The following is a 55,136-nucleotide window of genomic DNA, read 5'->3' on the forward strand; positions in this document are numbered from 1 at the left end:
CGCCGGTGAGGCCCGCGACGGGGAACGGATCTTCGTCGGTACCGCGCGGCTTCTCGGCGATCAGCATCGAGAGGCCCTTGTAGCCGGGCTCCGACGGATCGGTGCGGACGAGCAGCGTCATGATGTCGGCGCGGACGGGATGGGTGATCCAGGTCTTGTTTCCGTAGACTTTCCAGACGGCGTCGTTCCCCTCGCCTTCCTGCACCGCCTTGGTGCGCAGCGAAGCGAGATCGGAGCCGGTATTCGGCTCGGTGAAGACCGCAGTGGGAAGAACCTCGCCGGAAGCGATCTTCGGCAGCCACTTCTCCTTTTGCTCCGATGTGCCACCGCAGAGGATGAGTTCGGCCGCGATCTCCGAGCGAGTGCCGAGCGAGCCGACGCCGATATAGCCGCGCGACAATTCTTCCGAGACGACGCACATCGAGACCTTCGACAGCCCCATGCCGCCGAACTCCTCGGGGATGGTCAGACCGAACACGCCGAGCTCGGCCATCTGCTCGACGACCGGCAGTGGGATGTACGCGTTGGCGAGATGCCATTCATGGGCATGGGGCGTGACCTCCGCGGCGCAGAAGCGGCGCATCTCGGAGCGGATCGCCTCCAGCGTCTCGTCGAGCCCGGGATCGCCGACGCTGGCGGAACCGTCGCTTTGGCTGAACAGGGCAACGAAACGGGCGCGGTTCTCCGGCGTATTGCCCTCAGCGATCAGCGCCTCGGCCGCATCCGAGCGGGCGGCCGAAACAACCTTCGGCGAGAGGCCGAGCGCCGGCAGACGGACGATCTCGCCCTGGCTCATCGGGATGCCACCGAAGATCTGGGCGGCGTATTCGCCGGCACCGATCCGCAGCGCATAATCCTCGACCGCGCCGTAGCGCCCCTCCGCCTGCAGGCGCTCGCCATAGGCCTTGAGTTCGCGCAGCGCCGTGACGTAGGTCGCGAGCCAGGACAGGCCATGGGCAGCGTGCTGCTCCGCTTCGAGCCGCGCCGACGAAATCCGGCCGTCGACGAGCACCTTCTGCCGCACTGCGGCGACCGCATCCTCGAACAGCGCCTCGAAGCCTGGCAGCGCAGCGGCGATCAGCTCGACCGCATTGGCCCGATTCTCTGGCTTGGCGGCGGTATTGGCGCTCATGGTTTCAGCCTCCCTTTGTTGCGACGCAGCATAAGAGGAGTTTCGCCGAAACCGAAATCCTCCTTTTTGCGGAGGAGCCGGGATTGGGCGCGGGCCTATTTCCGGCTGGCGAGCGCCACCCCGAGGACCGTGACCGCCATGCCGCCGATCTGCAGCGGCGTCAGCGTCTCGCCGAAGAGCATCCAGGCCTCGACCGCGACCAGCGCCGGCACGAGATAGAGGAATGTCGCGATGCGCGAGACCTCGCCGCGGCGGATCATGAACAGATAGAGCCAGATGCTGCCGATCGAGAGCACGATCACCGACCAAGAGAGAACCAGCACCATTGTGAGGTTCCATTCGATCCGCATCGGCTCGAACGCGAAGGCGAAGGGCAGCACGAACAGCGCCGCCGCGATGTACTGGATCGCGGTCATCGTGCGCAGATCGCCGGAGACGATCCGCGCCTTCTGATAGAAGGAGCCGAAGGTCACCGCGAACATGCCGCCGATATTGATCAGCATCGGCGCGAGCACGCCCCAGAGAGCGGCCGGCTCGACTCCGGCGAGCTGCGGCTGCAGCACCAGCGCGATGCCAAGGAAACCGCAGGCGATGCCGAGCCAGCGGATGCCGGAAATCCGCTCTCCGACCAGGACCGGCGCAAACAGCGCCGTCAGGATCGGCTGCAATCCCGCGATCAGCCCGGAAATGGCGGCCGGCAGGCCGTGGCGCACCGCCCACCAGACGCCGGCGAGATAGACGCCGTGCAGCAGGATGCCGGTGATGGCTATGTCCAGCACGGCGCGGCGCCCGCGCGGCCAGGGCGCGCTCGTCACGAGCGCGATCGCCGTCAGGACGGCCGCGGCGCTGGCGAAGCGGACGACGAGAAAGGTCAGGGCGTCGGCGTAACGCGCCGAGTAGCCGGCGACCACCCAGCCCGTGGACCACAGGAAGGTGAAGACCAGCGGCATAGCGCGTAGAAGCAGGGGCGGCATGGGGACCCGCAAGGCACTCGGAAACGGCCGTCTCTAGCCCGGTTTCACCGCCTGCGACAGGCCGTCAACGCGGCCATGGCATGCCCGAACCGCCTGTCAGTCGCGATCGGGAGCCCCCGGTGGGAAGAGCTTGCGGTAGGGCCGCGCTTCATCGACCGCGCGTGCGAAAGCGGGCCGGGCCAGGAGCCGCGCGCGATAGGCGCGGACATGGCCGAAAGCTGCGTCGATCCCATGGACCCAGTCGGCATAGAACAGTGACGGTGCCGCCGCGCAATCGGCCAGGGTGAAAGCCTCGCCACAAGCCCATTCGCGCTCCGCCATCGTCCGGTCGAGCAAGCGATAGGCGTTGTCGAGCTGTTCGCGCGCCTGCGCCACACCATAAGGATCGCGCTCGCCGGCCGGCCGCAGATGATCGAGCACGATCTTCTGCATCGGCGTCATGACGTAATTGTCGAAGAAGCGATCCATGGTGCGGGTTTCGAGCGCCGCCTTCGGGTCGGCCGGCAGCAGCCGCACCGGCCCAGGATGGAACAGCCCGAGATACTCGATGATGACGCTCGACTCAAAGACCGGCCGCCCGTCATCGACCAGAACCGGCATCCGCTTCATCGGCCATAGCGCGGCCCATTCGGCCCCGGCCTCGGGATCCTCCGGGCCGAGCATGCGATAGGTGAAGGGCGTGGCGTTCTCGTAGAGCGCCGTCAGCACCTTCTGGCAGTAGGACGAGAACGGGTGGGCAAAGAGCGTCAGCGACATGGCTTCCTCCTGACTGATCTTGATTTGCAATCAGTCCCTAGGGAAACTGCCCTCGTTTTGCAACCGGATTCTGCCGGCTACCCGCCCAGCGCCTCGGCGACATCCTCATAGGTGCGCAAGCCCGTGCGCGGAGCGTAGACCAGCACTGACATGTTGCCCGGCGCGTGCTCGTTCTTCCACATCTTGTGGTGGGCGAGCGGGATCTTGTCCCAGGGGAAGACCTCGGACATGCAGGGGTCGATGCGCCGGTCGAGCACGAACTGATTGGCGGCGCTGGCCTGTTTGAGATGAGCGAAATGCGAGCCCTGGACACGCTTCTGCCGCATCCAGACATAGCGGGCATCGAAGGTGATGTTGAAGCCGGAGGTGCCGGCGCAGAACACCACCATGCCGCCGCGCTTGGCGACCAGGCAGGAGACCGGGAAGGTCGCCTCGCCCGGATGCTCGAAGACGATGTCGACATCCTTCTTGCCGGTGATGTCCCAGATCGCCTTGCCGAACTTGCGCGCCTCCTTGGTCCATTCGGCATATTCGGGCGAGTTGACCTTGGGCATCTGGCCCCAGCAGTTGAATTCCTTGCGGTTGATGACGCCCTTGGCGCCCAGCCCCAGCACATAGTCGCGCTTGGTCTCATCGGAGATCACGCCGATCGCGTTGGCGCCCGAGGCCGCGCAGAGCTGCACGCCGAAGACGCCGAGGCCGCCCGAGGCGCCCCAGACGAGGACGTTGTCGCCGGGCTTGATGGTGTGCGGAGCATGGCCGAACAGCATGCGATAGGCCGTCGCCAGCGTCAGCGTGTAACAGGCGGCCTCCTCCCAGGCGAGGTGCCGCGGCTTCTGCATGAGCTGGCGCGACTGCACCCGGCAGAACTGGGCGAAGGAGCCGTCCGGCGTCTCGTAGCCCCAGATACGCTGGCTGGGCGAGAACATCGGGTCGCCGCCATTGCACTCCTCGTCGTCACCGTCGTCCTGGTTGCAGTGGACGATGACCTCGTCGCCGACCTTCCAGCGCTTCACCTTGGCGCCGACGGCCCAGACGATGCCGGCGCAATCGGAGCCGGCGACGTGGAAGGGCGCCTTATGGACGTCGAAAGGCGAGATCGGCTGGCCGAGGCCGGCCCAGATGCCGTTGTAGTTGACGCCGCCCGCCATCACGAGGAGGAGCACCTCCTCTTCGCCGATCGTCCAGGTCGGCACGACCTCGACCTGGAAGCTGTCCTGCGGCGGCCCGTGGCGTTCGCGCCGAATGGCCCAGGCGTACATCCTCTCCGGGACATGGCCGAGCGGCGGCAATTCGTCGAGCTCGTAGAGATCCTTGAGCGGCTTCACGGCGGCCTGCGATTGCGACATGGTCGTCCTCCCTGCTCTCATCCGTCCGTAACCGAGCCTAGGCGGGTCCAGCGGATGTGGATGCCGATCATGCACCATATGCTGCGCTGCGCCATTAATCTAAGGAATCACGCCGCGGCGCAAAATTTTCTCCCGACGCCGGTCTGTCGGGGCGCTTGCGCTTTCTTCACCCTTCCAGGCGATCTTCGATTTCGGCGCGGCCAGGAGAGGAATCCATGCGCAGTCTGCTGATGATGGTCGGCCTGCCTGATCTGCCGCTGCTGTCCATCATCCTCATCGTGATGATGATCGTTCTCACCGCGCTGCTGTTCGGCTGGATTTCCGACTTGCTGCTCGGAAATGGCGGCTTCGGCACCCTGCTCAACGCCGGGCTGATCCTTGTCGGCGGCTTTGCCGGCGCCTGGCTGTGGCATCGCTTCGGGGTCCCGACGCGCATCGATCCCAATGCTCTGCGGGCAGCCATCGCGCTCGCGTCGGGCCTATTCCTGCTTGTCGTCGCTGCGGTGTTCAGGCCGTAGGCTCAATCCGGCAGCGCCGAAGCGAAGCTGTTCAAGTACTTCATGCCGGTGTCGCACATGACGGAGACGATCGTCGCGCCCGGCCCGAGCCGCTCGGCCAGGCGCAGCGCCGCGACGATGTTGCCGCCGGTTGAGGTTCCCGCAAACAGCCCCTCCTCCCGCGCCAGCCGCAAGGCCATTGCCCTCGCCTCGTCTGTAGAGACCGCCTCGATCGCATCGACGAGATCGGCCCGCCAGAGCGGCACGACATAGCCCGCCCCGACGCCGTCGATCTTGTGGGCGCCGGTCGGCCCACCCGAAAGCACCGCCGATTCCGCCGGTTCGACCGCGACAAGCGCGATGGACGGCGCGAGGCGACGCAGAGCCTCCCCGGTCCCGCGCAGCGAGGCGGCCGTGCCGACGCTCTGGACGAAGCCGTCGATCCGACCGCCGGTCTGCTCCCAGATTTCGCCGGCGAACCTGTCATAGGCGGCGAGTTGGTCGGTGTTGCGCATCTGGTCGGTCCAGAAGGCTCCGGTCTCGGCCGCGATGACCCGCGCCGCCTCGATCATGTCCCGCGTCAGCTTCTCGGTCATACGACCCGACTCACTCGAAATGATCGTCAATTCGGCGCCGAGCAGGCGCATATGGGTGAGCTTTTCGCGGGCGAAGGCATCCGAGGTCACGATCTGCAGCCGATAACCCTTCACCGCGCACACCTGGGCGAGCGAAACGCCCGTGCTCCCGCCGGTATATTCGACGACGCTGCCGCCCGGTCGAAGCCGCCCGTCAGCTTCAGCCGCCTCGATCATAGCGAGTGCCATACGGTCCTTCATGGAGCCGGTCGGGTTCTCGCTTTCGAGCTTCAGAAGGATGCGGGCCCCATTTTCGGGAGTGATCCAGCGCAACGGCAGCAAGGTGGTGCCACCGATACGGCTCAGAATGTCGGCAGGCATCGCAAGCCCTCGCAGCGAATTACATGTATATGCAATTATTGTATCTGCATGTAATTTGCGAGTCACCATGCGACGACGTGACGATTTCCGGGAAGAGGTTCGCAGGCTCGCTGCGAGCTGTGCCGGGCTGACCATGCGGCAGGCCGCCAGGCAGCTCACGCAACTCTTTGACGATGCGCTGAAGGGGAGCGGACTCAGCCTCGCCCAGATCGGGCTGATGGCTCTGATCGCGACGAGCGAGGACGACCGCATGGCGGCGCTCGCCGCGCGGGCAGGGCTCGATCCCTCGACGCTCTCGCGGAATCTGCGGGCGTTGGAACGCGACGGGCTGATCGAGATCGCGACGGTCGAGAAGGATTTGCGTCGCCGCGCCGTCTGGCTGACGGAGGAAGGCAGCCGGCGCCTTCAGGCTGCGCTGCCGGCCTGGCAGGCGGCGCAGGCGCGCGTCGCAGCGATCCTTCCGGCCGATCTCCTGCACCGGATCGCGGCGGCAAGCGCAGCGCTGGCCGAGCCGGAAGGCTGAACGTCAGGCTTGGCCGTTCCGGCTGGCGGCGAGCATGTAGTTCACGTCCATGTCGCGGGAGGCGCTCCAGCGGCCGGTCAGCGGATTGAAGACCACGCCAGTCTGCGTCCCGATCGCGAAGCCGTTGCCTTCGATGGCGCCGCCGAGTTCGGCCGGCGTCACGAACTTCTCCCAGTCATGCGTGCCCTTCGGCAGCCAGCGCAGCACATATTCGGCACCGACGATGGCGAGCGCATAGGATTTCAGCGTGCGATTGATCGTCGCCATGACAAGCAGGCCATCGGGCTTCACCGCCGCGCAGCAGGCCGCGACGAAGGCCTCGACATCGGCGACGTGCTCAACGACCTCCATCGCCAGCACCATGTCGAAGCGCTGGCCGGAGGCGACGACCGCCTCGATCGTCTCCTCGCGATAGTCGATGGCCAGGCCGCCCTTCTCGGCATGGGCGCGCGCGACGGCGATGTTGGTCGGCGCCGGGTCGAGCCCGGTGACGTCGGCGCCGAGCCGAGCCAGCGGCTCCGACAGCACGCCGCCGCCGCAGCCGATATCGACGAGGCTCAGGCCGGCAAGCGCCCGCATCTGCCTGGGATCGCGCCCGAAATGCGCGCAGGCTTCGTCGCGGATATAGGCGAGGCGCACCGGATTGAACTTGTGCAGGACGGCCATGGGTCCCTTCGGATCCCACCAGTCGCGCGCAATCGCATCGAAGCGTGCGACCTCGGCCGGATCGATCGTCGAGCCTGTCCGCTCAGCCGCTGCCGCCATGAACCCGTCCTTCGTTTATGCGATGCCGCATTGACACCGCGCCTGCTGCCCGTCATCTACACCCGCCCCGCGCCCGGCGCGAGGGCGACGTTTCGACCCGGCCTCTTCGGCCGGGGACAGCTATCGAGAGCCCGAACACCGTCATGGCCCGTCTGGTGATGAAATTCGGCGGCACCTCTGTCGCCACTGTCGAGCGCATCAAGAACGCGGCCCGTCACGTCAAACGCGAGTTCGAGGCGGGCAACGAGGTCGCGGTCGTCGTCTCGGCGATGTCGGGCAAGACCAACGAGCTCGTCGCCTGGTGCAAGGAAGCCGCGCCGTTCCACGACCATGCCGAGTACGACACCGTCGTGGCCTCGGGCGAGCAAGTGACCTCCGGCCTGATGGCGATCGTGCTGCAGGAGATGGGAATGCCGGCCCGCTCCTGGCAGGGCTGGCAGATCCCGCTCTACGGCTCGGACGCGCATGCTTCGGCCCGGATCGAAGGTGTCGACGGCGCCGGCATCCTCGCCGGCTTCGACCGCAATCGCGAGATCGCCGTCTGCTCCGGCTTCCAGGGCGTCAACCCGCGCACGCACCGCATCGTCACGCTCGGCCGCGGCGGCTCGGACACCAGTGCGGTGGCGCTTGCCGCCGGCCTCAAGGCCGATCGCTGCGACATCTACACCGACGTCGACGGCGTCTACACCACCGACCCGCGCATCGTCCCGAAGGCGAAGCGCATGGACAAGGTCTCCTTCGAGGAAATGCTCGAGATGGCCTCGCTCGGCTCGAAGGTGCTGCAGGTGCGCTCGGTCGAGATCGCGATGGTGCATCGCGTGCCGACCTATGTGCGTTCCTCCTTCGACGACCCCGAAAATCCCAACCCTGGCACCCTCATCTGCGACGAGGAAGACATCGTGGAACAGCAGATCGTCACCGGCATCGCCTTCTCCCGGGACGAAGCCCAGATCACGCTCCGGCGCGTGGCCGACAAGCCCGGCGTCGCCGCGGCGATCTTCGGCCCGCTCGCCGATGCCAACATCAATGTCGACATGATCATCCAGGTCGTCTCGGACGACCAGGCGACGACCGACATCACCTTCACCGTGCCGACGGCCGATTATGAGCGCGCCAAGACGCTGCTCGAGAGCAAGCACGACGTGATCGCCTATCAGGAAATCCAGGGCGCCACCGACGTCGTGAAGATCTCGGCGATCGGCGTCGGCATGCGCTCCCACGCCGGCGTCGCCGCCCGCGCCTTCCGGGCGCTCGCCGAGAAGGGTATCAACATCCGCGCCATCACCACCTCCGAGATCAAGTTCTCGGTGCTAATTGACGCCGTCTATACCGAGCTCGCGGTCCGCACGCTGCACTCGCTTTACGGCCTCGACGCGGCCTGAGCGCGCAGCGAAACACGCCGTCATTCCGGGGCGACCCGCAGGGTCGAGCCCGGAACCCAGAACCGATACCGCTCTTGGGAAAGGCTCCGACGTCGCAGCGCGCCCTTCCAGTTAAGGCATCGGTTCTGGGTTCCGGGCTCATTGCTACGCAATGCCCCGGAATGACGGCGCGGTCCGCTTGAAAACTCACTCCGCCGGATGCGTGGCGTGTTCCGGCTCCTGCTTGCCGAAGACCAGCCGGGTCAGCCCTTCCGAGAGCCTGTCCATGTAGAGGAACAGGACAGGCGTGATGAACAGCGTCAGCACCTGCGAGATCATCAGGCCGCCGACCACCGCGATGCCGAGCGGCTGGCGGAGTTCCGCGCTCGCGCCGGCGCCCAATGCGATCGGCAGCGTGCCCATCAACGCGGCCAGCGTCGTCATCAGGATCGGCCGGAAACGCATGAGGCAAGCCCGGTGGATCGCTTCCTGCGCCGAGGCCCCTTCGCGCCGCAGCACGAGGGCGACGTCGATCATCATGATCGCGTTCTTCTTGACGATGCCGATCAGCATCAGCAGGCCAATGATCGCGATGACCGAGAGGTCCATGTCGAAGAGCCTGAGCGCCCCGAGCGCGCCGACCGCGGCCGAAGGCAGGCCGGTGAGGATCGTCAGCGGATGGATGAAGCTCTCGTAGAGGATGCCAAGCACGATGTAGATCGTCAGGATGGCGCCTGCGATCAGCAACCCCTGGTTCGCCAGTGAATCCTGGAAGGTCTTGGCGGTGCCGGCGAGCGTGGTCGAGAGCGACTTCGGCAAGCCGATCTGCTCCTTGAGCGTGTTGATGCGATTGACGCTGTCGCCAAGCGCCACGCCGGCCGGCAGATTGTAGGAGATCGTCACCGCCGGGAGCTGGCCGAGCTGGTTGACCGTGAGCGGGCCCGCCGTGCGCTCGACCCGAGCGATGGCGCCAAGCGGGACAAGCGTGCCGTTCTTGGCGCGCACCCGTATGGCGTTCAAGTGCTCGGGCGTCCAGTGCTCGTTGGGATTGAATTCGACAACGACATTGTAGTTGTCGCCGGTGGTGTAGATCGTCGAGACCTGCCGGACGCCGAAGCCGGAATAGAGGGTTGACCGCAGGATATCGGCACCGATGCCCAGCGCATTGGCCTTGTCGCGGTCAATCGTGAGCGTCGCCTGCAGAGCGTTGTTCTGGAGATCGGTGGTGACGTCGGCGAAGGTCCCACGATCGCGGCTCATCGCATCGGCGAGACGCAGAGCCCAGTCATTCATCAGCGCCTGGTCGAGCCCCTGAACGACGAGCTGGTACTGGCTCTTCGAGGAGCGCGCGCCAATGTTCAGGTTCTGGACCGGGATCATGTAGGTGTTGATGCCCGCCACCTGGGCAAGGTCGCGCCGCAGCGAGGCGAGCACCTCTTGCAGCTTCGGGCGCTCGTCCAGCGGCTTCAGCTCGACGAAGAGACGCCCGGAGTTCAGCGCACTGCCACCACCGCCATTGCCGCCGACCGACGAGGCGACATGCGCGACATAGGGCGACTTGCGGAAGATGTCGGCAACCGTGGACTGCAGCTTCAGCATCGCATCGAAGGAGATGTCCTGCCGGGCTTCGGTCGAGACCTGGAGCTGGCCGATATCCTCCTGCGGGAAGAAGCCTTTCGGCGTCGTCTGCAGCAGCCAGACTGTGCCGGCCATGGTCAGGAAGAAGGCGAGCAGCATCAGCGGCTGGAAGCGCAGGCAGAATTTCAGCCCACGATCATAACCGGCCAGCACCGCATCGAAGCCCTTTTCCAGCCAGCGGCCGAGCGCGTTCTCCTGATGGTGCTCTGAGTAGCCCGAAAGCAGGCGCGAGCACAGCATCGGGGTCAGTGTCAGCGAGACGAAGGCGGAGGCGAGGATCGAGACCGTCACCACCACGGCGAACTCGTTGAAGATGCGGCCGATGACGCCACCCATGAGCAGCACCGGAATGAAGACCGCGACCAGCGAGAGTGAGATCGAGACGATGGTGAAGCCGATCTCGCCGGCACCCTTCAGCGAGGCCTCATAGGCTGAGAGCCCGTCCTCCTCCATGTGCCGGACGATGTTCTCCAGCATGACGATGGCGTCGTCGACCACCAGGCCGACGGAGAGCGTCAGGCCCAGCAGCGAGATGTTGTCGATCGAGAAGTTGAGCAGATACATCGCCGCCAGCGTCGCGATGATCGAGATCGGCACTGCGACCGCCGGGATGAAGGTCGCGGCGATCCGGCGCAGGAAGACGAAGATCACCATGACCACCAGGGCGATGGTGAGCAGCAGCGTGAGCTGCACATCCTCCACCGCCTGGCGGATCGAGGTCGAGCGGTCATTGAGCAGGGAGAGCGCGGCGGCGGCCGGCAGCTGCTCCTGGAAGGTCGGGATCATCGCCTTGACGCGATCGACGACTTCGACGGTGTTGGCGTCGGGCTGGCGCTGTACCGCCAGCACGATTGCGGGCGTGCCATCATAGGTGCTGCGGGTCTGGGTGTTTTCGACCGAATCGATCACCTTGGCGACGTCACCAAGTCTGACCGGCTTGCCGGAGCGCGTCGCGATGATGACGTTGGAGAACTGGGCCGCGTTGGCGAGCTGGGTCTGCGCCTGGATGGTGAGTTGCTGCGCCGTGTTCTGGATAGTGCCGACCGGTGTGTTGGCATTGGTGGCCGTGATTGCGAGTTGCAGCTCGTCGAGGCCGATGCCGCGCGCGGCCAGAGCGGTCGGGTCGATCTGGATGCGCACCGCGTATTTCTGGCTGCCCCAGATCAGCACCTGGGCAACGCCCTCGACGGTGGACAACGCCGGCGAGATGACCTGTTGCGCGAAGGCGTCGAGCTGCGAGAGCGGCACGACATCGCTCTTCAGCGCCATCAGGATGATCGGCGCGTCGGCCGGATTCACCTTGCGATAGCTCGGCGGCGTCGTCATCTCGATCGGCAATTGCCTGAGGGTGCGGGTGATTGCTGCCTGCACATCGGCGGCGGCAGCGTCGATGTTGCGGTTCAGCACGAACTGGATGGCGATCGAGGTCGAGCCCTGCGAGTTCGTCGTCGAAATCGTGTCGATGCCGGCGATGGTGCCGAACTGCTTGACCAGCGGCGTAGCAATCGAAGTCGCCATGGTGTCCGGCGAGGCACCGGGCAGCTGCGCCGAGACGTTGATGACCGGAAACTCGGCCCGCGGCAGCGCCGCGACCGGCAGGAAGCGCCAGGCGAACAGCCCCGCCAGCACCAGCGAGACCGACATCAGGATGGTGGCAACGGGGTGTTTGATGCAGAAGGAGGACATGTTCATGAGCGCGCGCCCTCGGCCACCGGCGTACTCGCTGGCGGCTTCTCGCTGGTCGCGGCGCGCTCGCGCACCCGCGTGCCCTGATTCAGCCGCATCTGGCCATCAATGACGACCCGCTCGCCCGGGGCGATCCCCTCGGTCACCGCTGTCTTGTCGCCGTCGCTCAGCGCGATCTTGATCTGCCGCAGATCGACCGTCGAATCCGGCTTCATGACGAAGGCGTAGGGGCCCTTCTGCCCGGTCTGGACCGCGACCGTCGGGATCACCGTGACACCCATCAGCGTCTCGGGGATGATCTCGACATCGACATATTGGCCGGGCCAGAGGCTGAGGTCGTCATTCGCGAAGGCTGCCTTGGCCGTGATCGTCCCCGATGTCATGTCGACGGTCGAATCGACGAAGTTGAGCTTGCCTTGCGCGGGGGGACGGCCGGTATTGGGCACGCGGGCCGTCACCGCTATGGGTTTGGCGGCCGCAAGCGCAGCCTGCAGCGTCGGCAGCTCATGCTCCGGCATGGCGAAGGACACGCGCAGCGGCCTCATCTGGGTGATGGTCAACAGGCCCGTGCCGGCGTTGTTGCTGCCGGCGTTGACGAGATTGCCCGGCGTGACCTGGACGGCGCCGATGCGGCCGTCGATGGGCGCCGTGATCCGCGTGTAGCTCAGCTTCAGCCGGTCCGCGTCAAGGGTGGCGTGATCACCCTGGATGTTGGCGGCCGAGCTGCGCTCGTCAGCGGTTGCCTGGTCGACCTGCGCCTGCGTGCCGGCGTTGCGGGAGAAGAGCTGCTTGTAGCGATCGAGATCGGCGAGGTTGCGCGTATGGGTCGCCTCGTCGCGCGCCAGCATCGCCTCATCCTTGGCGATCTGAGCCTTGATGTCGCGATCGTCGAGGGTGAAGAGCAGATCGCCGGTCTTGACGAACTGTCCGTCGGTGACGTGCTGCTGCATGATCTGGCTGTCGATGCGCGAGCGGATGAGGACGCTCGCCGGGGTCTCGACGAAGCCGATGGCGCGCTTGCGCACCGGGAAATCGGCCTGGACCGCAGCGGCGGAGATGATCGCGACCGGCGCGTCGCCCCCTCGCCCGCGCGCCGCCTGCACGTCTTGAGAGCCATGCGAGCGCCAATACCAGACGCCCGCGCCCGCAAGCGCGACGAGCATCAGCCCTGTGACAAAACCTGAACGCTTCATGTTCTCTCCACTCGTTCAGGCGGTCTGGCCGGCGGAAGCCGACATCCGCATCATGTCCTCGCGCTGGGCGCGGGTCTGCTCGCGGATCGTGGCCAGCGTCTCCAGTGCGGAAAGGATCGACCCCTCATCGACGCCGCCGAGCACCTCCTGAGCGATCGCGGTGCGCACCTCGTCGAGGTCGTCGACCAGCGCCCGGCCTTCCCGGGTCAGATAGAGCCGATAGGCGCGCCGGTCGGCCGGATCCTCGCGACGCTCGATCAGGTTCTGCCCCTGCAGCCGGTCAAGCAGCCTTGCGAGCGAAATCGGCTGCAGATCCATCTGCTCGGCCAGCGCCGCCTGGTTCAGCCCCTCCTGCCGCCGCAAACGGGACATCACGCCCCATTGCGCGCGCGTCGTCCCGTGCTGGCGGGCTCGCTGGTCAACATAAGTCCGCAGCAGCCGAGAAGTTTCAACGAGCTGGAACATGAATTCCCGCCGCAAGGGTCGCTTCATACAGAATCTCCAAAACGTAAGCCTGCTTATAGTATGCCAGATTACGGCGATTTCGCGGTTGCACAATGCCAAGCGCGGAATCGTGAGCAAGGCCGCAGCGGAGCGCGCATCTGATTTGCACACCCCGCTCTGGCCTCACGGGGGAAAGCGCTTCTAGACTGCCGTCCGAACCTTCCCTCATTGAGAAGCCTTCCCAACATGAGCCAGCTCTTCAGTCCCTACCAGCTCGGCGGCCTCACGCTCGCCAACCGCATCGTCATCGCGCCGATGTGCCAGTATTCAGCCAAGGACGGCTGCGCGACGGACTGGCACACCATCCATCTCGGCCATCTCGCACTTTCCGGCGCGGGCCTGCTGGTCATCGAAGCGACCGCCGTCGAGCCCGACGGGCGGATCAGCCCCTTCGATGTCGGCTTGTGGTCGGACGAGACCGAAGCCGCCCTGGGCAAGGCGCTCGAAACGGCCCGCTCCTGGTCGGACATGCCGATCGCGATCCAGCTTGCCCATGCCGGCCGCAAGGCCTCGGTCGCGCAGCCCTGGAAGGGTGGTGCTCAGCTCGGCCTCGACGAGGGCGGCTGGAATGTGCATGCGCCATCGGCGGTCGGCTTCGAGAGCTATCCGCGCCCGCCGCGCGCCCTCACCCGCGATGACATCGCCCGCCTCGTCGAGGCCTTCGCGGATTCGGCGCGACGGAGCGTCCGGCTCGGGCTGGCGGCGATCGAGCTGCACGGCGCCCATGGCTATCTGATGCATCAGTTCCTCTCGCCGCTCTCGAACAAGCGCGACGACGAGTATGGCGGCTCGCTCGAGAACCGCATGCGCTTCCCCCTTGAAGTCTACGAAGCCGTGCGCGCGGTGGTGCCGGCGGGCTTTCCGGTCGGCTTCCGCATTTCCGGCACCGACTGGGTCGAAGGCGGCTGGGATATCGAGCAGAGCATCGCCTTCTCCAAGGCGGCCAAGGCCCGCGGCATCGATTTCGTCCACGTCTCGAGCGGCGGCCTGTCCACGGCCCAAAAGATCCCGCTCGGTCCGAGCTATCAGGTCCCGCTGGCGCGGGCCGTGAAGCAGGCGACGGGAATCCCCACGATCGCTGTCGGCCTGATCACGGAACCGGAGCAGGCCGAGGCGATCATCGGCACCGGCGAGGCCGATCTCGTCGGGTTGGCGCGCGGCATCCTCTACAATCCGCGCTGGCCCTGGCACGCAGCCGCCGAACTGGGCGCCAGCGTCAAGGCGCCGGACCAGTATCTGCGCTCGCAGCCTCGGCAGTATTCCAAGCTGTTCGCCTGAGTTCGTCGTGCTGCTCCCGGTCATCCCGGACGAAGCGAAGCGAAGATCCGGGATCCATGCCTGAACCTTCTTCGGAAGCGCTCCGGTATGGATCCCGGGTCTCCCTCCGGTCGCCCGGGATGACCGCGTGCGATATCAAGCTAAGTAGAATCGCGAGGAACGCCGAGACATGACCGCCTATTCCGACCTCACCGCCCATTTCGGCCGCATCGCCGCGCTTTCGAACGCCATCGGCATCCTGCAATGGGACAACGACACCATGATGCCGAAGGGCGCCGCCGAGACGCGGGCCGAAAGCATGGCGCTGCTGCATGTCATGCGCCATGGCCTGGCAACCGACGCACGCATTGGTGATTGGCTCGCGAATGCCGAGAGCGACGGCGGTCTCGGAGCCTGGGAGAAGGCCAATCTGCGCGAGATCCGGCGCGTCTGGACAGTCGACACCGCGCTCCCCGCCGACCTCGTCGAAGCGTCGAGCAAGGCGGTCTCGGCCTGCGAGATGCGCTGGCGCCAGGCGCGGGCGGATTCCGATTTCGCCGGGCTCCTGCCCTATCTCGCCGAGGTGCTGAACCTGCAGCGCCAGATCGGCAAGGCCAAGGGCGAGAAGCTCGAGCTTTCAGCCTATGACGCCCTGCTCAACGACTATGAGCCTGGCGGCCACTCGGCCAAGATCGACGCGCTGTTCGACGATCTCGCCGCCTTCCTGCCCGGCTTCACCCAGGAGGTGATGGCGTCGCAGGCGCGCCGGCCGGCGCTGCCAGCGCTCGAAGGCCCCTTCCCGACTGAAACGCAGCGCGCTCTCGGCCTGAGGCTGATGGCGGCGCTGGGCTACGACTTCGAGCGCGGCCGGCTCGACATCTCGACCCATCCCTTCTGCGGCGGCGCCGACAACGACGTCCGCATCACCACGCGCTATGACGAGGCCGACTTCACCAAGGCGCTGATGGGCGTCCTGCACGAAACCGGCCATGCCCTCTACGAGCAGAGCCGGCCACAAGGCTTCATGAACCAGCCGGTCGGTGCTGCACGCGGCATGAGTGTCCATGAGAGCCAATCGCTGCTGATGGAGATGCAGGCCTGCCGCTCGCGCCAGTTCCTCGCCTTCGCCGCACCGCTGATGCGGGAGAGCTTCGGTGGTACCGGGCCGGCCTGGGAAAGCGAGGCGATGTGGCGCCGCTACACCCGCGTCGAGCCGGGCTTCATCCGCGTCGATGCCGACGAGGTGACGTATCCGGCCCATGTCATCCTGCGCTACCGGCTGGAAAAGGCGCTGATCGCCGACGAGATGCCGCTGGCCGAATTGCCAGCCGCCTGGAACGCCGGAATGAAAGCCCTGCTCGGCATCACGGTCCCGGACGACCGCGTCGGCTGCCTGCAGGATATCCACTGGCCGTCGGGCGGCTGGGGCTATTTCCCGACCTACACGCTCGGCGCCATGACCGCCGCCCAGATCTTCGACGCCGCCTGCCGGGCCGAGCCCGCCATCCTGCCCGGCATCGCCAAGGGCGATTTCAGCCCGTTGGTCGGCTGGCTGCGCGCCAACATCCACGGCAAGGGCTCGCTGCTCTCGACCGACGACCTGCTCACCGAGGCGACCGGCCGGCCGCTCGACGCCTCCGTCTTCAAGGCGCATCTGCGCCGCCGCTATGTAGAGGAGATCTGAATCGTGCTCGATGGCATCAACCTACCCGTCATCCTCGGCGCGGCCTTCGTCGCCAGCGCGAGCCCGGGCCCGGCGACGCTGGCGATCGCCGGCACCTCGATGCAGCAGGGACGGCGCTACGGGCTGGCGCTGGCGGCGGGCGTGATGACCGGCTCATTGATCTGGTCGATCGCCGCCTCGCTCGGCCTCGGCGCAATCATGCTCGCCAATGTCTGGGCCTTCGAGCTGCTGCGCTATCTCGGCGCCGGCTATCTGCTGTTCCTGGCGTTCAAATCGGCTCGCTCGGCGCTGAAACCGGCAGGGGCGCCCGCAAACATCGCGCTCTCATCCTCGCTCCGTCGCGCCTATTCGAAGGGGCTCGCCCTGCATCTGACCAACCCGAAGGCGATCCTGTTCTTCGGCTCGCTCTATGCCATCGCGATCCCTGCCGGCAGCTCGTTGGTTTCGCTGGCGACGGTCATCGCAGCGGTCGGCCTGCAGAGCGCCATCATCTTCAACGGCTACGCGCTGCTGTTCTCGCATGCGGGCGTCACGCGCGGCTATGTGCGCCTCAAGCGCTGGTTCGAGGGCGCCTTCGCGCTGGCCTTCGGCGCGGCCGGCATCAAGGTCCTGCTGGCCGGATCGGCGAGCCGATGAACGATTGACGCGGAAAGCAAAAGGCCGCCCTTCCGGGTGGCCTTTCGCTCCGTTGAAACAAGCCTTACCGCTCGATCATCTTGTTCCAGCGGCTGTTCCATTCCGGGCGCTTGGCGTTGATCGCGTCCCAGTCAAGCACCACCGCCGTCTTCATGTTGGCGTGGAAGGCCTCGAGCTTCTTCTCGGCTTCGCCCGTCTCGGCCTTGGCCTTGGGGTTCGAGGGCACGACGTTGCCGGCGGCCAGCGCCTTCGACTGCGCCTCGGGCGAGAGCAGATAGGTGGCGAGCTTCTGCGCCAGCTCCTGCTCCGAGTTGTTGGCGATGACGCATTGCGCGACCATCAGCACCACCGAGCCTTCCTTCGGCTGGGCGTATTCGACCGGGATGCCCTTCTCCTTGAGCGTCGCGACGGCGGTCGGCGTCAGCGGGAAGATCGCGGCCTCGCCCGTCTGGACCATCTCGGAGATCTTGGCCGAGTTCGGGATGAACTCGAGCACGTTCTTGCCGATGGTATCGCGGAACTTGCCGAAGCCCGGCTCGACATTGGCCTCGGTGCCGCCCTGGATGCGGTTGAACATCAGGAAGGCATGCAGGCCGAAGGAGGAGGCCGAGGCCGACTGGAAGACGACCTTGTCCTTGAACTTGGGATCGGCGAGATCCATCCAGGAGGTCGGCGCCGCCCAGCCCTTCTCGTCGAACATCTTCTTGTTATAGGCGAGGCCGGTCATGCCCATGTCGATGCCGACGGCCATGTCGTCCTTCATGCGGGCGCCCTTGTCGACCTGGCCGAGCTCGGGGCTTTCCTTCAGCTTCTCGCAGAGGCCGGCGCCGATGGCACGGACCATCACACCGTCATCGAGGAACATGATGTGCATCTGCGGCTTGTCCTTGGCCGCGGTCGCCTTGGCGAGGATGTCCGAGGAGGTGCCGGGCACCACCACGATCTTGACGTTGTTGGCCTTCTCGAACTCCGGGAAGACCGCCTGGGTGAAGGTGCGCTCGAAATTGCCGCCGTTCATGCCGACATAGAGCGTCTTGGTCTGGGCGAAGGCGCTGCCGGCAGCGGTCAGCGCAAGCGCGGCGACGGTGCCGGCCAAGGCGGTGCGACGAGTGATCATGAGTGGGCTCCCCTGCTTTGCGGCTCTGACTGCGAACGCGCATCCGAGCCGTGGCTGATGCGGTCCTGACCCGCCGGCCCGGAAGGCTGGCTGAAACGGGCGATGGAAAAGGCTTCGATCGGCGTAGAGGTGCGGCCGTCGCGGGCGAGCTCGGCCAGCACCTCGCCAACGCCGGGCGCGATCTGGAAGCCGGCACCGGTGAAGCCGAAGGCGTGGATCAGGCCGGGCGTGGTGCCGCTGAAGCCAATCACCGGGTTCCTGTCCGGCATCGACGCCTCGGTGCCCGACCAGAAGCGGATCGCCTGGGCATGGCGCAGCGCCGGAAAGACCTCGGCCGTGCGGTTCATGATCGCGAGCGCGCCCTCGCCGCGCGGACGTGAGAAATCAGGATCTTCCAGCGGCAGGCCACGCTCGCCGCCGACGACGCAATTGCCGCGCTCAACCTGGCGGGCATAGATGCCGCCGCCCTCCATGCCGATATTGACGGTCATCACCGACGGCAGCGGCTCGGTGACGATCATCGAGGGGTAGATGCGCGAGAGCGGCACCGGTTCGCCGAAATCCGCAGCGAAGCGGTCTGCCCAAGCGCCGGCGCTGTTGATGACGATGCGGGCCTTCAGGCTGACGCCCTCTCCAGCCTCAAGCGCGAAGCCCTCGCCGTTGCGCGCGATGCCGGTGACCGGCGTGTTCTCCAGCACATGCACGCCGGCGCGCCGGGCGGCGCTGGCGAAGCCGGCCGAGACGAGACGCGGATTGGCATGGCCGTCTCCGGCACAGAGGGAGGCGCCGAGGATGCTGCCGTCGATCCAGGGAAAGCGCTCGCGCAGGCCGTTATGGCCGATGAGTTCGAGGCCGAGCCCCTGATCGGCGACCTCGGCGGCGTATGCTTCAAGCACCGCCATGTCGTCCTCGCTGCGGGCGAGCTTGAGATGGCCGGAGCGCAGGAACTCACCGTCGATGCCGATCAGTTCCTTGAGACGCGGCCAGACGGCGTGAGCACGTTGCGACAGCGGCAGCTGCTCGCGCGGGCGACCCTGCCGGCGCACGCCGCCATAGTTCACGCCGCTCGCCTGGGCGCCGCAGAAGCCCTTGTCGAGCAGCGCGACGCTGAAGCCCATGTTGCGCAGGGCCAGCGCTGCCGAGGAGCCGACCAGCCCCCCGCCGACAATGGCGACATCGATGTCGAGATGCCGGCTCATTCTGCCACCTCCGGCAGATCCGCCGCCAGTTGCAGGGCCAGAGGGATCGGCTTCACCGGCGCCTGCGCCCTCAGCCGGCCGACGGCATCGATCGGCTTGCCCGTCGCGGCGGCAAGCACCTCGGCTGAGGCGGCAGCGCACATCCGCCCCTGGCAGCGCCCCATCCCGACACGGCTCACAGCCTTCAGCCGGTTGATCTCGCCGATATCGAAACGGTTCGCGGCTTCGCGCACGGCACCGGCCGTGATCTCCTCGCAGCGACAGAGCGTCGTGGCGTCGTCGATCGCCGCCGCCCAATGGGCTGGGAACGGAAAGGCGGCTTCGAGCACGTCGCGCAGCCGGCCGATGCGGGCAAGTTCAGCCTCGAGCGCCATAGCGCGCTCCTTGTCAAAAGCCACACCGCGATCCTCCAGAAGCGCCAGTGCGGCCCGCTCACCTGCACGCTCGGCAGCGTCCGCTCCGGCAATGCCGGCGCCGTCACCGGCAAGGTAGACGCCCGGAACCGAGGCCCGACCGGCAGCATCGCGTATCGGCAGCCAGGCGCGGTCGCGCTCGTTGAAGCGGAAAGCGCAGCCAGCGAGATCGGCAAGCTGCGTCTCGGAGCGCAGAGCGAGGCCGTAGCCGACGCCGTCACAGGCAAGGCGCCGCTTGCGGCCGCCCTCGCGCCACGCGATGCCGGAGACCCTGCCCTCGCCTTCGATGCGCAAGCCCTCGATGCCCGTGCGGATGGCGACGCCGCGCAGGCGAAGTTCGGCGGCGAAACGCATCCCGCGCAGGACGATGCCGGCGTCGAGCGGCAGGGCCTTGAACAGGTTGAGCTTGACCGACGCGGGGGCGGTGTCGAGCACCGCCGCGACCTCCACCCCCGCCTTCATGTATTGCCAGGCGACGAGGTAGAGCAGCGGGCCGGAGCCGGCGAAGACGACACGGCTACCAATCGCGCAGCCCTGGGCCTTGAGCGCGATCTGAGAACCGCCGAGCGTGAAGACGCCGGGCAACGTCCAGCCGAGGATCGGGAGGACACGGTCGGTCGCACCGGTGGCAAGGACAAGCCCGTCATAAGCGACCCGGCGTGTCGTCCCGGTGACCGCAACGTCGGCCATGCCGTCGCGCAGGTTCCAGAGCAGCGCCTGCGGCCAGTAGTCGACGCGGCCGTCGAGCGCGGCGAAGGCGGCGTGGAGCCGCTCGGCCTTGCCCGCTTCGGAGCCGTAGAGGTCCTTGGTCGAGCGGCCATCCTGCACAAGACGCTGGCGGTAGATCTGACCGCCGCAGGCCGGCGCCTCGTCCACCACCAGCGGCCGCAGCCCGGCGGCGACGAACGCTTCGGCGGCGCGGATGCCGGCTGGCCCGGCGCCGACGATCAACGGTTGCGGACGCGCGCTCATGCCGTCCTCCCGACGCCGGTTACGATCCGCATGCCGGGCTGCAACGGCGTCGTGCAGGCGCGCAGGCGCTCGCCCGTCTCGGTCGCGACCCAGCAATCCTGGCAAGCTCCCATCTGGCAGAAGCCCGCGCGCGGCTCACCGGTGAATTCGGTGCGCCGCAGGCTGTCGGCGCGATTCAGGATCGCGCTCAGCAGGGTGTCGCCGGCCCGGCCCTCGCAGGGCTCGCCATCAAGGGTGAAGGCGATGGCGGCGTGGTCCTTGCGGGCGATGCGATGGAGCAGCGGCTTCTGGTTCGACGACATGGCGATCACTTCTGGCCGACGAGGATCTTGTCGAGGCCGAAGGCGCGGTCGAGCACCAGCATGGCGCCGGCCGTCAGCGCGATCATCAGGGCCGAGACCGCCGCCATCATCGGGTCGATCGACTCGGTCGCATACATGTACATGCGCACCGGCAGCGTGACCGTCTGCGGCGAGGTGACGAAGATCGACATGGTCAGCTCGTCAAAGCTGTTGATGAAGGCGAGCAGCCAGCCGCCGGTGATGCCGGGCAGGATCATCGGCGCGGTAATGCGGCGGAACACCGTCCAGTGCGAGGCGCCGAGCGTCATCGCGGCCTGCTCGGCGCTGCGGTCCATGCCCGAAAGCGCCGCCATGACGAGGCGCATCACATAGGGCGTGACCACGATGACATGGGTAACAACCAGCCAGGCGAAAGAGCCGGTCGCGCCGATCAGGGCGAAGAGGCGCAGGAAGGCGACGCCCAGCACCAGATGCGGGATGATCAGCGGCGAAAGGAAAAGCCCGTTCAGCGCATCGCGGCCGGGGAAATCGTGGCGGTCGATGGCGAGCGCCGCCGGCACGGCCAGCACCACGGAGAGCGTCGCAGCCAGCGTCGCCAGCCACAGGCTGTTGTGGAAGGACGGCACGAAATCAGGATGGGCGAAGATCGCCTGGAACCAGCGCAGCGAGAAGCTGGTCGTCGGGATGGAGAGCGTGTTCTCCGGCGTGAAGGCGACGAGGCAGACTACGACCAGCGGCGCCAGCACGAAGGCGACGACGAGGCCGTGGAAGAAGAGCGCGACAGGTCCGTTGCGATGCATGGCGCGCGCCTTCAGCCCAGAGCCCGGCGGGCGCGCGTCTCGACGAGACGGTTGTAGCCCAGCATGATGATGAGGTTGGCGACGAGGACGATGATCGCGATCGTGGCGCCGAGCGGCCAGTTCAGCTCGGCCATGTACTCGTCATAGACGAGCGTCGCCGCCATCTTGAGGCGTCGGCCGCCGAGCAGGCCAGGAATGGCGAAGGCGCTGGCCGAAAGGCCGAAGACGATCAGGCTGCCGGAGAGCATGCCGAGCGAGACCTGCGGCAGCACGATCCGGCGCAGTGCCGTGAAGCGCGAGGCGCCGAGGCTCCAGGCCGCGGCCTCGACCATCGGGTCGAGCTTCTGCAGGGCCGTCCAGACCGGGATGACCATGAAAGGCAGCATGACGTGGACGAGCGCGATCACGATCGCGGTCTCGGTGTAGAGCAGCCGGACCGGGCTCAGGCCCAGAGCCTGCAGCGCCTGGTTGAGCAGGCCGGCGGAGCCGAGCAGCATGCTCCAGCCGAAGGCGCGCACCACCACCGAGACGAGCAGCGGGCCGATGATGACGAGCAGGAAGATCGAGCGCCAGGGATCGCCCATGCGCGCCAGAACATAGGCTTCGGGCGCACCGATCAGGGCGCAGATCAGCGTGGTCAGCGCGGCGAGCCGCAGCGTGCGCCAGAAGATGGTGAGATAGTAGTCGTCCGAGACGACCGTCAGATAATGCTTGAGGGTGAAGCTGTTCTGGATGCCCGAATTGTGGTCGTAAGCATGGAAGGACAGGATCACCGTCAGGATGAGCGGCAGGACCACGAGACCGAGAAAAAGCAGCGTCGCTGGCGAGACCAGCAGCCAGGGCGTCAGCGTGCGCTGCCCGCTCATGCCGCCGCTCCCGCAGTCGCGACGACAGCGCTGTCCGCCTGCCAGTCGAGGGCGACGCTCTCGCCCTCCCCGGCCGGTTCGCCGCCCTGGTTCGGCGCCGAGACCAGGATCGCCCCGACCGGCGTCTCGACGTTGAAGAGCCAGTAGCTGCCGAGGAAGAAGCGGCTGGCGACGCGTCCGTCGAGCAATCCCTGGCCAGCCGGCTTGAGCAGGATCTTCTCGGGCCGCAGCGTCAGGATGGCCGCCGAACCATCCGGCAGGCTTGCCGCCTCGCTCGGCAGCGCGACGCCGCCGGCTTCGGCCCGGCCGCCGCGCCAGACGGCCTCAATGCGGTTCATCTTGCCGACGAAGGAGGAGATGAAGGCCGTCGCCGGGCGCTCATAGAGCCGATAGGGCGCGTCGATCTGCGTCATGCGCCCCTGTTCCATCACCACGACGCGGTCGCTGATCGAGAGCGCCTCGGCCTGATCATGCGTCACCATGATCGTGGTGGTGCCGACGCTGCGCTGGATGCGGCGCAATTCGAACTGCATCTCCTCGCGCAGCTTGGCGTCGAGATTCGACAGCGGCTCGTCGAGCAGCAGCACCGGCGGCTCGATGACGAGTGCACGGGCGATGGCGACGCGTTGGCGCTGGCCGCCGGAGAGCTGGCGCGGATAGCGCTCGGCCATCGGCGCGAGATGGACGAGGCCGAGGATCTCCTTCACGCGCCGGTCGCGCTCGGCCTTGGCGACCTTGCGCATCTCGAGGCCGAAGGCGACGTTCTCGGCCACCGTCATATGCGGAAAGAGCGCATAGCTCTGGAAGACGATGCCGAGGCCGCGGCGGCTCGGCTTCTCGCGGGTGATGTCACGCCCGTCGAGGGTGATCGTGCCCTTGGTCGGCTCGACCAGCCCTGCGATCATCTGGAGCGTGGTCGTCTTGCCGCAGCCGGAGGGGCCGAGCAGCGAGACGAACTCGCCCTTGGCGACGCTGAGATCGACATCCCTGACGGCGGTGAAGTCGCCGAAGATCTTGCTCAGCGATTGCAGCGTCAGGAAGCCCATGCACACCTCGATCGGCAGGCTTTCCGGTCGCCGGAAAAGCCGGACTGCGATGGCGCAAGCAAAGGGAGACGACACAAATTCGTCAATCTTCAATTCCGTATTAGAGAATTTTTGTTGACATAATTTCTCTATACGGAATTTTAATCGCTATCTGACGTTTGATTTTCTCGCATGCAAGCTATCGACGAACCTGTCTCCTCGCTCCGCCGTGCGCTGGGGCTGCTGCGTATCCTCTCGGAGGGCGATGGTGGTGGCATGCGGCTGAAGGACATCGCCGAGGCTGCCGGCTGCGGCCAGCCGACTGCGCATCGCGCGCTGCGTGACCTGATGGCGGAGGGCTTCGTCGAACAGGCGGCCGGCGGCAAGCGCTACCGGCTCGCGCTCGACTTCTTCGTCATCGCCGCCCGCGCCGGACAGGCCGGCGGACTGCGCGAGCTTGCCCGGCCCGCCCTGCTGCGACTCTCGGCGACTCTGAGCGACACGATCTTCCTGCTCGTCCGCAACGGCTATGACGCCGTCTGCCTCGACAGGATCGAGGGCCCCTTCCCGATCCGCTCCTTCACCGGCGACATCGGCGGCAAAGTGCCGCTCGGCATCGGCCAGGGCAGCCTCGCCATGCTGGCACATCTGCCGGAGGACGAACGCGAGGCGGTGATCCGCTTCAACATGCCCCGCCTGCTCGACCGCGGCTTCCTAGACGAGGCGGCACTGCGCAGCGCGATGGCGACGGCGCGTGAGCAGGGCTGGGTAAACCTCAATACCGGCCTCATCGCAGGGATGGCCGGCGTCGCCGTGCCGGTCTTCGATGCGCGGGGGCGTGTCGTCGCGGCGCTCAGCGTCGGCACGCTGGCCGAGCGGCTGCGCGAGGACCGGCTGCCCAACGTCATCGCCATGCTGCGCAGCGAGGCAGAGGCTCTCGGCGCGAAGCTCAACCCCTTCGACGTCGCTCTGCGCTATCCCTCGCGCAGTCTGAGCACGGTGGCCGGCTGACGAAGCGCAGCCGCCATGCCGCTTTCAGGCTTGCATCGCGGCGATGGAAGCGGGATGCCGGGGTGAACTCCTCTGCCACGGTGGCCTGTCATGACCGCAACCAAACCCGCCCCCCGCATCGCCATCACCTATTGCTCGATGTGCAACTGGATGCTGCGCTCGGCCTGGCTCGGCCAGGAGCTGCTCTCGACCTTCGGGCAGGACCTCGGCGAGGTCGCATTGATCCCACGGACCGGCGGCATCTTCCAGATCACCTATGACGGCGAGCTGATCTGGGACCGCAAGACCGATGGCGGCTTCCCGGATTCCAAGGTGCTGAAGCAGCGCGTGCGCGACCGGCTCGACCCCGAACGCAGCCTCGGCCATGTCGACGGGCATACGATGCCGACGGAAGCCGAGAGCTGAGGCGCTCTTGCCGTCATGGTCGGGCTTGACCCGACCATCTCGGAAACCAGCTTTCGCGATTCAAGGTTCTCAGGTTAGCGCCAACACCTTCTGATCTTGCACGGAACCACTCCGTCATCCCGGCCGCAGCGAAGCGGAGCGCCGGGATCCATCATAGGGCTCCACGCTCTACGATGGATCCCGGATCTGCGCGGCTTCGCCGCTTGTCCGGGATGACGGAGTGGTTCCGTGCAAGATCAGCAGGCGTTACGCGGCGCCTGAGAACAAGCCTGTCAGGCCGCGTATTTGCGCGTCGCCGCTACCCAGGCCTTCAGCCTCCCCTCGGGATCGGCGTTCAAGGTAATGTCGGTCACCGCCGCGACGATGTCGGCGCCGGCCTCGAAGACGCCCGACGCCCGCTCCAGCGAGATACCGCCGATGCCGACCAGCGGCAGGTTACCGATGCGGCGCTTCCATTCGCCCAGCCGCTCCAGCCCCTGCGGGCCGAAGCGCATCTGCTTCAGGATCGTCGGATAGACCGGGCCGAGCGCGACGTAATCCGGCTCTGTCGCCAGCGCCCGCTCCAGTTCGGCCTCGTCATGGCTGCTGACGCCGAGCTTCAAGCCCGCCTTGCGGATTGCGCCGAGATCGGCGTCGTCGAGATCCTCCTGGCCGAGATGGATGAAGTCGCAGCCCTCAGCGATCGCGAGCTTCCAGTAATCGTTGACGACAAGCACGCAGCCGGCCGCGGCACAAAGCGTCTTCGCCCGCGCGATCTCGCGCGCGACCTCGATCTCGGAGCGATCCTTGACGCGCAATTGCACCAGTTTGACGCCGAGCGGCAGCACCCGCTTCAGCCAGTCGGCGCTGTCGAAGATGGGGTAGAACGGATCGAGCTTCATGCGGGACGAGTCTTTCAGGCCAGGAAGGCTTTGCCCATGACGGGGGTGGAAGGAGCCGCCATGTCGCGCGCCTCGATCGGCTGCGCGGCGAAGGCCTGGCGGCCGGCGCGGATGGCGAGCGCGAAGGCTTCCGCCATCGCCGCCGGATCACCCGCCTTCGCGACGGCGGTGTTGAGCAGGATGCCGTCATAGCCCATCTCCATCGCCTGCACGGCGTGGGAGGGCAGGCCGATGCCGGCATCGACGACGAGCGGGATCTCCGGGAAATGCTGGCGCATGCTGCGCAGGCCATAGGGGTTGTTGAGCCCCCTGCCCGAGCCGATCGGCGCGCCCCACGGCATCAGCACCTCGCAGCCGGCATCGAGCAGCCGGCCACCGATTACGAGGTCCTCGGTCGTGTACGGAAAGACCTTGAAGCCGTCATCGCTGAGAATGCGGGCTGCCTCGACCAGCCCGATCACGTCCGGCTGCAACGTGTCATCCTCGCCGATCACCTCGAGCTTGATCCAGTCGGTGCCGAAGACCTCGCGGGCCATCTCGGCGGTGGTGACGGCTTCTTTGACGGTATGGCAGCCGGCCGTGTTCGGCAGCACCTTGACGCCAAGCTCGCGGATCAGCGCCCAGAAGGCCTGGCCGGCCCCGCCCGCCGATTCCCGGCGCAGCGAGACGGTGACGACCTCGGCGCCAGAGCGCTTCACCGCCTCGGCCAGGATGGCGGGCGACGGGTATTGCGCCGTGCCCAGGAAGAGTGGGTTCTGCGGCTCGAAACCATAGAAGGATGCCATCTCAGCCTCCCTGCATCGGTGCGACGACCTCGATGCGGTCGCCCTCGCTCAAGTTCACTTCGGCGCGCTTTCGCGCCGGCACGAATTCCCCGTTCACCGCCGTCGCGACGATGCGCCCGCCATAGCCGAGCTCGGCCAGCGCCTCGGCCAGCGTCTTCGCGGCGATCTCCTGCGGCGCGCCGTTAAGCAGCAAGGTCATGCAGCATCTCCGGGTTGGATTCCGGGTTCAGAACGGCATCCGCCGCCATTCCCGCCATGGCGGGGCTGAGCAGGAAACCGTGGCGATAGAGCCCGTTGACGTGGATCACCCGCCCGCGGCGCGTCAGCCGCGGCAGGTTGTCGGGAAAGGCCGGACGGGCATCGGTGCCGATCTCGACCACCTCCGCCTCGGCGAAGGCCGGATGCAGCGCATAGGCCGCGCCGAGCAGTTCCAGCATGGCGCGGGCCGAGATGCGACCGCGTTCGCTGTTCTCGATCATGGTCGCGCCAACCATGAAGAGCCCATCGGCGCGCGGCACGATGTAAAGCGGGATACGTGGATGCAGCAGCCGCACCGGCCGCGACAGGCGGATCTCATCGCTGCGGAGCAGCAGCATCTCACCCTTCACGCCGCGCAGTTCCGGCAGGACATCGCACGCCGACAGCCCCCGGCAATCGAGGACGATGTCTGCATCGAGGTCGGCAGGTTCGACCGCGCTGCCGAAATGAATGGCCGCTCCCTTCGCTGCGAGCCGCTCGGCCAACGTGGCAATCGCCTCGCGCGGATCGAGATGCGCCTCGCTGGCGAAGAACAGCCCGCGCGAGAAACGCCCGGCGAGATGGGGTTCCAGCCCGGCAATGGCCTCGCCGTCGATCTCCTCGAAATGGCTGGTACGCTGGCCGAAACGGCGCAGTTCCGAGCGATCCCTGCTGGGCGCGACGACCAGCGTGCCGTTGCGGGCGACGCCGCCAGCATGATGATCCCACCAGTCGGCCGCCTGCTGCCCGAGCCGGATCACCGGCTCCTCGGCGCTCTCGCCCTCGCACCAGGGCGCGAGCATGCCGCCGGCATACCAGGAACAGGCTTCGGCCCCGATCCGCGGGCCGCGTTCATGCACGGTGACCCGCGCCCCACGCGCCAGCAGTTCGGTGGCGCAGGCGAGGCCGACGACGCCGGCGCCGACCACCGCGACGTTCAGGTCTGAGCGAGGGCGAGATGCCGTCATGCTATTCCCTGCTCCCGGGAAGGCAGCGGCCGGTGGCGCGAACAAGGTGTCTGCGAGCCGAGGACCGTTCCCTTCGCCGGCATTACCCGGATCAGGTGCGATGGGTTGGCGCGAACCACGCCTCTCAGCCTTTCGGCACCCCAACGGACAAGCGCAATCTAATGGCCACACTACCGGGGAGCAAGTCGAGCCGGCGCAAGGCTCCTTTGCGGCCGCCTCCTGCCCTCTCGACCACTCCCTTACCAAGGGAGTGCGCCTTGGTCTGTCCAACGCGGATGCACAGGCTGCGCGAAGGAAGTTGTCGGCGAGGCTTGTCAAAGGGCTCTGCAATCGGGCATAGAGCCTCTCGCCGGAGACGTGGCCGAGAGGCTGAAGGCACTCGTTTGCTAAATGAGCATACCCCACAAGGGTATCGAGGGTTCGAATCCCTCCGTCTCCGCCACTCCTAAGCCCTTGAATTTAAAGGGTTTTTCTGTTTTGCGTTCCACGAACTGACACAGCAGCCTGACACATTCGGGACCTCAGAATCCCGACTGGTTCGGGAGCGTTTATGTACCTGCATCGGCGTGGGGCGCATTGGTGGATTCGTAAAGCAGTCCCTGTAGACCTCGTGGAGATCCTTGGTATCGCGGTAGTCCGCCGTCTCTGCGCACCAAGGACTCGGCCTTGATGCCAAGACCACATGAGGCGCTACAGCGGACCACGACCACACTGGCAGCGAGGCGTCTTCAAGCTCAGATCGCAGAGGTTCGAGCTGAGGGCGATCGACGATTGCCACGTATGCGGTCCGGGCGAACTCAGCCTTCCCAGTAGGGCGGACTGCCAAAGGCCTGGCGGAGGCAATCAGCGAAGGCGCGCAGGTTGGCCGAAGGGCGGCGGCCTTCGGGATGCGCCAGATAGATGAATTCGGGCTCCGGCTGGACGCCGATATCGACGACGCGAAGGCGCCCGCTGCGGATCTCGGCGCCGGCGATGAACAGCGGCAGCAGGGCGATGCCGAGACCGGCCAGCGCCGCATCCCGCATCATGTCGCCATTGTTGACGCGCAACGCCGGCCGCCCGCGCACGCTGACGATGCCTTGCGGGCCGCGGAAGCTCCAGTCGCCGACGCCCCGATTGGTGTAGAAGATGCCGCCATGGCCTTCGAGCTCGGCCAGCGAAGCCGGGGTGCCGCTCTGTACCAGGTAATCCGAAGCGACGAGAACCCTGCGGCTTGGCGCGAGCGTCCAGGCGACGAGCCGCGAATCCACGATCGGCCCATGCGGAGAACGGCGTCGTAGCTGTCCGAGGCGGCATCGACGCGGCGGTCGTCGAGGTCGAGCGTCAGCTCGATCTCGGGGTGGCGGGCGAGGAACGGGTAGATCGCGGGGCCGAGATGCATGCGGCCGAAGGTGACGGGCGCCGAAATCCGCAACGAGCCGACGAGGGCGCCGCGTCGGCCGCGGCCTCCTCGACCTCGCCGGTGATGCGCGTGGCGCGTTCGAGAAAGGCGGTGCCGTCCTCGGTGAGCGTCAGCCGGCGGGCGCTGCGATGCAGGAGCGTGGCGCCGAGGCTGTGCTCCAGCTCGGCCAGGCGGTCGCTGACCACCGATTTCGACAGGCGCAGCCGGCGGGCAGCCTCGCTCAGCGAGCCGGCTTCCGCGATGGCGACGAAGGTCGCGATGCCGTCGAGCTTCAACATCGTTCGGCTATTCCGGACCTGAATTTCGCTGATGCGATGCTCATCCGAACGAGAGGTGAATGCTACGTTGCGTCATGCCAACGGGCTGACAGCGACGGTCATCGGCGACCGCCCTCCCGGCAGGCGGGAGATGTACCATGTTGAAAATCGCTTTGGCGCTTGGCGCCCTCGCCTTCGCGGCTCCGGCGGCCGCACAGGTCCCTGACTTCCCGGCCTCCTTCAGGACGCAGGAGATCACGACCAACGGCACGACTATCCATGTCCGGGTCGGCGGCCAGGGGCCGGCGATGGTGCTGCTGCACGGCTATGGCGAAACCGGCGACATGTGGGCGCCGCTGGCGGCGGATCTGGCGCGCGACTACACGGTGATCGTGCCCGATCTGCGCGGGCTCGGCCTGTCGTCCAAGCCCGCCTCCGGCTTCGACAAGAAGACGCAGGCCGGCGACGTCGCCGGCGTGCTCGACGCGCTCAAGATCGAGCGGGCGGATCTGGTGACGCACGACATCGGCAACATGGTCGGCTTCGCCTTCGCCGCGCAGCACCCGCAGCGCGTCCGCCGCTTCGCCCTGATCGACGCGCCGGTGCCCGGCGTCGGTCCCTGGGAGGAGATCCTGAAGAATCCGCTGCTCTGGCATTTCCGCATCGGCGGGCCGGACATGGAGCGGCTGGTCGCCGGGCGGGAGCGCATCTATCTCGACCGCTTCTGGAACGAGTTCTCGGCGACGCCCGCCCGCTTCAGTGAAGCCTCGCGCGAGCACTACGCCAAGCTCTATGCACTACCCGGCGCGATGCATTCGGGCTTCGCCCAGTTCGCCGCCTTCGATCAGGACGCGATCGACAACCGCACCTATCTGGCAGCCGGCGGCAAGCTCACCATGCCGGTGCTGGCAGTCGGCGGCGAGAAGTCGTTCGGTACCGCGATGGCAGCGGTGATGAGGGCCGCGGCGGCCGATGTCACTGAGGGCGTCATTCCCGATTCCGGCCACTGGATCATGGAAGAGAATCCCACCGCCACCACCGCCTTGGTCCGCGCCTTCCTCGACAAGGGGCGCTGATCGATCCCGGCGTTTTCGACGTTCGTCCTGCAGCTTTCACGGGGGCGTTTTCGGAGGTCGGCCAGAGTGATCCACCCCGTTGAATTGGTCCACCCTGAAGTATGTGTTTTGGCAGACAGGAGGACCGAGATGCCGAAGAATGTGAATCAGCACCGAAGCAGGACCCAGGGCAATATGCGTGCCATCTTACTGATTTAATACGTCAACTTGGAAGATAGCTGAGGTCCCGATCGGCGCCGATTCGTACCCCAGAAAGAGCAGAAGCCGCGTGTCAAATCAAAGCATTGCGGTGATCTGAGGTAGGGTCCTGCTTCGGTGCTGTTTCACAGCCTTGCCCGGAATCGGACATTTACATGCTGGGGAACGGGCCCGTTGGCTCCCCTCGCCGCCGCTTGTTCCGACGATATCCTCCCCGTCGTCCCTCCCTCACGGTTGGGCTGTTTCATCGAGATCATTGAGCATCAGCGATCGCCGCCAACGCCCTAGGAGAAAACGATGTCGTCGGTCGAAAGATCGGAGAGCGAAACCCCTTCGATGAGGATGCCGTAGTCGTCGCGGCCGGCGATGGCGAAGTAGACGCCGTCCGGCGTGCCCCGCGAGGCTGCGAGGAAATCGTCGTAATCGTAGACGAAGCCTGCCTGTTCGAACCGGATCACGTCGTCGCTCTCGGTATCAAAATCGGTGATGCGATCGATGCCGGAATGACCGATGTAGAAATCATTCCAGACAAACGCATCGGCACCGGCGCCACCGGTCAAGAGATCGGATCCGTAGAAGTCACCGCCCTCGAGGCGATCGTCTCCGGCGCCGCCGTCCACCCGATCGGATCCGGCGCCGCCGCGCAGCGTGTCGTTGCCGCTCCGTCCCGCGAGCACATCGTCGCCAGCATCGGCGACCAGGGTGTCTTCGCCGTCGCTGCCGCGCAGCGTGTGGTCGAGGCCGGAGCTGTCCCGGACCTCAACCTCGAAGTCCTCGACATTGACGAAGCTCAGCCCCCCGAAAGATCCGGTCGCCGCATCGAACTCGACCGGGCCGGTAGCGCCATAGGTCGTCAACCGCAGCCAGTCGCGTCCTTCGCCGCCGTCGATCTCTCCTTCCAGCGCATGCCCATCGGTGTTGCCAATACCGAAGCCGTCATTGCCTGCACCGCCGTCCAGCCGGTCATAGCCGGCGTACACATGGGACAGCCAGTCGTCTCCGGCGTTGCCGAAAAGTGTGTCGTCGCCCCGGCCACCATGTAGCTGGTCGTTGTCATTGCCGCCGCTCAGACGATCCGAGCCGGAGCCGCCATTCAGCGCATCGTCGCCCGCGCCGCCGAACAGGCTGTCGTCGCCCTGAGAGGAGTAGTCCGCGCTATCGCCCCAGAGCTCGTCGTTGCCGAGGCCACCTTCGATATGATCGTTGCCGTTGTTTCCCTGGATCAGATCCGCCCCCGCGCCGCCGTGAACCAGATCGCTGCCATCGTCGGCCGATATTGTGTCGTCGCCGGGGGAGCCTTCGAGCTGGTCGTCGCCGGCGCCGCTCGCGATCTCGACCGAGCTCAGCCCGGCGGCATTCAGCCTGTCGTCGCCACTGCCGGTCTCGAGGACGGCATGCTCGAAGTTGCGAATGATCGTGCTGCTCGAAGCGGTGCCGCTGGCGAAGTCGAGCGCGAGATCGTCGCCGCTTTCGGCCTCCTCGAGCCGCAGCGTGTCGCTGCCCTCGCCGCCATCGAGCTCAGCCGAAGACAGGGTTGCTGCAATGCTGTCATCGCCGGTGCCGCCGAAGAGCCGGTTGGCGCCGATCCGATCGATAATCGTGTCGGCACCCGCTCCGGCATCGACGACGTCGGCGCCGAGAGCGCTGGCCGTGTCATCCAAGGCGGGCCAGGGCTGCCCGATCAGATCATTGCCCACTCCCGTCGAGATCACGTCGTCGAAGCTGCCACCATTGACCCAGTCGTCGCCGTTTCCGGTCGTCAGCTCGAAGCGTTCGATCTCCCGGAAGAAGGTGTGCTCCTCGGTATTGGTCTGGTAGCCGACGGTGCCATGGCCGTTGGTTCCATTGAGGAAGACGGTGCGGCCCTCGTCTGACAGATCGACGACCAGCGTGTCCAGGCCCGCGCCCCCAGTCAACGCGCCGCTTGTTCCAATAAGCACCAGCCGGTCATCGCCCGCACCGCCCTCCAGCCGGTCATGGCCGCTCGCGCTGGTCAGCACGTCGTCGCCCGCACCGCCGTAGAGAAAATCATTGCCTTCTCGGCCGTCGAGATTGTCATGGCCAGCGAGCCCCCAGATCCGGTCCTCCTCCAGCGTGCCAGGTAGAGTATCGTCACTGTTCGTTCCAAAGGTCGTCGCCATGCGCCGCCTTCCTCCGCCGACGTCTCGTTAGGAGGACTATAATGGCGGCGAGATCAAAATGTAATAACTCTCTACCGATTTTAACTTATGACAACCGTAACAAAATTCAGAATTATATGAATTTACCTCGAATTTATGCTCATTATCCAAATAATGTACTTCATTTAACAGATTAGATAACCTGACTCATCCAAGAGAAGTGGTCCTCTTTAAATACGGCTTTGAATTGAATGGAAAACGAGAGAAGGCGCGAGGGCGGAGCACAAGCGTTGAAGTGTGAGATCGCCTGCGTTACCGGCGATAGGCCTTTCATTTGTCTCGTCGCTCTCATGGATAATCAGGCCTCTAAACCTGCAAATCAGGCTCCCGCGATTTTAGGGCGGCTCGTGCGGCAGCAAGGCCGGTCTGAAAGGCACCATGCGCGGTCGAGAAGTCATGCGTCGAGCAGGCCTCGCCGGCAAAGAAGAGTCTGCCATCGACATCCCCGGCGAGGATCGCCCGCGCCTTGGCATGGCCGGGCAGTGCGTGGCTGTAGGAGCCCAGTGAGAAGGGCTGGCGCCCCCAGCGCGATTGCGCGATCGGCTTCAGCCGGCTCCTGATCCTGGAGCCGAAAAGCCCGGCCAATTCATCGAGTGCGAAAGCGGCAAAAGCGCCGCCGTCGGCTTCGAATTCGCGGGCGGCCTCGCCGCCTACGAAGCCCTCGATCAGCGGCCGACCGAACGGCCGAAGATGGTAACTCGCCGTTCGTTTCACAGACGGATTACCCAGGACCTGCGTGTCCGGTTCGAAGCCGTCGCAATCGGACAATTTGAAGATGATCTTGTCAGCCAGGCCGAGGGGGAGCGCGCCGGCGGCATCGATGTGATCCGAAGCCTGAGGCGGCAGACGTATCGCACCGGAGGCAAGTACGTCGGTCGGGACCGTGACGATGACGCGCGCCGCCTCGATCTCGCCTCTAGCGCTGGTCAACCGCAATGCGTGTCCCGATGCGTCGATGCGGGAGACCGGGGTATTCACGGCGACCGGCACGTCCTTCGCCGCGGCAGCGACGAGGCTGCCATAGCCCTCGGTAACGCGCCAGTTCACGCCGGTCTCATTGTCGGCATAAGCGAGATAGTCGCGGATCGAAAGCTGCTCCAGCTCCGTGCCATTGATGTAGGTGCTGAGCGCCTCGAGATAGGGCGTCCAGCGGTCGCGGGCGTCCAGAAGGTCCGAGGCGCGATCGCTGTCGGGCGGCGCCTCACGCAGGCGCTGCTCGAAACGGGCGAAGGCCGCGCGTGCGGCGCGCTGGTCGGCTGCGGGAAAGCCGAGATCGCGAAACTGGACGCCCCATGGCGGCGTGGTTCGGTCGAGGTGAAAGCCGAGCTCCGGTGCCAGCGCGGCCCAGGCGTTTCGATCCGCCGAATGGAGCCAGCCACAGCCGAGATCGAAGTGCAGGCCGTCGCTGAAGACGGTGTGCGCCCGCCCGCCGATCCTGTCCGTCGCCTCGATCAGAAGCACGTCGAGCCCGGACGCGGCGAGATGCCGGCCCGCTGCGATGCCGGCCGCGCCGGCCCCGACGATCGCGACATCGAGCGGCTTCATGTGGAGCCCTCCCGCGGCGCGGCACCGAGCTCCAGCCAGTCGAGCTCCTCCTCGAGCCGGTGGAAGGCGTCGTCGCCGATATTGCCGTGCTGCCGCAGATCGAATGCGGTTTTGCGCGCAGCCGCGAGCGCCGTCCGCCGTAGGGCATTATGGTCGGTATCGAGCCGCGCGGCTCGCCCGGTCTGCTCCAGCATGTCGCGATACTCCTGCCGGATCGCCGCCGCAGCCGCCGGAAGCGCGCCTTCGAGCGATCCGATAGCGGCCTCCAGCGCGGCCTTCCGCGCGAGGGCGAACTCGCGGTCGACGGGGTGATCGTCACTGATGGCGAGATAGCGCAGCAGCGGCGCCAGTGTCAGCCCCTGGATCAACAGCGTGCCGACCACGACGGTGAAGGCACAGAGCAGGATCATGTCGCGATGAGGGAAGTTCGCGGGAAGGGCGTAGGCGGCGGCGAGCGTGACGATGCCGCGCATGCCGCACCAGGCGACGACGATGCTGCCCTTGATGTTCTGGAGAGAGGCCGCCTTATCGCTCACGCCAGAAGCTCGGCCCGAGATCAGGAGGGCGAGCGCCCTGTAGGTCGCTACCCATGTCAGCCGCACCACAATGACGGTTGCGAGGACCGCAACCGCGATCCAGGCATATTCGACGCGCTGTGCGGCATCGAACCCCTCAAGGATCGGCTGCAGTTGCAAGCCGACCAGCACGAAGGCGAGCACCTGGAGCACGAAGACGGTCGTCTCCCAGACCGCATAGGAGGGGATACGCAGCCGCGCGCTTGTCACGGCCGGAGCCGTCCGCGCGAGAATGATGCCGTAGACCACGATGGTGATGATCCCGGACAGATGTAGCCGCTCCGCCAGGATCCAGACACCGAAGGTCGTGATGAACTGCACGATGATGGCGCTTGGTGGATCCCGAAACAGCACGAGCAACCGCACCGCAGCCAGGCCGAGGAGCGTGCCGAGAACGATGCTGCCGACCGTGACAATCGCGAAGGCTGGCAGTGCGCTCGTCAAGCTGAAACTGCCGGCCGCCACAGCTCCCACCGCCAGGCGGTAGATCAGCAGCGCGGTCGCGTCGTTCAGCAGGCTCTCGCCCTCGAGGATCACGACGATGCGATGTGGCGGCCGCACCTTTCGCAGGATCGCCGTCGCCGCGACGGCATCGGGAGGCGCAACGATCGCTCCGAGTGCGATCGCGGCGGCCCAGGGCAAGTCGGGCACGAACCAGCGTGCCACGATAGCGACGGCAGCGGTCGTGACGCCGACAGCAACGAAAACTAAGCTGGACACCGGCAGCCAGTTCCGGCGCAAGTCGCGCGGCGAGCTATCGAAGGCGGCGTCAAGCAGGATCGGGGCGACGAACAGGGCGAGAACAAGCTCCGGATCCAGCGCGATGCGCGGCGCATTGGGGATGAAGGCAAGGGCCGTCCCACCGATGGCGAGCACGACCGGGTAGGGAATGCCCGCCCGTCGCGACGCCGCCGCGAGGAGGACAGCCCCGAACATGATGGCGAGGATTGACTCGAACAGGACCATGCCGTGCGAGTTTATCGCTGATTGTCGCGGTGTCGATCACTGTCGATCGGGACGTCGACACTGTCGTATGGCGACGTATCAGCTCGGGCATCACAGAAGCCATGCCTTCGGTCGGCTAGGATTGACTGAAGGCGGGCAATGCTGGCGCATTCTGGCGGAGACGCGCCAAGAACGGACGTTGGGTTGCCGCCCGAAAACCGACATCACCGATGGGCTACCGGTAGAACCGCCAATCAACAATCTGGTCATTCCCGTGCCTGGCCCAGCCGATCCCTCAGGCTGCGGTTCTCATCTTCGAGAGACGCCAATCTGGCTTTGATCGGTGCCAACAATTCTGCGACTTCCGCCTCGCTGAAACGCGGCGTGATGTGCCGCGGACAGTTCCAGTCGAAAGCTTCGATCGTGATCGTCACGGCACGTTCGACGCGAGCTGCATAGCCAGGAACGCTCAGCCTCGTCTCCAGCGCTGCATTGATGGTCGCGTCGACGACATGCATGCGACCGAAGATCTTCAGACGACGCTGATGGGCATAATCCATCAGGAACAACGAAACCCTGTCATTGCCTGAGACATTCCCTGTCGTGATGTATTGTCGATTGCCGCGAAAATCCGCAAAGCCGAGCGTCTTGTCGTCGAGCACGCGGAGAAGGCCGATCGGTCCACCGCGGAACTGGACGTAGGGCCAACCCGTCTCAGAGACAGAGGCGAGGTAGAACCCATCCCGTTCGGCGATGAACGCCTCCTCATCCGGCCCAAGCTGGTCGTTGCGAAGCGGGCCTTCAGAATCGAGCGTGCCGTCGATCCGCGCGTACTGCGCCGCGCTGCCGTAGTGCCGACGCTCGCGCTTCACCGCTGGTGTGGAGGCGATTTCGAGATATTTGTGAAGCATCAGAGCCTCCGTGGAGGATAGCTGAGCCGGTGTCCCCCGGCTCAGAGGGATGGCGAGATTTGCGCGTGGCTTGCGCTCACACCTGCTGGGCCCATTCGGCAGCAAGCCAGCGCAGTCGCCCGCCATCGGAAACGATGTGACCGAGCCCTGGGAACGGCATGTGCGTGGCAGCGATCAACGCCTTCTCCTCGGCCGCGCGCGGGAAAAAGCGGGCTCGCATCGCTTGGGCCGCCGCTGGATCCTGCTCGAACAGGAAGCCAATATCCGTCGCTACTGGGTGGATCGACGGGTGGAACAACATGTCCGACACCATGATTAGGCTCTTGCCGCCGTCCTCGACGCGCACACCGATATGTCCAGGGGTATGCCCCGTCAGGTCGACGATCGAGACACCGCGGGTGATCGTGCGCTCGCCATCGATCGCTTGCAGCTTGGGATAGAGCCGAACCATTTCGGCCGATGCATCAAAACTGCTCTTCAGGAAATCGGGAGCGGCCGCGCGCTTCGCGGGGTCGGTCCAGTGGGCGACGTCACGCCGATCGACATAGAGCTCGGCCTTCGGGAAGTTCCGGAGCCCGCCTGCAACCAGTTCACCGACGTGATCCGTGTGCATATGGGTCACGAAGCCTCGGTCGCCGGAGATCGATGAAGCTAGGTTGACGCGTGCGGGAACTCATACGCCGACAGGGGGACCGAAAGGTCACGTCGGCCAGATGAGGACTGTGCTTTCCTAAATCGTAGCACTCGATCATGATGCCGGTAAGGCCAGTTGAGGCGTTTTTGCGGGTTAGCGAGCGGCGCGATCAGGGATAACGGGCATTGGCCGTCGTGGTCATTTTTAAGCAAACTGCGGTGCGCAATTCCGCCGCGGCGAGTGAGCTGAACCAGCGTCGGCGACACCCGCGACATGGCAGGTGCAGCCAGACAGCGATCATGGATGGCGCCGGCTGGCGATCGATCCATTCGGCCTCATCCGCCTGCACTTCCACCCGCTTTCTGGCCGCCGGCTCCGGCGTCGCGCATGCCCTGGCGCCGGGCCTGGACGAGCCGGTTGAGCTCGATCATCTGGGGCACCTCGAAGCTGGAATGGCGCAGCAGCGCGTCGGTCAGGCAATGTGACACGACCTGCCGGTTTCAGGGCGCTATTGGCGCCGCTGCCGCGGCCTGTGTGAGGACGCGACAGAACGTCTCCATCTCCGTTTGAATCGCGTCGCCGAGGAAAGCAAGGCTTTCGAGCGAGCGTTCGGCGGCCTGTTTGTCGCCAGCACCGCAGGCATCGCGGACGATGACCGGAATTAGGCCGAGGTCGGCCCCATGCCGCACCGTCGGCTCGATGCCGATCTCCAGAGCCACGCCCACGATGGCGAAGGCTGTCAGGCCGCAGTCGCGGAGCGTGATGGCCAGGGGGGTGCCCTCGAAGGCCGACATGGTGATCTTGTCGAAGACCGCCTCGTCGGCCTGAGGCGCCAGTTCGGGCACGATCGCGAAGCCAGGTGAATCCCGCAGGAACCATGGCCTGACCTGGCTCGGGTCGTCGACGCGTTGCCAAGCCATTGCCATCCGGAACTGGAACGCGCCCATGAGCTTGGGCGGCAGCGACAGATGCCGCATGAAGATGATACGCAAACCAGCCTGGCGCGCTGCCTGCACGACCCGCTGCACGCGTTGGATCACATCCGCCGCATCCGTCAGCTGCCGCAGGATGCCGATCTGCATGTCATAGACGATCAGCGCCATCCGATCGGGACGGCAGAGGTCTTCCAGGGTCTGGGGCACCTGGACCCCATAGGCCACGTGCATGGTGCCGCCTCCTTGCGTGAAGCCGTTCATCCTACCGCAGGAGCCGTCCGCCTGCGCTTCGTCCTTGTCGCTAGAGCGGGATGAGGAAAAGTGCGAAGCGGTTTTCCGCCCGCATCCCGCTCTAACTCTTTAGAATCGATCACGGTTTATGATTTTTGATCGATCCGATCAAAAATCATCGTGATCTAAGTCAGTGCCGCCCAGAGAAACACCAGCGTGGCCGCGAAGCCGAGGCTGGTGCGCACGGCATGCAGCCTGCCCCATTGCCTGATCAGGGTTCGTGTGGGTGGCCCCGCATGGGCGGGTGCGATCGCCATGAGACGGTCGTTGGTGGGCCTGATGCCCAATCAGCGTGTAAGGCCAGTTCGCGCCCAGGATCACCGCGCCGAAAAGCCAACGCCCATTGTCTGTCAGCCACCAAGCCACAACACCAAGGACGAAGCCGACGACGACAAGCGACGCCTGCATGGCAAGGCCGTGCTTGTACGCAGGTTGCCACTCCGCCAGGAGGGCTCGGTCATCGAGAGAAAGCCGGGCCGGTTGCTCAGCGATGTTGATGTACACCGCCGCGCCCGAAAAGATCGCGGCTACGATCAATGCGAGCAGGCCTGCCACCATGATGCCCTCCCGCGAACAGAATGCCATGTCAAAGGCAAAGCCGTCCGCCACGCCATCCGCGCCGCCGGCGCCCGTCTCATCTTCCTGCCCAAATACTCGCCCGACCTGAACCTGATCGAACAGGTTTTCGCAGGCTCAAGACCCTCCTGCGCAAAGCCGCCGCCCCAACGGTCGAGAGCGCTGTGCCACCATCGGCCAGTTCCCGACAGCTTCACGTCCCAGGAATGCGCCAGCGACTTCAAAACGCCGGCTATGCATCGATCTCAAGGCAGAACGCTGTAAGGCGCTATTGAGGGAGGGCAGTGGGCTTTCGGGCTGCTCACTCGCAACCCTCGGGCCGACCATATTCGATCTGCTCGTTGGCGTCGGGCCGCCCTGCGGGAGTGAGGTCCAAGAGGGTCCACATCGGCTCGACCGTGCCGACATGTCGTGGATCCTGCCCCGGCTCGGGCGGCAAGAACAACAGCTCGGAGGCCCAGCTCAGCCTAATCACCCCGTCGGCACCCTTATGAAATACGGTGAGGATCGGCGCCTGCTGTCCCTCCTCATCCTCGCCATGATAGTCTCGCTTGAAGCTGCTGTTGGCGGCCGAAAGCAGCTTCAGATTGCGCCAGCCCCGATGCGCCACGAAGGCCGCAACCCGCTCGATCGGCGCCTTGGCCACAGCCGCGATGTTCGCTCCCAGGCCTTCAACGTGCGGTACCGCTCCCTCCCAGTTGTCGAGCAAAGCCGTGCAAGATGGGCACGGCCCTTCCTCTAGCGGCAGCTCTGCCATCAGCCCGCTGCTCGGCCCTCGCCGCTTGTCGCTGCGGTGCCGGGGGAACATGTAATGATAGAGGATCAAACTGTCGGTGCCGGGCCGAAACAGTTCAGACAGCCGCACTTTCGCGGGTGCCCCCTTTGCGTCGATGTGGTCGAATTCGTAGTCCTCGGGAACGGCCCCGCCTGGCGGCAGCGCTCGGATCTCCGCGGCCACTGCCTCTATTTCGCGCCTGAGTGCGACCTCGCGCTGCAGCAGCTTGTTGCGAGCGGCGCGATACTCCGGGGTTTCATTTGGAAAGGTCACACCCATGGACAACTCCGTCTCAGGGAATGCACTTTCTTATAGCACAACTGCAGCGGACCTGAGTCCATCGGCCTTTCGGAACGTATCGATAGCAAACCTCATGCGGCTCGCGTCTGCCAACCGCTTGTCGATCGACGGCAGCGCCTCGGCGAACCGGATCCTTCAGGCGAGCCCTGGGCGACAGGTGATGATACAATCGCGGTGAAGGAATTCGGGCGGCGGCATGAGCGAGGCGAGGAGGAGTTTGCGCGACAATTCAGGCGCAGCGATACGGCCGCCGATCGCCTGGGCGCTCGCGGCGATCGCCGGGCTCGCGCTCGACTGGCTCTATCCGCTGCCATTCCTGCCGGCGGACCTGCCGGCGGGCTGGCTCGGCGGCATCGTGTTCCTCGCCGGCCTGGCCCTGCTGATCTGGGCGGCGACGACCTTCCGCCGCGCGGGGACGCAGATCCCGACCACCCAGCCGACGACGACGATTGTCGCCGAGGGGCCGTATCGCTTCACGCGCAATCCGATCTATATCGGCATGTTCCTCGGCCTCATCGGCCTCGCCGTCGCCTTTGATAGCCTTTGGATCATCGTCCTGTTGGTGCCGTTCTATCTCGTCGTCCGCTACGGCGTCGTCGCCCGCGAGGAGGCCTATCTCGAACGGAAGTTCGGTGACGTCTATCTCGCCTACAAGGCCCGCGTCGGGCGTTGGCTGTAGCCACGGAGCGTGGCAATCGGCTGGAACGCGAACGACGGGAACGGGTGGTTTTCTGCCGGTCCGCTTCCGGCCTGAGTGCACGGACCTTCATCGACATGCATCAAGCACGTATATGTCGAGGTATGTCGTCAAGGCTCGTGAGGGAAATTCGATGCCCGGAAAAATCGTCACCTGCCTGTGGTTCGACCATGGCGAGGCGCGCAAAGCGGCGGAATTCTACGCGGCCACCTTTCCTGACAGCCATGTCGGGCAAGCGCTTCAATCTCCATCCGATTACCCTGGCGGTGACCAAGCTAGCGAGTTGACCGTACTCGCGCCTGCATGACCAGCCGCGAAATTTCGACCTTGGACGGCATGAGGCCCTGTGTTTACCTCGGAACTTCTTTACGGAGCTATCGATGAGCGGTTCGAGGAGATGAGCATCGCTCTGATCGGGAACTGCCCTCTCAAATTCTCCGCCACGATCAAGGCGGAGCTTCCCAAATGGGCCGGTCTCACCCGAGCCGCCGGCATCAAGATCGACCCGCCCTGAGCGGCGGAACGCTATATCCGTCGCTCCCTTTCCAGCAGTAATGTCCAAAAACCGATTGGCCTAACCAAGATTGGGGGCATCGCGCTGACCTAAGACTCCGACACCGAGGCGGCGGAACGTGTCCGAAGCACTGCGTAGGAGAACATCATGTCTTCATCGGCATCACCCTCCCGGCGCAACCTGCTTGCCGCATCGGTCGCGGCCGGCGCAGCGGCAAGCCAGGTCGCCGTTCTGGGGCTGGTCACGCCGGGAGCTGCCCAGACCAGCACCCCCTCCTCCCCGGCCACCGGACCGGGCGGCCACACTGCCTTTGCCGCGCTGAAGCAGATCAACGCTGGCGTTCTCGACGTCGGCTATGCCGAGGACGGCCCGGCCGATGGCCCGCCGGTGCTGCTGCTGCATGGCTGGCCCTACGACATCCATAGCTATGTCGATGTTGCTCCGATCCTGGCCAAGGCCGGATACCGGGTGATCGTCCCCTATCTGCGCGGCTACGGCTCTACCCGCTTTCTCTCGGGCGAGACCCCGCGCAACGGCCAGCAGGCGGCGCTGGCGACCGACATCATCGCCTTCATGGACGCCCTGAAGATCGAGAAGGCGGTGATCGCCGCCTATGACTGGGGCGCGCGGACCGCCGACATCATCGCTGCGCTCTGGCCCGAGCGCTGCAAGGCGCTGGTCTCGGTCAGCGGCTACCTCATCGGTAGCCAGGAATTGAACAAGGCGCCTCTGCCGCCCAAGGCCGAGCTGCAGTGGTGGTATCAGTACTACTTCGCCACCGAGCGGGGCGCAGCCGGCTATGCCAAGTACACCCATGACTTCGCCCGGCTGATCTGGGAGCTTGCCTCGCCGCAGTGGAAGTTCGACGACGCGACCTTCGCGCGCTCGGCCGCGGCCTTCGACAATCCCGACCATGTCGCGATCTCCATCCACAACTACCGCTGGCGGCTTGGCCTGGTGCAGGGCGAACCGCAGTTCGACGCGCTGGAGCAGAAGCTCGCCAGCTTCCCGGGCATCGGCGTGCCAACCATCACCATCGAAGGCGATGCCAACGGCGCCCCACATCCGGAGCCGGCCGCTTATGCCAAGCGCTTCACTGGCAAATACGAGCACCGGCTGTTCAAGGGCGGCATCGGCCACAACCCGCCGCAGGAAGCGCCGCTGGAATTTGCCAAGGCAGTGATCGACGTCGACAGGTTCTGAGACAGGTGAAGGGCGCGCTGCCGGGAGGCGGCGATCGATGGAAGTGCGGTTCAGTGCAATGCATCCCGCCGACAAGGAGATGATGCCATGGCTTTCACCATCAAAATCAACGGGCAAACGCGGCGCGTCGATGTCGATGACGATACGCCCCTTCTGTGGGTCCTGCGTGACGTCCTGGGAATGACCGGCACGAAGTTCGGCTGTGGCGCAGCGCTGTGCGGAGCCTGCACCGTCCATGTCGACGGCGTGCCGACCCGCTCCTGCATCACGCCCATCGACAGCATCGGCACCTCGGCCGTCACCACGATCGAGGCGGTCGGCGCGACCGCGGCCGGCCGCAAGGTCCAGAGGGCCTGGCTCGACCTGGAAGTCCCGCAATGCGGCTACTGCCAATCGGGCCAGATCATGTCCGCGGCGGCCTTGCTGGCGAGCAATCCAAAGCCGAGCGACGCCGACATCGACGACGCCATGTCCGGCAACATCTGCAGGTGCGGCACCTATGTCCGCATTCGCGAAGCGATCAAGCAAGCTGCCGCGAGCTGACAGGGAGGCGATGATGCTCAACACCCAGCATGGGCCTGATGCCCCCGAACAGGCCAAGTCAGACACAGCAACGCGCCGCTTCTTCTTGCGGGCCGGAGCCGCCGCGAGTGGCGGGCTCCTGCTCAGCCTGAGGCTGCCCTTCGCCGGGAGTGAGGCCGAGGCCGCACCGGCATCGACATCTTTCACCCCGAATGCCTTCATCCGCATCCAGAACGACGGGCAGATCACGCTGACCATGCCCTATGTCGAGATGGGACAAGGCACCTACACCTCGATCCCGATGCTGATCGCCGAAGAGCTCGAAGTGGAACTCAGGCAGGTCCGGCTGGAGCATGCGCCGCCCGACGAGAAGCGCTACGCCAATCCGCTGCTCGGTGTGCAGGCGACCGGTAACTCCAATGCGATCCGAGGCGCCTGGAAGCCGCTGCGCCAGGCAGGCGCGACGGCGCGCACGATGCTCGTCACGGCGGCTGCAAAGCGCTGGAACGTCGATCCAGCGGCCTGCCGTGCCCAATCCGGCGCCGTGATCCACACCGCAACGGGTCGGCGTCTCGCCTACGGAGATCTCGTTGCCGATGCTGCACAGCTTCCGGTGCCCGAAAACGACCCGCTTAAGCAACCGCAGGACTTCAAACTGATCGGCACCCCGGCCAAGCGCCTCGACCTTCCCGCGAAGGTCAACGGAACGGCGGTCTTCGGCATCGACGCCCGCCCGCCCGGCGTGAAGATCGCGACGCTCGCGCAATCGCCCGTCTTCGGCGGGCGCGTGAAGAGCGTGGACGACAAGGCTGCCAAGGCCGTCAAGGGCGTCCGCCAGATCGTCCGGCTGGACGATGCCGTCGCAGTCGTCGCCGATCACATGGGCGCGGCGAAGAAGGGGCTGGCCGCTCTGGTCATCGAATGGGACGAGGGGCCGCACGCCAAGCTGACAACCGCGGCGATCGCCGCCGAACTCCAGCAGGCGACGCTCAAGCCGGGTGCCGTCGCGGAGAATATCGGCAATGTCGAGCAGGCGATGGCCGACGCGGCCACCAAGGTCGAGGCGACTTATCAGGTTCCGTTCCTCGCCCATGCGACGATGGAGCCGATGAACTGCACGGTCCATCTCCGCAAGGATGCCTGCGAAATCTGGGTCGGCAATCAGGCCGTGGCGCGAGCCCAGGCCTTCGCGGCGAAAGCCGCCGGCCTGCGCCCCGATCAGGTCGTCATCCACAATCACCTGATCGGCGGCGGTTTCGGCCGCAGGCTTGAGGCTGACGGCGTCGCTCGCGCTGTCGAGATCGCCAAACAGGTCAACGGCCCGGTCAAGGTCGTGTGGACACGCGAAGAGGACATCCAGCACGACATGTACCGGCCGATGTTCTTCGACCGGCTCACCGCCGGTCTTGACGCGCAGGGTCGGCCGATCGCCTGGAATAACCGCTTCGCCGGGTCCTCGATCATCGCGAGATGGCTGCCGCCTGGCTTCAACAACGGGCTCGATCCGGACACGACGGAGGGAGCCATCGACCTCGTCTATGATCTCCCGAACCTGCACGTCGAATATGTGCGGGTGGAGCCGCCGGGAATCCCGACGGCGTTCTGGCGCAGCGTCGGGCCGTCGCACAACGTCTTCGTGACCGAGAGCTTCATGGACGAGCTGGCGGCGGCCGCGAAGCAGGATCCGGTCGCCTATCGGCTTGCGCTGCTCGGCAAGACGCCGCGCGCCAGGGCCGTGCTCGCACTCGCGGCCGAAAAGGCTGGCTGGGGCGAAAAGCTTCCCGCTCGCACCGGCCGCGGCGTCGCGATCCAGAACGCCTTCGCGAGCTATATGGCGCTGGTTGCCGAAGTCGAGGTCGCCAATGACGGCACCGTTCGCGTAAGGCGCGTCGTCTGCGCGCTGGATTGCGGCACCGTCGTCAATCCCGATACCGTTCGGGCACAGGTTGAGAGCGGGGTCATGTTCGGCATCACCGCCTTGCTCTACGGCGAGATCACGCTCAAGGATGGGCGCGTCGAGCAAGGCAATTTCGACAGCTACCAGATCCTGCGGATGAATGAGGCGCCGCGCGTCGAGGTTCATGTCGTCCAGAACCAGGAGCCCCCCGGCGGTCTCGGAGAGGCTGGAACGTCGCTTGTCGTGCCGGCCGTGACGAACGCGATCTTTGCAGCCACTGGCACGCGCCTACGGAAGCCACCGGTCGACCGATCCCTCCTGCAGCAGAAACAATAAGCAGAGCGCGGCGGGTTCTAAACCGCAGCCCGTCCGAGACCCAAGAAACCCAGGGAGCTCGATATGAACGACACTCAAGGACGCAGCCAAGCCGCAAACGGAACCGCCGGGGCACAGGCCACAGACCTCAAGCTCGAAGTCGTCGCCATTCCGGTGGCGGATGTTGATCGCGCGAAGAGCTTCTATAGCGGCCTGGGCTGGCGGCTGGACGCCGACTTCCCGGTGAGCGACAGCTTCCGGGTCGTGCAGTTCACGCCTCCGGGCTCACCGGCTTCGATCCATTTCGGCACCGGGATCACCGCGGCCGCGCCGGGCTCGGCTAGCGGGCTCTATCTCGTCGTCTCCGACATCGAAGCGGCGCGGACACAACTCGTCAGGGGCGGCGCCAAGGTGAGCGAGGTGTTTCACCGGACTGGCCCGGGGCAGCCGGCGATCAACGGGCGCGATCCAGAGGGGCGCAGCTACCTCTCCTATGCCACCTTCAGCGACCCGGACGGCAACAGCTGGCTCCTGCAGGAGATCACTCAGCGCTTTCCAGGGCGTGTGGACGGCGGCGATACCACATATACGTCCGCGGGCGACCTCGCGGCCGCGCTGCGGCGTGCCGCGGATGCGCATGGCGAGCATGAAAAGCGCACCGGCGAGCACGATCAGAACTGGCCCGACTGGTACGCTACCTACATGGTGGCGGAGCAGAGCGGCGCAACGCTGCCCACCTGAGCAGTGCTGCGACGGCCGTCTGCAGCGGCAGCACGAAGGCCCTCCGGAAGAGCGTGTAAGATTTGTCTGCGGGAGCGCCTCAGAACCTGACCGACTTGCAGAACGCAGAGGTGCTCGCTGCCATCTCTCCGCATCACTCCTCGAGGCCCCGCCATGGACCACAGCTTCGACGCCATTATCATCGGGGCCGGACAGGGCGGCCCCTCCCTGCGGCGCGGCTGACCGCCTCGGGTGGAATGCTGACGTTCACGATATGACCGCACCGCGCTACAACCCGACATTGGGCCTCGCGCCGATAGCCGACATTCGAAAGTTGCGGTGCTTACCCCCATCGTAGCGCAGCCGTATGGACCGGCGCGTCCCAGAGTTGGATCATGCTGTCGTCCAGCGCCGTCACGGTTAGCGAACAACCGGCCATGTCCAGAGAGGTGACGTAAGACCCAACCAGCCCACGTGCGATGGCGAGACCGCGTCCCGCCAAGACGCGCCTTGCAGCATTGGCCATCAGATAGAGCTCCATGGCGGGCGTCCCGCCGAAGCCATTGACGAGCAGCAGGCAGGGCGCGCCGCTCTTCAGGGAAAGATCGTCGAGGATCGCGCCCATCATCTCGTCGGCGATAGCGTCCGCCGTTGCCAGCTTCACGCGCCGCCGGCCCGGTTCGCCGTGGATGCCGACGCCCATCTCTATCTCGTCCTCGCCGAGCGTGAAGGTCGGCTTGCCGGCTGCAGGCACGGTGCAGGAAGTGAGGGCCACGCCCATCGAGCGGGTGCGCCGGTTGACCTCCTCGCCGAGGGACTTCAGCGCATCGAGCTCGCGGCCCTGCTCGGCGGCGGCGCCGACCATCTTCTCGACGATCAGCGTGCCTGCGACGCCACGCCGGCCGGTGGACCAGGTCGAGGCCGGGACCGCGACGTCGTCATCGGTGATGACGGTCGCGACTGGGGTCTCGGCCATCTCGGCCGCCATCTCGAAATTCATCACGTCGCCTTCATAGTTCTTGACGATGAAGAGCGAGCCTGCCGCCGTGCCGACGGCGTTCACCGCCGCCAGCATCTGATCCGGCGTCGGCGAGGTGAAGACCTGCCCCGGACAGGCGGCATCGAGCATGCCCGTGCCGACGAAGCCGGCATGCAAGGGTTCATGGCCTGAGCCCCCACCCGAGATCAGCGCGACCTTGCCGGGCTTCAGCAGCTTGCGCCGAACGAACTTCTCCTCTTCGCCGAGCATGAGGATATCGCCATGGATGGCGGCGAGTCCCTGGAGGCTCTCCGACAGAATGCTGTCGACCGCGTTGATCAGCTTCTTCATAGACTCTCCCCCTGCGCATCGGCTTCTTCGTCGGCGGCAGCCGGGATCAGCGATACCAGGCCGCGCGCGACCCCCAGCACGATATGGTCGGCCCGGGCATTCAGGTCGGCGCTGCCGAAATCCGGCAATTCGACCACCAGCCGCCGCATCGGCCGGGCGGTGTCGACCACCTCCAGGCGCCCGGGATGCGCCGCCCGATAGGCGCTCAGGAAGGCCTCGCGTTCCGGCGGCGCGAAATGGCAGACGTGGAAAATCGTCTCCAGATGCTGGACCGGCACGGGCGTGACATAGGCGGGGCTGATGATCTGCGAAATGAAGCTGCGGTTCTTGCCGATGGCTTCCGCCAGCCGCTGCCGGGTGCCGGAGGGGCGGTTCTCGATGACCGCGCGCAGGATCGCCTTGTACGCGGCCAATGGCGAAGGGTCGGTCGGGAGGGTTTCGGGGCTGGTCATGCGTCCGTCCCTGGCTGCGAGAGATCGACCTCGCGGATCGCTTCCTTCGCCATCGCCAACAGCGCGGGAGAGACCGATACGGCCCGGACGCCGGCCCGCAGCAATGCGGCGATGGCGCGCGGATCGCCTCCCGCATCGCCGCAGAGACTGACTTCTCGACCAAGCTCGGCGCCATGGCGCGCGACATGGGCTATCATGGCGAGCACGCCGGGATGCAGGACGTCGGCATAGGCCGCGACCTCCGATCCATCGCGCGCGGCGGCGGTCGCGTATTGCGTCAGATCGTTGGAGCCAATCGAGAAAAAGGCGGCGTCGAAGCTCGCGACCGCCATGGCGGCGGCCGGAACCTCGACCATGATACCGAGCGCAGGCGCTGCATGCGGCAATCCTTCCGCCGCGAGTTCCGCCAGAACGCTGTCCAGCAGCACTCTCGTTTGTTCCAGTTCCTGCGCTGCGGTGACCATAGGCAGCATGACCTTGAGCGGGCCCAGGCTCGCCGCCCGGGCCAACGCCCGCAATTGGACGCGGAAGACGTCGGGATGGCGCAGGGACAGCCTGATGCCACGCAGGCCAAGAAAGGGATTGGTCTCGCCATCGATCGTGTAGCCGGCGATGGGCTTGTCTCCGCCGGCATCGAGCGTGCGGATCGTCACCGGCCGACCGCCAGCCCAGTGCAGTAACGCGGCATAGGCCTCGAACTGGCGCGCCTCATCCTGCAAGGCCTGCTCGACGAGGAACTCCGTGCGGGTCAGGCCGATGCCGTCGCAGGCCTCTGCCGGGAAGCCGGCGACATCGGCCATCCCCGCGACATTGACCATCACGGCGATCGGGGTCCCGTCGCGGGTCAGCGCAGGCTCGCGCTTGCGGGTTTCCGCCTTGCTCCGCACGTGGCCGAGCTCGTCTGCCCGCCGTCGCGCCTCGTCGATGCTCGCGCGCGACGGGCCGGTCAGGACGAGGCCTGCCATGCCATCGACGACGACCGTGCCGGAGACCGCCTCCCAGTCTGAGCCGATGCCGACCACCATCGGCACGCCACGCCCGCGCGCCAGCATGGCGACATGGCTGGTCGGACTGCCGGCCCCGAGCACGATGCCGCCGCCTTGCGACCAATCGATGCCAAGGAAGGCGGAGGGCGGCAGATCCTGCGCCAGGATGACGGCGCCGGGCGGCGCATTCGTCAGTTCGGGCAAGCCGAAAAGCTGGCGCAGAACCCGGTCCCGGATATCAGACAAATCTGTGGCGCGGGCGCGGAAATAGGCGTCGTCGGACGCCTCATATCCCGCGATCTCCTCCGCCAGCGCCTGTCGCCAGGCCGCGTCAGCCGGCACGCCGCGCTCGATTGCTGCATAGGCGCCCTCGGTCAAGGCGTCGTCTTCGAGCAGCGCCACCTGAAAGCCCACGATATCGGCAGCCTCGCCGTGAAGACTGGCCGCCAAGGCCGTGACGGCCTGGAGGGAAGCGGCAACGGCGTCCGCCAGAGCCTGTCGCTCACTTGCGACCGGGCCCTTCACGCGCCGCATCTCGCCGACTGCGCGAAATGCCACCGCCGGGCCGAAGGCGAGCCCGGTCGATGCGGCGAGGCCGGAAAGGCGGCGTTCCATCACGCCTCACTCCTCATCGAACTTGCGTGCGACGATATCGACGAGCGCAGCGAGCGCAGCGGAAGCATCTTCGCCGCTGGCCTTGAAATGCAGCACTTCGCCCTGGGCCGCCTTGACGCGCATGATCTTCACCGGGCTCTTGGCATCGGTCCACGGGCCGGCCGCGCTGGTGGCGACCTCGATACGGGAGCCGAAGCGCTTGGCGATCTGGGTAAGCTTCACCGAGGGCCGGGCATGAAGCCCGATCTTGTTGGTGAGCAGGGCGCTGGCCGTCACCTCCTGCATCCTTGCATTCCTCTCGCTACCTTTGGCCGACATGTCATTCATGCCGACATGAGTTCCTCGGCGGTCGCCTGCACGACGGCCAGCGGCGAGCCGCCGGACGCTTCGGTCGCGGCCATCACGGCGCCTTCCACAATCGGTGCATTACAGATGACGATGCGCTCGCGCCGCTCCTCCGGCATCATTTCCACCGCCATCTCGCTATTGGTCTCGGCCCCGCCGAGATCGACCAGGATGGCGACGCCGGCTTCCGACCATGCCTTGTCGATCGCCGCCATGATGGCGGCGACATCGGTGCCCAGACCGCCTTCGGCATTGCCCCCCGCCGCGGCGAGCGGGACATTGTCGCCGACCATCTGGCGGACCATATCGGCGGCGCCTTCGGCGACCTTGGCCGAGTGCGACACGATGACGATGCCGACATTCTTGCTGGCTGGCATGCTTTCAGGCTCCGATGGCGTTGCAGATTGCCGTGGCGAGCAGCGCCGATGAGCGTGCCCCGGGGTCCATATGGCCGATCGAACGCTCGCCCAGAAACGAGGCGCGTCCACGAATGGCCTTGAGCGGCACCGTCGCCTCGGCCGCGTCCCTGGCGACCGCGGGAAGGCGCTCCGTGAGGTCGGCGCCGCCTTCAGCGAGTGCGGACTGCAGCGGCGCCAGCACGTCGAGCATGGTCTTCTGGCCGAGATCGGACTTGCCGCGCGCCTTCACAGCCTCGATCGCCACAGCCAGCGCCCGCGCCACATCCTGAATTGTCGGCTCCGGCGGCAGCTCCTTGCCGAGCGTCATGAACAGCGTGCCGTAGAGCGGTCCGGAGGCGCCGCCGACTTTCATCACCAGTGTCGTGCCGATTGCCTTCAGGGCGTCGGGCAACGGCTTTGCCGTGATCGTATCCATGTCCGCCAGCACGGCTTCGAAACCGCGCTTCATGTTCAGGCCGTGGTCACCGTCGCCGATGGCCTGGTCGAGCGCCGTCAATTCATCGGCATGGGCGACGACCGCCGCGGTCATGGCCTCGATCAGCTTCTTCTTCAACGCGTCGTCCATGGCTCACCTCACCCGCTGGCCGTCGGCATCGAAGAACAGCGGCTTGAGCAGGCTCACGCTCACCTCGTCGCTGACATCCAGGCCTTCATCCGGATCGACCAGGCTGACGATCTGCTGCTGGTTCACTGCGATATGCAGGTGGTTCTGATCGCCGAGCCGCTCGATCCAGTTGACCTTGCCCGTCACCGCACCGTTCCTGGCCTTGGCGATGGCGAGATGTTCGGTGCGCACGCCAATCGTGGTCGTGTTGGCCGGCGCCTCTAGATCGGGGAAGAGCGCGCGCGGCAGCAGGTTGATGCCGGGGCTGCCGAGGCGGGTGGCGACATAGATGTCGGTCGGGTCCTCATAGATGCTGCGCGGCGTGCCGATCTGCACGAGGCGGCCCTGGTTGATCACGCCGATGCGCGAGGCCAGTGTCATCGCTTCGGTCTGGTCATGTGTCACGTAGAGGATGGTCGCGCCGAGATCCTGCTGGATATGCTTCAGCTCGATACGCAATTCCGAGCGCAGCTTGGCATCGAGCGAGGAGAGCGGCTCGTCCATCAGATAGATCGACGGGCTGCGCACCAATGCGCGGCCGATCGCAACGCGCTGCATCTGGCCGCCGGAGAGCTGCGTCGCGCGGTTCTGCAGCTTGTCCTCGATCTTGAGGAGCTTTGCCACATGGCCGACCGCGCGCCGGATCTCGTCCTCGGGCGTGCGCCTTGTGGGCGAACGCAAGGGGAAGGCGAGATTGTCGAAGACGCTCAAATGCGGATAGAGCGAATATTGCTGGAACACGAAGGTCACGTCGCGCGCGGCCGGCGGCAGCGCCGTGACATCGACGCCGCCGATGAAGATCCGGCCGTCATCCGGGGTTTCCAGCCCGGCAATGAGGCGCAAGGCTGTCGTCTTGCCCGCGCCCGTCGGCCCCAGCAGCACGACGAACTCGCCATCGGCGATGGTAAGCGACAGTGCGCTCGCGGCCTTCACCGCGCCGAACCGCTTCGAGACCTGGGTCAGCGTGACCTCAGCCATGGTTGCGCCTCGTCGTGCTGGCGTCATGCAAAGCGGAGCGGATCGCCTTTCCCGTCGCCGCATCGAACAGCGACAGCCGCTCCGGCCTGAACGAGAGACTGACGCGGTCGCCGGCGGCCACCGGCATATGGGCGGGCAAGCGCGCCTTGAGCTTGCCGTGCGGGGTGGTGACCGTCACGATCTGGGTTGTGCCGAGATATTCGGTGCCGAAGATCTCGCCCGGAAGGGCGCTGCCCTGCCGGCCCGGATCGCCGATGACGATCTGCTCGGGCCGCACACCCAGCGCCAGCGGCCCGGGCGCATGGTTCTCGCGCAGTTCCGGCAGGGTCACGGAGGCGGCATCAATGCTGACCGAGGTCGAGCCCGCAATGGTTGCGCCGTCAAAACGGATGAAGTTCATCGAGGGCGAGCCTATGAAATCCCCGACGAACATCGAATTCGGGCGGTCATAGATCTCTTGCGGCGAGCCGAGCTGCTCGATCACGCCATCATTCATCACCGCGATCTTGTCGGCCATCGACATGGCTTCGAGCTGGTCATGGGTGACATAGACCGTCGTCGCTTTCAGTCGGTCGTGCAGCGCGCGCAACTCGCCGCACATCAGATGGCGGAATTCGGCGTCGAGCGCGCCTAACGGCTCGTCCATCATGAAGGCCTTCGGCTCGCGCACGATGGCGCGGCCGAGCGCGACCCGCTGCCGGTCGCCGCCGGAAAGACCGGATATCGATTTGTCGAGCAGATGCTCGATGCGCAGCACGCGCGCCGCTTCCTCGACGCGCCGTCTTGTCTCGTCCTTTGGCACGCCCATCGAGACCAGCGGAAAACTGATGTTCTTGCGTACGTTCATGTGCGGGTAGAGCGCAAAGAGCTGGAACACCATGGCGATGTCGCGTTCGCGCGCCCGCTTGAAGGTGACGTCCTCACCATCGAGCCGGATGCTGCCGGAGGACGGCAGCTCCAGACCCGCAACCATCCGCAGTGTCGTGGTCTTGCCGCAGCCGGACGGACCCAGCAGGCAGAAGAAATCGCCGTTCTCGACCGTGAAACTGGTATCGCGCACCGCCATGAAGGCGCCGAACCGTTTCACCAGATTATCGACCCGGATCTCGGCCATGGCTCACTCCGGGAATTTGGTGACGAAGGTGAACATGACGACGCCGATCAGGGTCGTGACGAAGGAATGGCCGTAGAGCGTTAGCGAGAAGGGCTGCAGCAGCATCAGCACGCCGGCCGAGATCAGCAGCGTTGCCAGTGTCTCCATCGGTCCGCGTCGCAGCGCCTTCGGCCAGCGCGATGCGGCCGCGCCTTGCGGCTCACGGGGATGGCTCGGATGCCGGTTCATTTGCAGGTTCATTTGCGCACCGCCCCGAAGGTGATGCCGCGGAGGAGGTGCTTGCGCAGCAGCACGGTGAAAACCAGGATCGGGATCAGGAACAGCGTCGTTCCGGCGGCCACGGCTGGCCAATCCTGCCCGCCCTCGCCGATGATGATCGGGATGAAGGGCGGCGCGGTTTGCGCCGTGCCTGAGGTGAGCAGCACGGCGAAGGCATATTCGTTCCAGGCGAAGATCAGGCAGAAGATTGCGGTCGCGACGATGCCGGTCGTCGCCTGCGGCAGCACGACCTTGCGGAAGGCCTGCAGTCGCGTATAGCCGTCGATCATCGCCGCTTCCTCGTATTCGCGCGGGATCTCGTCGATGAAGCCCTTGAGCAGCCAGACGGCCAGCGAGACGTTGACCGAAGTGTAGAGCAGGATCATTCCGAGCCGCGTGTCGGAGAGGCCGAGCTCGCGATACATCAGGAAGATCGGGATCGCGACGGCGATCGGCGGCATCATCCGCGTCGAGAGGATGAAGAACAGCAGGTCGTCCTTCAGCGGCACCTTGAAGCGCGAGAAGGCATAGGCCGCGCAGGTGCCCAGCCCCACGGAGAGCAGCGTCGAGCCGAAGGCGATGATCAGCGAATTGACGAAGCGCGGCACATAATTGGACGGGCCGACGACCACCATGCTGCGCGAGCGCGTGATCTCTTCGCAGGCGGAATTCGCAGGCGGCAGCGAGGCGAGATAATCCGCCGTCTGGCGCGAGCGCGTGTTGAACAGGTTGCAATAGCCTTCGATCGAAGGCTCGAAATGCAGGAAGGGCACCACCTTGGGTGGGTAAGAGATTGAATCGGGCGGCGTCTTGATGCTGGTCAGGCCGATCCAGAGCAGCGGCACGATCGCCACCAGCGCGTAGAGAACGACGATGGTGCCTGCCAGCAGCTTGACGCGTCCGCTCGGCGCGACGACGGAATGGGCCGTGGAGAGAGCGCCGCTCATCGTGCCTTCACCTTATTCAGCGCCTTCACATAGATGTTCGCCAGCCCGAACACGGCGACGAACAGGATGATCGCGAAGGCGGAGGAATAGCCGGTGCGCCAGGCCTCGAAGGCGGCGCGCTTCAGCGTGATCGAGGCGAGTTCGGTGGTCGAGCCCGGCCCACCCGAGGTCAGCAGGTTGACCATGTCGAACATCTTGAAGTTCTCGATGCCGCGGAAGAGCACGGCCAGCATGATGAAGGGCAGGCACATCGGCAGGGTGATCGAGATGAATTGCCGCCAGTTGCTGGCGCGGTCGACCTCGGCTGCCTCGTAGATGTAGTCCGGGATCGAGCGCAGGCCGGCCAGGCAGATCAGCATCACATAGGGCGTCCACATCCAGGTATCGACGATGATGATCGCCCAGGGGCTCAAGGTGACGTCGCCCAGCATCTGGAAGGAGGACGGCGCAAGCCCGGAGAAGAACGAGACGACGTAATTGAACAGGCCGATCTGCGGCTGGTACAGGAAGGTCCAGAAATTGCCGACCACGGCCGGCGACAGCATCATCGGGATCAGGATCAGCGTGGTCCAGAAGCCGTGGCCGCGGAACTTGCGGTCGATCAGGTAGGCCAGTGCGAAGCCGATGACGGTCTGCAGCAGGATGGTCCAGAACACGAAATGCGCGGTGGCCTGCATGCGCTGCCAGATCTCCGGGTCCGACAGGATCGTCTGGTAGTGGTCGAGCCC

52 protein-coding genes, 1 tRNA gene, 5 pseudogenes and 1 riboswitch (2 of these 59 running past the window's edge) are annotated in these 55,136 nt (G+C 65.9%); of the genes and pseudogenes, 18 read left to right on the forward strand and 40 right to left on the reverse strand.

Annotated elements, in window-relative coordinates:
• From FQV39_RS08885 to ccrA, 4 genes are all read right to left on the reverse strand, one after another.
• Positions 1–1,132 carry the 5' portion of an acyl-CoA dehydrogenase family protein gene (locus FQV39_RS08885; protein ID WP_149129963.1) on the reverse strand. 557 nt of this gene lie to the left of the window's left edge, so 1,132 of the gene's 1,689 nt are visible here — the first part of the coding sequence; the start codon lies at positions 1,130–1,132; the stop codon falls past the left edge of the window.
• A gap of 95 nt (positions 1,133–1,227) precedes the next feature.
• Positions 1,228–2,106 carry a DMT family transporter gene (locus FQV39_RS08890; protein WP_149129964.1) on the reverse strand — a complete coding sequence of 293 codons (879 nt, stop codon included), beginning with the start codon at positions 2,104–2,106 and terminating at the stop codon, positions 1,228–1,230.
• Positions 2,107–2,202: 96 nt separating this feature from the next.
• The gene (locus tag FQV39_RS08895) at positions 2,203–2,862 is read right to left on the reverse strand and encodes a glutathione S-transferase family protein (RefSeq protein WP_149129965.1); all 660 of its coding nucleotides are present in this window, start codon (positions 2,860–2,862) and stop codon (positions 2,203–2,205) included.
• A gap of 77 nt (positions 2,863–2,939) precedes the next feature.
• On the reverse strand, positions 2,940–4,211 hold the full coding sequence (gene ccrA / locus FQV39_RS08900; RefSeq protein ID WP_149129966.1) for a crotonyl-CoA carboxylase/reductase: 1,272 nt from the start codon (positions 4,209–4,211) through the stop codon (positions 2,940–2,942).
• A 215-nt stretch (positions 4,212–4,426) separates the two neighbouring features.
• Between ccrA and FQV39_RS08905 the strand changes: the two genes are divergently transcribed.
• Entirely contained in the window at positions 4,427–4,729 is a 303-nt protein-coding gene (locus FQV39_RS08905; protein WP_149129967.1) for a hypothetical protein, read from the forward strand.
• A 2-nt stretch (positions 4,730–4,731) separates the two neighbouring features.
• On the opposite strand, the gene FQV39_RS08910 is transcribed toward FQV39_RS08905, so the two are convergent.
• Positions 4,732–5,664 (reverse strand): PLP-dependent cysteine synthase family protein, encoded by a 933-nt coding sequence (locus FQV39_RS08910; RefSeq protein ID WP_149129968.1) that lies wholly within the window; start codon positions 5,662–5,664, stop codon positions 4,732–4,734.
• Positions 5,665–5,731: 67 nt separating this feature from the next.
• On the opposite strand from FQV39_RS08910, the gene FQV39_RS08915 reads away from it, so the two are divergent.
• Complete coding sequence (locus FQV39_RS08915; protein ID WP_187640222.1) at positions 5,732–6,187, forward strand: MarR family winged helix-turn-helix transcriptional regulator; 456 nt, start codon at positions 5,732–5,734, stop codon at positions 6,185–6,187.
• 3 nt (positions 6,188–6,190) lie between these two features.
• On the opposite strand, the gene ubiG is transcribed toward FQV39_RS08915, so the two are convergent.
• Entirely contained in the window at positions 6,191–6,952 is a 762-nt protein-coding gene (ubiG, locus tag FQV39_RS08920; RefSeq protein ID WP_149129970.1) for a bifunctional 2-polyprenyl-6-hydroxyphenol methylase/3-demethylubiquinol 3-O-methyltransferase UbiG, read from the reverse strand.
• 143 nt (positions 6,953–7,095) lie between these two features.
• On the opposite strand from ubiG, the gene FQV39_RS08925 reads away from it, so the two are divergent.
• Positions 7,096–8,334 carry an aspartate kinase gene (locus tag FQV39_RS08925; protein WP_149129971.1) on the forward strand — a complete coding sequence of 413 codons (1,239 nt, stop codon included), beginning with the start codon at positions 7,096–7,098 and terminating at the stop codon, positions 8,332–8,334.
• A 186-nt stretch (positions 8,335–8,520) separates the two neighbouring features.
• On the opposite strand, the gene FQV39_RS08930 is transcribed toward FQV39_RS08925, so the two are convergent.
• The 3 genes from FQV39_RS08930 to FQV39_RS08940 are packed head-to-tail and all read right to left on the reverse strand — an operon-like array spanning position 8,521 to position 13,202.
• On the reverse strand, positions 8,521–11,643 hold the full coding sequence (locus FQV39_RS08930) for an efflux RND transporter permease subunit (protein WP_149129972.1): 3,123 nt from the start codon (positions 11,641–11,643) through the stop codon (positions 8,521–8,523).
• Positions 11,640–12,830 carry an efflux RND transporter periplasmic adaptor subunit gene (locus tag FQV39_RS08935; protein ID WP_149129973.1) on the reverse strand — a complete coding sequence of 397 codons (1,191 nt, stop codon included), beginning with the start codon at positions 12,828–12,830 and terminating at the stop codon, positions 11,640–11,642. The genes FQV39_RS08930 and FQV39_RS08935 overlap by 4 nt, the downstream gene beginning before the upstream one ends.
• Before the next feature lie 15 nt (positions 12,831–12,845).
• Positions 12,846–13,202 (reverse strand): MarR family winged helix-turn-helix transcriptional regulator, encoded by a 357-nt coding sequence (locus FQV39_RS08940; protein ID WP_472840629.1) that lies wholly within the window; start codon positions 13,200–13,202, stop codon positions 12,846–12,848.
• 318 nt (positions 13,203–13,520) lie between these two features.
• On the opposite strand from FQV39_RS08940, the gene FQV39_RS08945 reads away from it, so the two are divergent.
• From FQV39_RS08945 to FQV39_RS08955, 3 genes are all read left to right on the forward strand, one after another.
• The gene (locus FQV39_RS08945; RefSeq protein WP_149129975.1) at positions 13,521–14,612 is read left to right on the forward strand and encodes an NADH:flavin oxidoreductase/NADH oxidase; all 1,092 of its coding nucleotides are present in this window, start codon (positions 13,521–13,523) and stop codon (positions 14,610–14,612) included.
• 169 nt (positions 14,613–14,781) lie between these two features.
• Positions 14,782–16,275 (forward strand): carboxypeptidase M32, encoded by a 1,494-nt coding sequence (locus FQV39_RS08950; protein WP_149129976.1) that lies wholly within the window; start codon positions 14,782–14,784, stop codon positions 16,273–16,275.
• A 3-nt stretch (positions 16,276–16,278) separates the two neighbouring features.
• A complete protein-coding gene (locus tag FQV39_RS08955; protein ID WP_149129977.1) occupies positions 16,279–16,911 on the forward strand; it encodes a LysE family translocator in 633 nt (210 codons plus the stop codon).
• Positions 16,912–16,975: 64 nt separating this feature from the next.
• On the opposite strand, the gene FQV39_RS08960 is transcribed toward FQV39_RS08955, so the two are convergent.
• The 7 genes from FQV39_RS08960 to FQV39_RS08990 are packed head-to-tail and all read right to left on the reverse strand — an operon-like array spanning position 16,976 to position 23,626.
• Positions 16,976–18,028, reverse strand: a complete 1,053-nt coding sequence (locus FQV39_RS08960; RefSeq protein WP_149129978.1) for an ABC transporter substrate-binding protein — start codon at positions 18,026–18,028, stop codon at positions 16,976–16,978.
• Positions 18,025–19,227, reverse strand: coding sequence for an NAD(P)/FAD-dependent oxidoreductase (locus tag FQV39_RS08965; protein WP_149129979.1), 1,203 nt, complete (start codon positions 19,225–19,227; stop codon positions 18,025–18,027). The genes FQV39_RS08960 and FQV39_RS08965 overlap by 4 nt, the downstream gene beginning before the upstream one ends.
• Entirely contained in the window at positions 19,224–20,612 is a 1,389-nt protein-coding gene (locus FQV39_RS08970) for an FAD/NAD(P)-dependent oxidoreductase (protein ID WP_149129980.1), read from the reverse strand. Before FQV39_RS08970 ends, FQV39_RS08965 begins: the two co-directional genes overlap by 4 nt.
• The gene (locus FQV39_RS08975) at positions 20,609–20,914 is read right to left on the reverse strand and encodes a (2Fe-2S)-binding protein (protein ID WP_149129981.1); all 306 of its coding nucleotides are present in this window, start codon (positions 20,912–20,914) and stop codon (positions 20,609–20,611) included. Before FQV39_RS08975 ends, FQV39_RS08970 begins: the two co-directional genes overlap by 4 nt.
• Positions 20,915–20,919: 5 nt before the next feature.
• The gene (locus FQV39_RS08980) at positions 20,920–21,714 is read right to left on the reverse strand and encodes an ABC transporter permease (RefSeq protein ID WP_149129982.1); all 795 of its coding nucleotides are present in this window, start codon (positions 21,712–21,714) and stop codon (positions 20,920–20,922) included.
• An 11-nt stretch (positions 21,715–21,725) separates the two neighbouring features.
• Positions 21,726–22,580 (reverse strand): ABC transporter permease, encoded by an 855-nt coding sequence (locus tag FQV39_RS08985; RefSeq protein WP_149129983.1) that lies wholly within the window; start codon positions 22,578–22,580, stop codon positions 21,726–21,728.
• The gene (locus FQV39_RS08990) at positions 22,577–23,626 is read right to left on the reverse strand and encodes an ABC transporter ATP-binding protein (protein ID WP_149129984.1); all 1,050 of its coding nucleotides are present in this window, start codon (positions 23,624–23,626) and stop codon (positions 22,577–22,579) included. The genes FQV39_RS08985 and FQV39_RS08990 overlap by 4 nt, the downstream gene beginning before the upstream one ends.
• A 171-nt stretch (positions 23,627–23,797) precedes the next feature.
• Between FQV39_RS08990 and FQV39_RS08995 the strand changes: the two genes are divergently transcribed.
• Entirely contained in the window at positions 23,798–24,616 is an 819-nt protein-coding gene (locus tag FQV39_RS08995) for an IclR family transcriptional regulator (protein WP_149129985.1), read from the forward strand.
• 90 nt (positions 24,617–24,706) lie between these two features.
• Positions 24,707–25,021 carry an Rdx family protein gene (locus FQV39_RS09000; protein WP_149129986.1) on the forward strand — a complete coding sequence of 105 codons (315 nt, stop codon included), beginning with the start codon at positions 24,707–24,709 and terminating at the stop codon, positions 25,019–25,021.
• 272 nt (positions 25,022–25,293) lie between these two features.
• Here FQV39_RS09000 and FQV39_RS09005 read toward each other — a convergent pair whose 3' ends face one another.
• Genes FQV39_RS09005 through thiO form a run of 4 tightly spaced genes read right to left on the reverse strand, consistent with a single transcriptional unit; the run spans position 25,294 to position 27,865 of the window.
• Complete coding sequence (locus tag FQV39_RS09005; RefSeq protein WP_149129987.1) at positions 25,294–25,902, reverse strand: thiamine phosphate synthase; 609 nt, start codon at positions 25,900–25,902, stop codon at positions 25,294–25,296.
• Between the two features lie 14 nt (positions 25,903–25,916).
• Positions 25,917–26,687 (reverse strand): thiazole synthase, encoded by a 771-nt coding sequence (locus tag FQV39_RS09010; RefSeq protein WP_149129988.1) that lies wholly within the window; start codon positions 26,685–26,687, stop codon positions 25,917–25,919.
• Between the two features lies 1 nt (position 26,688).
• On the reverse strand, positions 26,689–26,886 hold the full coding sequence (gene thiS, locus FQV39_RS09015; RefSeq protein ID WP_149129989.1) for a sulfur carrier protein ThiS: 198 nt from the start codon (positions 26,884–26,886) through the stop codon (positions 26,689–26,691).
• Complete coding sequence (gene thiO, locus FQV39_RS09020) at positions 26,870–27,865, reverse strand: glycine oxidase ThiO (protein WP_149133744.1); 996 nt, start codon at positions 27,863–27,865, stop codon at positions 26,870–26,872. The genes thiS and thiO overlap by 17 nt, the downstream gene beginning before the upstream one ends.
• Positions 27,866–27,943: 78 nt before the next feature.
• Positions 27,944–28,045: riboswitch (TPP riboswitch) on the reverse strand.
• 198 nt (positions 28,046–28,243) lie between these two features.
• On the opposite strand from thiO, the gene FQV39_RS09025 reads away from it, so the two are divergent.
• Positions 28,244–28,334 (forward strand) — tRNA-Ser (locus FQV39_RS09025).
• Positions 28,335–28,689: 355 nt separating this feature from the next.
• On the opposite strand, the pseudogene FQV39_RS09030 reads toward FQV39_RS09025, so the two are convergent.
• Positions 28,690–29,572: pseudogene (locus tag FQV39_RS09030) on the reverse strand (LysR family transcriptional regulator).
• A gap of 137 nt (positions 29,573–29,709) precedes the next feature.
• Between FQV39_RS09030 and FQV39_RS09035 the strand changes: the two are divergent.
• A complete protein-coding gene (locus FQV39_RS09035) occupies positions 29,710–30,627 on the forward strand; it encodes an alpha/beta fold hydrolase (RefSeq protein ID WP_149129990.1) in 918 nt (305 codons plus the stop codon).
• 482 nt (positions 30,628–31,109) lie between these two features.
• Here the strand turns inward: FQV39_RS09035 and FQV39_RS34125 are convergent, their stop codons facing one another.
• The 5 genes and pseudogenes from FQV39_RS34125 to FQV39_RS09060 all read right to left on the reverse strand — a co-directional run.
• Positions 31,110–32,966, reverse strand: coding sequence for a calcium-binding protein (locus FQV39_RS34125; RefSeq protein WP_149129991.1), 1,857 nt, complete (start codon positions 32,964–32,966; stop codon positions 31,110–31,112).
• A 345-nt stretch (positions 32,967–33,311) separates the two neighbouring features.
• Positions 33,312–34,550 carry a flavin monoamine oxidase family protein gene (locus tag FQV39_RS09045; RefSeq protein ID WP_149129992.1) on the reverse strand — a complete coding sequence of 413 codons (1,239 nt, stop codon included), beginning with the start codon at positions 34,548–34,550 and terminating at the stop codon, positions 33,312–33,314.
• Positions 34,547–36,091 (reverse strand): cation:proton antiporter, encoded by a 1,545-nt coding sequence (locus FQV39_RS09050; RefSeq protein ID WP_149129993.1) that lies wholly within the window; start codon positions 36,089–36,091, stop codon positions 34,547–34,549. The genes FQV39_RS09045 and FQV39_RS09050 overlap by 4 nt, the downstream gene beginning before the upstream one ends.
• A 245-nt stretch (positions 36,092–36,336) precedes the next feature.
• Positions 36,337–36,981 carry a pyridoxamine 5'-phosphate oxidase family protein gene (locus FQV39_RS09055; RefSeq protein ID WP_149133745.1) on the reverse strand — a complete coding sequence of 215 codons (645 nt, stop codon included), beginning with the start codon at positions 36,979–36,981 and terminating at the stop codon, positions 36,337–36,339.
• Positions 36,982–37,057: 76 nt separating this feature from the next.
• Positions 37,058–37,615: pseudogene (locus tag FQV39_RS09060) on the reverse strand (MBL fold metallo-hydrolase); the annotation flags it as partial.
• 185 nt (positions 37,616–37,800) lie between these two features.
• Here FQV39_RS09060 and FQV39_RS09065 point away from each other — a divergent pair.
• Complete coding sequence (locus tag FQV39_RS09065) at positions 37,801–38,100, forward strand: hypothetical protein (RefSeq protein WP_149129994.1); 300 nt, start codon at positions 37,801–37,803, stop codon at positions 38,098–38,100.
• 15 nt (positions 38,101–38,115) lie between these two features.
• Here FQV39_RS09065 and FQV39_RS09070 read toward each other — a convergent pair whose 3' ends face one another.
• Both FQV39_RS09070 and FQV39_RS09075 read right to left on the reverse strand, forming a co-directional pair.
• Complete coding sequence (locus FQV39_RS09070; protein WP_149129995.1) at positions 38,116–38,781, reverse strand: cysteine hydrolase family protein; 666 nt, start codon at positions 38,779–38,781, stop codon at positions 38,116–38,118.
• 185 nt (positions 38,782–38,966) lie between these two features.
• Positions 38,967–39,396 (reverse strand): annotated as a pseudogene (locus FQV39_RS09075) (anthrone oxygenase family protein).
• 33 nt (positions 39,397–39,429) lie between these two features.
• Between FQV39_RS09075 and FQV39_RS34355 the strand changes: the two are divergent.
• Positions 39,430–39,563 (forward strand): annotated as a pseudogene (locus tag FQV39_RS34355) (transposase); the annotation flags it as partial.
• A gap of 155 nt (positions 39,564–39,718) precedes the next feature.
• Here the strand turns inward: FQV39_RS34355 and FQV39_RS09085 are convergent.
• The gene (locus FQV39_RS09085) at positions 39,719–40,471 is read right to left on the reverse strand and encodes a DUF899 family protein (protein ID WP_149129996.1); all 753 of its coding nucleotides are present in this window, start codon (positions 40,469–40,471) and stop codon (positions 39,719–39,721) included.
• 238 nt (positions 40,472–40,709) lie between these two features.
• Here FQV39_RS09085 and FQV39_RS09090 point away from each other — a divergent pair, with 238 nt between their 5' ends.
• The 6 genes and pseudogenes from FQV39_RS09090 to FQV39_RS09115 all read left to right on the forward strand — a co-directional run bounded on the left by FQV39_RS09090 (position 40,710) and on the right by FQV39_RS09115 (position 46,381).
• Complete coding sequence (locus FQV39_RS09090) at positions 40,710–41,171, forward strand: methyltransferase family protein (protein WP_248313300.1); 462 nt, start codon at positions 40,710–40,712, stop codon at positions 41,169–41,171.
• Positions 41,172–41,322: 151 nt separating this feature from the next.
• A pseudogene (locus FQV39_RS09095) lies at positions 41,323–41,481 on the forward strand (VOC family protein); the annotation flags it as partial.
• 369 nt (positions 41,482–41,850) lie between these two features.
• Positions 41,851–42,906: an alpha/beta fold hydrolase gene (locus tag FQV39_RS09100; protein WP_149129998.1), complete on the forward strand. Its 1,056-nt coding sequence runs from the start codon at positions 41,851–41,853 to the stop codon at positions 42,904–42,906.
• 87 nt (positions 42,907–42,993) lie between these two features.
• Complete coding sequence (locus FQV39_RS09105) at positions 42,994–43,449, forward strand: (2Fe-2S)-binding protein (RefSeq protein WP_149129999.1); 456 nt, start codon at positions 42,994–42,996, stop codon at positions 43,447–43,449.
• 10 nt (positions 43,450–43,459) lie between these two features.
• Positions 43,460–45,661 carry a xanthine dehydrogenase family protein molybdopterin-binding subunit gene (locus FQV39_RS09110; protein WP_248313301.1) on the forward strand — a complete coding sequence of 734 codons (2,202 nt, stop codon included), beginning with the start codon at positions 43,460–43,462 and terminating at the stop codon, positions 45,659–45,661.
• Between the two features lie 63 nt (positions 45,662–45,724).
• A complete protein-coding gene (locus tag FQV39_RS09115) occupies positions 45,725–46,381 on the forward strand; it encodes a VOC family protein (protein WP_149130001.1) in 657 nt (218 codons plus the stop codon).
• A gap of 322 nt (positions 46,382–46,703) precedes the next feature.
• Here the strand turns inward: FQV39_RS09115 and dhaK are convergent, their stop codons facing one another.
• The 11 genes in view from dhaK to FQV39_RS09170 are tightly spaced (at most 38 nt apart) and all read right to left on the reverse strand, a layout consistent with a single transcriptional unit that may run on beyond the window.
• Positions 46,704–47,690, reverse strand: a complete 987-nt coding sequence (gene dhaK / locus FQV39_RS09120) for a dihydroxyacetone kinase subunit DhaK (protein WP_149130002.1) — start codon at positions 47,688–47,690, stop codon at positions 46,704–46,706.
• Positions 47,687–48,142 carry a hypothetical protein gene (locus FQV39_RS09125; protein WP_149130003.1) on the reverse strand — a complete coding sequence of 152 codons (456 nt, stop codon included), beginning with the start codon at positions 48,140–48,142 and terminating at the stop codon, positions 47,687–47,689. The genes dhaK and FQV39_RS09125 overlap by 4 nt, the downstream gene beginning before the upstream one ends.
• The gene (ptsP, locus tag FQV39_RS09130; protein ID WP_149130004.1) at positions 48,139–49,743 is read right to left on the reverse strand and encodes a phosphoenolpyruvate--protein phosphotransferase; all 1,605 of its coding nucleotides are present in this window, start codon (positions 49,741–49,743) and stop codon (positions 48,139–48,141) included. The genes FQV39_RS09125 and ptsP overlap by 4 nt, the downstream gene beginning before the upstream one ends.
• A gap of 6 nt (positions 49,744–49,749) precedes the next feature.
• On the reverse strand, positions 49,750–50,028 hold the full coding sequence (locus FQV39_RS09135) for an HPr family phosphocarrier protein (protein ID WP_149130005.1): 279 nt from the start codon (positions 50,026–50,028) through the stop codon (positions 49,750–49,752).
• Positions 50,029–50,066: 38 nt separating this feature from the next.
• Positions 50,067–50,465, reverse strand: a complete 399-nt coding sequence (gene dhaM / locus FQV39_RS09140; RefSeq protein WP_113511725.1) for a dihydroxyacetone kinase phosphoryl donor subunit DhaM — start codon at positions 50,463–50,465, stop codon at positions 50,067–50,069.
• A 4-nt stretch (positions 50,466–50,469) separates the two neighbouring features.
• Entirely contained in the window at positions 50,470–51,072 is a 603-nt protein-coding gene (gene dhaL / locus FQV39_RS09145; protein ID WP_149130006.1) for a dihydroxyacetone kinase subunit DhaL, read from the reverse strand.
• Between the two features lie 3 nt (positions 51,073–51,075).
• On the reverse strand, positions 51,076–52,089 hold the full coding sequence (locus FQV39_RS09150) for an ABC transporter ATP-binding protein (protein WP_149130007.1): 1,014 nt from the start codon (positions 52,087–52,089) through the stop codon (positions 51,076–51,078).
• Positions 52,082–53,203, reverse strand: coding sequence for an ABC transporter ATP-binding protein (locus FQV39_RS09155; protein WP_149130008.1), 1,122 nt, complete (start codon positions 53,201–53,203; stop codon positions 52,082–52,084). Before FQV39_RS09155 ends, FQV39_RS09150 begins: the two co-directional genes overlap by 8 nt.
• A gap of 3 nt (positions 53,204–53,206) precedes the next feature.
• Positions 53,207–53,443, reverse strand: a complete 237-nt coding sequence (locus FQV39_RS09160) for a hypothetical protein (protein WP_472840630.1) — start codon at positions 53,441–53,443, stop codon at positions 53,207–53,209.
• On the reverse strand, positions 53,440–54,408 hold the full coding sequence (locus FQV39_RS09165) for a carbohydrate ABC transporter permease (protein WP_113511717.1): 969 nt from the start codon (positions 54,406–54,408) through the stop codon (positions 53,440–53,442). Before FQV39_RS09165 ends, FQV39_RS09160 begins: the two co-directional genes overlap by 4 nt.
• On the reverse strand, positions 54,405–55,136 hold the 3' portion of the coding sequence (locus FQV39_RS09170) for a carbohydrate ABC transporter permease (RefSeq protein ID WP_149133748.1). Its footprint extends 189 nt past the window's final position; 732 of the gene's 921 nt are visible here — the last part of the coding sequence; the start codon falls outside the window, past its right edge — the gene reads right to left on this strand; it ends in the stop codon at positions 54,405–54,407. Before FQV39_RS09170 ends, FQV39_RS09165 begins: the two co-directional genes overlap by 4 nt.

It is taken from the genome of Bosea sp. F3-2, from assembly GCF_008253865.1.
GTDB lineage: Bacteria > Pseudomonadota > Alphaproteobacteria > Rhizobiales > Beijerinckiaceae > Allobosea.

Bases quoted from the DNA above. Each gene is read 5' to 3' on its own strand.
- FQV39_RS08890 (WP_149129964.1), bottom strand. From the start codon at position 2,106: ATGCCGCCCCTGCTTCTACGCGCTATGCCGCTGGTCTTCACCTTCCTG.
- FQV39_RS08895 (WP_149129965.1), bottom strand. From the start codon at position 2,862: ATGTCGCTGACGCTCTTTGCCCACCCGTTCTCGTCCTACTGCCAGAAG.
- ccrA (WP_149129966.1), bottom strand. From the start codon at position 4,211: ATGTCGCAATCGCAGGCCGCCGTGAAGCCGCTCAAGGATCTCTACGAG.
- FQV39_RS08905 (WP_149129967.1), top strand. From the start codon at position 4,427: ATGCGCAGTCTGCTGATGATGGTCGGCCTGCCTGATCTGCCGCTGCTG.
- FQV39_RS08910 (WP_149129968.1), bottom strand. From the start codon at position 5,664: ATGCCTGCCGACATTCTGAGCCGTATCGGTGGCACCACCTTGCTGCCG.
- FQV39_RS08915 (WP_187640222.1), top strand. From the start codon at position 5,732: ATGCGACGACGTGACGATTTCCGGGAAGAGGTTCGCAGGCTCGCTGCG.
- ubiG (WP_149129970.1), bottom strand. From the start codon at position 6,952: ATGGCGGCAGCGGCTGAGCGGACAGGCTCGACGATCGATCCGGCCGAG.
- FQV39_RS08925 (WP_149129971.1), top strand. From the start codon at position 7,096: ATGGCCCGTCTGGTGATGAAATTCGGCGGCACCTCTGTCGCCACTGTC.
- FQV39_RS08930 (WP_149129972.1), bottom strand. From the start codon at position 11,643: ATGAACATGTCCTCCTTCTGCATCAAACACCCCGTTGCCACCATCCTG.
- FQV39_RS08935 (WP_149129973.1), bottom strand. From the start codon at position 12,830: ATGAAGCGTTCAGGTTTTGTCACAGGGCTGATGCTCGTCGCGCTTGCG.
- FQV39_RS08940 (WP_472840629.1), bottom strand. From the start codon at position 13,202: ATGTCCCGTTTGCGGCGGCAGGAGGGGCTGAACCAGGCGGCGCTGGCC.
- FQV39_RS08945 (WP_149129975.1), top strand. From the start codon at position 13,521: ATGAGCCAGCTCTTCAGTCCCTACCAGCTCGGCGGCCTCACGCTCGCC.
- FQV39_RS08950 (WP_149129976.1), top strand. From the start codon at position 14,782: ATGACCGCCTATTCCGACCTCACCGCCCATTTCGGCCGCATCGCCGCG.
- FQV39_RS08960 (WP_149129978.1), bottom strand. From the start codon at position 18,028: ATGATCACTCGTCGCACCGCCTTGGCCGGCACCGTCGCCGCGCTTGCG.
- FQV39_RS08965 (WP_149129979.1), bottom strand. From the start codon at position 19,227: ATGAGCCGGCATCTCGACATCGATGTCGCCATTGTCGGCGGGGGGCTG.
- FQV39_RS08970 (WP_149129980.1), bottom strand. From the start codon at position 20,612: ATGAGCGCGCGTCCGCAACCGTTGATCGTCGGCGCCGGGCCAGCCGGC.
- FQV39_RS08975 (WP_149129981.1), bottom strand. From the start codon at position 20,914: ATGTCGTCGAACCAGAAGCCGCTGCTCCATCGCATCGCCCGCAAGGAC.
- FQV39_RS08980 (WP_149129982.1), bottom strand. From the start codon at position 21,714: ATGCATCGCAACGGACCTGTCGCGCTCTTCTTCCACGGCCTCGTCGTC.
- FQV39_RS08985 (WP_149129983.1), bottom strand. From the start codon at position 22,580: ATGAGCGGGCAGCGCACGCTGACGCCCTGGCTGCTGGTCTCGCCAGCG.
- FQV39_RS08990 (WP_149129984.1), bottom strand. From the start codon at position 23,626: ATGGGCTTCCTGACGCTGCAATCGCTGAGCAAGATCTTCGGCGACTTC.
- FQV39_RS08995 (WP_149129985.1), top strand. From the start codon at position 23,798: ATGCAAGCTATCGACGAACCTGTCTCCTCGCTCCGCCGTGCGCTGGGG.
- FQV39_RS09000 (WP_149129986.1), top strand. From the start codon at position 24,707: ATGACCGCAACCAAACCCGCCCCCCGCATCGCCATCACCTATTGCTCG.
- FQV39_RS09005 (WP_149129987.1), bottom strand. From the start codon at position 25,902: ATGAAGCTCGATCCGTTCTACCCCATCTTCGACAGCGCCGACTGGCTG.
- FQV39_RS09010 (WP_149129988.1), bottom strand. From the start codon at position 26,687: ATGGCATCCTTCTATGGTTTCGAGCCGCAGAACCCACTCTTCCTGGGC.
- thiS (WP_149129989.1), bottom strand. From the start codon at position 26,886: ATGACCTTGCTGCTTAACGGCGCGCCGCAGGAGATCGCCGCGAAGACG.
- FQV39_RS09035 (WP_149129990.1), top strand. From the start codon at position 29,710: ATGTTGAAAATCGCTTTGGCGCTTGGCGCCCTCGCCTTCGCGGCTCCG.
- FQV39_RS34125 (WP_149129991.1), bottom strand. From the start codon at position 32,966: ATGGCGACGACCTTTGGAACGAACAGTGACGATACTCTACCTGGCACG.
- FQV39_RS09045 (WP_149129992.1), bottom strand. From the start codon at position 34,550: ATGAAGCCGCTCGATGTCGCGATCGTCGGGGCCGGCGCGGCCGGCATC.
- FQV39_RS09050 (WP_149129993.1), bottom strand. From the start codon at position 36,091: ATGGTCCTGTTCGAGTCAATCCTCGCCATCATGTTCGGGGCTGTCCTC.
- FQV39_RS09055 (WP_149133745.1), bottom strand. From the start codon at position 36,981: ATGCTTCACAAATATCTCGAAATCGCCTCCACACCAGCGGTGAAGCGC.
- FQV39_RS09070 (WP_149129995.1), bottom strand. From the start codon at position 38,781: ATGCACGTGGCCTATGGGGTCCAGGTGCCCCAGACCCTGGAAGACCTC.
- FQV39_RS09085 (WP_149129996.1), bottom strand. From the start codon at position 40,471: ATGGGTGTGACCTTTCCAAATGAAACCCCGGAGTATCGCGCCGCTCGC.
- FQV39_RS09100 (WP_149129998.1), top strand. From the start codon at position 41,851: ATGTCTTCATCGGCATCACCCTCCCGGCGCAACCTGCTTGCCGCATCG.
- FQV39_RS09105 (WP_149129999.1), top strand. From the start codon at position 42,994: ATGGCTTTCACCATCAAAATCAACGGGCAAACGCGGCGCGTCGATGTC.
- FQV39_RS09110 (WP_248313301.1), top strand. From the start codon at position 43,460: ATGATGCTCAACACCCAGCATGGGCCTGATGCCCCCGAACAGGCCAAG.
- FQV39_RS09115 (WP_149130001.1), top strand. From the start codon at position 45,725: ATGAACGACACTCAAGGACGCAGCCAAGCCGCAAACGGAACCGCCGGG.
- dhaK (WP_149130002.1), bottom strand. From the start codon at position 47,690: ATGAAGAAGCTGATCAACGCGGTCGACAGCATTCTGTCGGAGAGCCTC.
- FQV39_RS09125 (WP_149130003.1), bottom strand. From the start codon at position 48,142: ATGACCAGCCCCGAAACCCTCCCGACCGACCCTTCGCCATTGGCCGCG.
- ptsP (WP_149130004.1), bottom strand. From the start codon at position 49,743: ATGGAACGCCGCCTTTCCGGCCTCGCCGCATCGACCGGGCTCGCCTTC.
- FQV39_RS09135 (WP_149130005.1), bottom strand. From the start codon at position 50,028: ATGCAGGAGGTGACGGCCAGCGCCCTGCTCACCAACAAGATCGGGCTT.
- dhaM (WP_113511725.1), bottom strand. From the start codon at position 50,465: ATGCCAGCCAGCAAGAATGTCGGCATCGTCATCGTGTCGCACTCGGCC.
- dhaL (WP_149130006.1), bottom strand. From the start codon at position 51,072: ATGGACGACGCGTTGAAGAAGAAGCTGATCGAGGCCATGACCGCGGCG.
- FQV39_RS09150 (WP_149130007.1), bottom strand. From the start codon at position 52,089: ATGGCTGAGGTCACGCTGACCCAGGTCTCGAAGCGGTTCGGCGCGGTG.
- FQV39_RS09155 (WP_149130008.1), bottom strand. From the start codon at position 53,203: ATGGCCGAGATCCGGGTCGATAATCTGGTGAAACGGTTCGGCGCCTTC.
- FQV39_RS09160 (WP_472840630.1), bottom strand. From the start codon at position 53,443: ATGAACCTGCAAATGAACCGGCATCCGAGCCATCCCCGTGAGCCGCAA.
- FQV39_RS09165 (WP_113511717.1), bottom strand. From the start codon at position 54,408: ATGAGCGGCGCTCTCTCCACGGCCCATTCCGTCGTCGCGCCGAGCGGA.